The 55,487-nt window shown below is 68.2% G+C and carries 59 protein-coding genes and 5 pseudogenes (1 of these 64 only partly in view); 25 read left to right on the top strand and 39 right to left on the bottom strand.

What is annotated here, in order from left to right:
- The first annotated feature begins 88 nt into the window (after positions 1-88).
- Positions 89-478, top strand: a complete 390-nt coding sequence (locus tag OHA81_RS32440; protein ID WP_329201879.1) for an ATP-binding protein — start codon at positions 89-91, stop codon at positions 476-478.
- Positions 479-613: 135 nt separating this feature from the next.
- Here OHA81_RS32440 and OHA81_RS32435 read toward each other — a convergent pair whose 3' ends face one another.
- Positions 614-1,603, bottom strand: coding sequence for a helix-turn-helix transcriptional regulator (locus OHA81_RS32435; RefSeq protein WP_329201877.1), 990 nt, complete (start codon positions 1,601-1,603; stop codon positions 614-616).
- Positions 1,604-1,696: 93 nt separating this feature from the next.
- On the opposite strand from OHA81_RS32435, the gene OHA81_RS32430 reads away from it, so the two are divergent.
- Together OHA81_RS32430 and OHA81_RS34730 are read left to right on the top strand one after the other, a co-directional pair.
- Positions 1,697-2,095 carry a VOC family protein gene (locus tag OHA81_RS32430; protein WP_329201875.1) on the top strand — a complete coding sequence of 133 codons (399 nt, stop codon included), beginning with the start codon at positions 1,697-1,699 and terminating at the stop codon, positions 2,093-2,095.
- A gap of 49 nt (positions 2,096-2,144) precedes the next feature.
- Complete coding sequence (locus tag OHA81_RS34730) at positions 2,145-2,513, top strand: leucine zipper domain-containing protein (RefSeq protein ID WP_443056736.1); 369 nt, start codon at positions 2,145-2,147, stop codon at positions 2,511-2,513.
- A gap of 74 nt (positions 2,514-2,587) precedes the next feature.
- Here OHA81_RS34730 and OHA81_RS32425 read toward each other — a convergent pair.
- The 3 genes and pseudogenes from OHA81_RS32425 to OHA81_RS32415 all read right to left on the bottom strand — a co-directional run.
- Positions 2,588-2,753, bottom strand: a pseudogene (locus OHA81_RS32425) (IS256 family transposase); the annotation flags it as partial.
- Between the two features lie 926 nt (positions 2,754-3,679).
- On the bottom strand, positions 3,680-4,216 hold the full coding sequence (locus OHA81_RS32420) for an ATP-dependent DNA ligase (protein WP_329201873.1): 537 nt from the start codon (positions 4,214-4,216) through the stop codon (positions 3,680-3,682).
- Between the two features lie 66 nt (positions 4,217-4,282).
- A complete protein-coding gene (locus tag OHA81_RS32415) occupies positions 4,283-4,546 on the bottom strand; it encodes an ATP-dependent DNA ligase (RefSeq protein ID WP_329201871.1) in 264 nt (87 codons plus the stop codon).
- A gap of 130 nt (positions 4,547-4,676) precedes the next feature.
- Between OHA81_RS32415 and OHA81_RS32410 the strand changes: the two genes are divergently transcribed.
- The 4 genes from OHA81_RS32410 (at position 4,677) to OHA81_RS32395 (ending at position 6,999) form a co-directional block, all read left to right on the top strand.
- Positions 4,677-4,973 carry a hypothetical protein gene (locus OHA81_RS32410; protein WP_329201869.1) on the top strand — a complete coding sequence of 99 codons (297 nt, stop codon included), beginning with the start codon at positions 4,677-4,679 and terminating at the stop codon, positions 4,971-4,973.
- A gap of 65 nt (positions 4,974-5,038) precedes the next feature.
- Complete coding sequence (locus tag OHA81_RS32405) at positions 5,039-5,674, top strand: restriction endonuclease (protein WP_329201867.1); 636 nt, start codon at positions 5,039-5,041, stop codon at positions 5,672-5,674.
- A 114-nt stretch (positions 5,675-5,788) separates the two neighbouring features.
- A complete protein-coding gene (locus OHA81_RS32400) occupies positions 5,789-6,310 on the top strand; it encodes a hypothetical protein (protein ID WP_329201865.1) in 522 nt (173 codons plus the stop codon).
- A 206-nt stretch (positions 6,311-6,516) separates the two neighbouring features.
- A complete protein-coding gene (locus OHA81_RS32395; RefSeq protein WP_329201592.1) occupies positions 6,517-6,999 on the top strand; it encodes a hypothetical protein in 483 nt (160 codons plus the stop codon).
- Between the two features lie 33 nt (positions 7,000-7,032).
- On the opposite strand, the gene OHA81_RS32390 is transcribed toward OHA81_RS32395, so the two are convergent.
- The 3 genes from OHA81_RS32390 to OHA81_RS32380 all read right to left on the bottom strand — a co-directional run bounded on the left by OHA81_RS32390 (position 7,033) and on the right by OHA81_RS32380 (position 9,138).
- Positions 7,033-7,842 carry an IS5 family transposase gene (locus OHA81_RS32390; protein ID WP_329202638.1) on the bottom strand — a complete coding sequence of 270 codons (810 nt, stop codon included), beginning with the start codon at positions 7,840-7,842 and terminating at the stop codon, positions 7,033-7,035.
- A gap of 474 nt (positions 7,843-8,316) precedes the next feature.
- Positions 8,317-8,622: a hypothetical protein gene (locus OHA81_RS32385; protein WP_329201863.1), complete on the bottom strand. Its 306-nt coding sequence runs from the start codon at positions 8,620-8,622 to the stop codon at positions 8,317-8,319.
- Between the two features lie 222 nt (positions 8,623-8,844).
- The gene (locus tag OHA81_RS32380) at positions 8,845-9,138 is read right to left on the bottom strand and encodes a DUF1330 domain-containing protein (RefSeq protein WP_329201861.1); all 294 of its coding nucleotides are present in this window, start codon (positions 9,136-9,138) and stop codon (positions 8,845-8,847) included.
- Positions 9,139-9,326: 188 nt separating this feature from the next.
- Here OHA81_RS32380 and OHA81_RS32375 point away from each other — a divergent pair, with 188 nt between their 5' ends.
- A complete protein-coding gene (locus OHA81_RS32375; RefSeq protein ID WP_329201859.1) occupies positions 9,327-10,229 on the top strand; it encodes a LysR family transcriptional regulator in 903 nt (300 codons plus the stop codon).
- 637 nt (positions 10,230-10,866) lie between these two features.
- Here OHA81_RS32375 and OHA81_RS32370 read toward each other — a convergent pair.
- On the bottom strand, positions 10,867-11,760 hold the full coding sequence (locus tag OHA81_RS32370) for an NADP-dependent oxidoreductase (protein ID WP_329201858.1): 894 nt from the start codon (positions 11,758-11,760) through the stop codon (positions 10,867-10,869).
- Positions 11,761-11,830: 70 nt separating this feature from the next.
- On the opposite strand from OHA81_RS32370, the gene OHA81_RS32365 reads away from it, so the two are divergent.
- Entirely contained in the window at positions 11,831-12,451 is a 621-nt protein-coding gene (locus OHA81_RS32365; protein WP_329201856.1) for a TetR/AcrR family transcriptional regulator, read from the top strand.
- Positions 12,452-13,049: 598 nt separating this feature from the next.
- Here the strand turns inward: OHA81_RS32365 and OHA81_RS32360 are convergent.
- The 3 genes from OHA81_RS32360 to OHA81_RS32350 form a co-directional block, all read right to left on the bottom strand.
- Entirely contained in the window at positions 13,050-13,394 is a 345-nt protein-coding gene (locus OHA81_RS32360) for a hypothetical protein (protein WP_329201854.1), read from the bottom strand.
- A 177-nt stretch (positions 13,395-13,571) separates the two neighbouring features.
- A complete protein-coding gene (locus tag OHA81_RS32355; protein ID WP_329201852.1) occupies positions 13,572-14,006 on the bottom strand; it encodes an HNH endonuclease family protein in 435 nt (144 codons plus the stop codon).
- 50 nt (positions 14,007-14,056) lie between these two features.
- Positions 14,057-14,302, bottom strand: a complete 246-nt coding sequence (locus OHA81_RS32350) for a hypothetical protein (RefSeq protein WP_329201850.1) — start codon at positions 14,300-14,302, stop codon at positions 14,057-14,059.
- Between the two features lie 703 nt (positions 14,303-15,005).
- On the opposite strand from OHA81_RS32350, the gene OHA81_RS32345 reads away from it, so the two are divergent.
- The 3 genes from OHA81_RS32345 to OHA81_RS34725 all read left to right on the top strand — a co-directional run bounded on the left by OHA81_RS32345 (position 15,006) and on the right by OHA81_RS34725 (position 17,220).
- On the top strand, positions 15,006-15,854 hold the full coding sequence (locus OHA81_RS32345) for an IS5 family transposase (RefSeq protein ID WP_329201848.1): 849 nt from the start codon (positions 15,006-15,008) through the stop codon (positions 15,852-15,854).
- Positions 15,851-16,249 (top strand): hypothetical protein, encoded by a 399-nt coding sequence (locus OHA81_RS32340; protein ID WP_329201846.1) that lies wholly within the window; start codon positions 15,851-15,853, stop codon positions 16,247-16,249. The genes OHA81_RS32345 and OHA81_RS32340 overlap by 4 nt, the downstream gene beginning before the upstream one ends.
- Before the next feature lie 707 nt (positions 16,250-16,956).
- Entirely contained in the window at positions 16,957-17,220 is a 264-nt protein-coding gene (locus OHA81_RS34725) for a helicase associated domain-containing protein (protein ID WP_443056735.1), read from the top strand.
- Between the two features lie 83 nt (positions 17,221-17,303).
- Here OHA81_RS34725 and OHA81_RS32335 read toward each other — a convergent pair.
- The 4 genes and pseudogenes from OHA81_RS32335 to OHA81_RS32320 all read right to left on the bottom strand — a co-directional run.
- Positions 17,304-17,420 (bottom strand): annotated as a pseudogene (locus OHA81_RS32335) (nuclear transport factor 2 family protein); the annotation flags it as partial.
- Positions 17,386-17,733, bottom strand: a complete 348-nt coding sequence (locus tag OHA81_RS32330; RefSeq protein ID WP_329201844.1) for a hypothetical protein — start codon at positions 17,731-17,733, stop codon at positions 17,386-17,388. The pseudogene OHA81_RS32335 and the gene OHA81_RS32330, both read right to left, overlap by 35 nt.
- Before the next feature lie 442 nt (positions 17,734-18,175).
- A complete protein-coding gene (locus tag OHA81_RS32325; protein WP_329201842.1) occupies positions 18,176-19,372 on the bottom strand; it encodes a hypothetical protein in 1,197 nt (398 codons plus the stop codon).
- The gene (locus OHA81_RS32320) at positions 19,369-19,731 is read right to left on the bottom strand and encodes a hypothetical protein (RefSeq protein WP_329201840.1); all 363 of its coding nucleotides are present in this window, start codon (positions 19,729-19,731) and stop codon (positions 19,369-19,371) included. The genes OHA81_RS32325 and OHA81_RS32320 overlap by 4 nt, the downstream gene beginning before the upstream one ends.
- A gap of 463 nt (positions 19,732-20,194) precedes the next feature.
- Here OHA81_RS32320 and OHA81_RS32315 point away from each other — a divergent pair.
- The 3 genes and pseudogenes from OHA81_RS32315 to OHA81_RS32305 form a co-directional block, all read left to right on the top strand.
- Positions 20,195-20,365, top strand: a pseudogene (locus tag OHA81_RS32315) (DUF2630 family protein); the annotation flags it as partial.
- Entirely contained in the window at positions 20,362-21,129 is a 768-nt protein-coding gene (locus OHA81_RS32310) for a hypothetical protein (RefSeq protein ID WP_329201838.1), read from the top strand. The pseudogene OHA81_RS32315 and the gene OHA81_RS32310, both read left to right, overlap by 4 nt.
- A 101-nt stretch (positions 21,130-21,230) precedes the next feature.
- Positions 21,231-21,497, top strand: a pseudogene (locus tag OHA81_RS32305) (XRE family transcriptional regulator); the annotation flags it as partial.
- Between the two features lie 50 nt (positions 21,498-21,547).
- On the opposite strand, the gene OHA81_RS32300 reads toward OHA81_RS32305, so the two are convergent.
- On the bottom strand, positions 21,548-22,414 hold the full coding sequence (locus tag OHA81_RS32300) for a hypothetical protein (RefSeq protein ID WP_329202681.1): 867 nt from the start codon (positions 22,412-22,414) through the stop codon (positions 21,548-21,550).
- Positions 22,415-23,199: 785 nt separating this feature from the next.
- Entirely contained in the window at positions 23,200-23,847 is a 648-nt protein-coding gene (locus OHA81_RS32295) for an ATP-dependent DNA ligase (protein WP_329201836.1), read from the bottom strand.
- Positions 23,848-23,947: 100 nt separating this feature from the next.
- On the opposite strand from OHA81_RS32295, the gene OHA81_RS32290 reads away from it, so the two are divergent.
- Positions 23,948-24,346 carry a hypothetical protein gene (locus OHA81_RS32290; protein WP_329201834.1) on the top strand — a complete coding sequence of 133 codons (399 nt, stop codon included), beginning with the start codon at positions 23,948-23,950 and terminating at the stop codon, positions 24,344-24,346.
- 10 nt (positions 24,347-24,356) lie between these two features.
- Here OHA81_RS32290 and istB read toward each other — a convergent pair whose 3' ends face one another.
- The 6 genes and pseudogenes from istB to OHA81_RS32260 form a co-directional block, all read right to left on the bottom strand.
- Positions 24,357-25,127, bottom strand: coding sequence for an IS21-like element helper ATPase IstB (istB, locus tag OHA81_RS32285; protein ID WP_329201832.1), 771 nt, complete (start codon positions 25,125-25,127; stop codon positions 24,357-24,359).
- Positions 25,124-26,542: an IS21 family transposase gene (istA, locus tag OHA81_RS32280; RefSeq protein ID WP_329201830.1), complete on the bottom strand. Its 1,419-nt coding sequence runs from the start codon at positions 26,540-26,542 to the stop codon at positions 25,124-25,126. Before istA ends, istB begins: the two co-directional genes overlap by 4 nt.
- Before the next feature lie 887 nt (positions 26,543-27,429).
- Entirely contained in the window at positions 27,430-27,819 is a 390-nt protein-coding gene (locus OHA81_RS32275) for a hypothetical protein (protein ID WP_329202679.1), read from the bottom strand.
- A 121-nt stretch (positions 27,820-27,940) separates the two neighbouring features.
- Positions 27,941-28,006 (bottom strand): annotated as a pseudogene (locus OHA81_RS32270) (AAA family ATPase); the annotation flags it as partial.
- Between the two features lie 38 nt (positions 28,007-28,044).
- Positions 28,045-28,749: a class I SAM-dependent methyltransferase gene (locus OHA81_RS32265; RefSeq protein WP_329201829.1), complete on the bottom strand. Its 705-nt coding sequence runs from the start codon at positions 28,747-28,749 to the stop codon at positions 28,045-28,047.
- Complete coding sequence (locus tag OHA81_RS32260) at positions 28,736-29,716, bottom strand: glycosyltransferase (RefSeq protein WP_329202650.1); 981 nt, start codon at positions 29,714-29,716, stop codon at positions 28,736-28,738. The genes OHA81_RS32265 and OHA81_RS32260 overlap by 14 nt, the downstream gene beginning before the upstream one ends.
- Between OHA81_RS32260 and OHA81_RS32255 the strand changes: the two genes are divergently transcribed.
- Entirely contained in the window at positions 29,644-29,805 is a 162-nt protein-coding gene (locus tag OHA81_RS32255; protein WP_329201827.1) for a hypothetical protein, read from the top strand. The two genes, OHA81_RS32260 and OHA81_RS32255, sit on opposite strands and share 73 nt — an antisense overlap.
- 271 nt (positions 29,806-30,076) lie before the next feature.
- On the opposite strand, the gene OHA81_RS32250 is transcribed toward OHA81_RS32255, so the two are convergent.
- The 3 genes from OHA81_RS32250 to OHA81_RS32240 form a co-directional block, all read right to left on the bottom strand.
- Positions 30,077-30,921 (bottom strand): IS5 family transposase gene (locus OHA81_RS32250; RefSeq protein ID WP_443056734.1). Its coding sequence is split into 2 segments (ribosomal slippage): positions 30,077-30,591 and positions 30,591-30,921, totalling 846 coding nucleotides; the frame shifts between segments, so codons are not numbered across the junction.
- Positions 30,922-30,935: 14 nt separating this feature from the next.
- The gene (locus OHA81_RS32245; protein WP_329201822.1) at positions 30,936-31,058 is read right to left on the bottom strand and encodes a hypothetical protein; all 123 of its coding nucleotides are present in this window, start codon (positions 31,056-31,058) and stop codon (positions 30,936-30,938) included.
- A gap of 501 nt (positions 31,059-31,559) precedes the next feature.
- Positions 31,560-32,951 (bottom strand): sporulation protein, encoded by a 1,392-nt coding sequence (locus OHA81_RS32240; protein ID WP_329201821.1) that lies wholly within the window; start codon positions 32,949-32,951, stop codon positions 31,560-31,562.
- Between the two features lie 240 nt (positions 32,952-33,191).
- On the opposite strand from OHA81_RS32240, the gene OHA81_RS32235 reads away from it, so the two are divergent.
- Positions 33,192-34,115, top strand: a complete 924-nt coding sequence (locus OHA81_RS32235) for a dTDP-glucose 4,6-dehydratase (protein ID WP_329201819.1) — start codon at positions 33,192-33,194, stop codon at positions 34,113-34,115.
- Positions 34,112-35,716 (top strand): cytochrome bc1 complex cytochrome b subunit, encoded by a 1,605-nt coding sequence (gene qcrB, locus OHA81_RS32230; RefSeq protein ID WP_329201817.1) that lies wholly within the window; start codon positions 34,112-34,114, stop codon positions 35,714-35,716. The genes OHA81_RS32235 and qcrB overlap by 4 nt, the downstream gene beginning before the upstream one ends.
- 5 nt (positions 35,717-35,721) lie before the next feature.
- On the opposite strand, the gene OHA81_RS32225 is transcribed toward qcrB, so the two are convergent.
- The 7 genes from OHA81_RS32225 to OHA81_RS32195 form a co-directional block, all read right to left on the bottom strand.
- Positions 35,722-36,735, bottom strand: coding sequence for an SDR family oxidoreductase (locus OHA81_RS32225; protein ID WP_329201815.1), 1,014 nt, complete (start codon positions 36,733-36,735; stop codon positions 35,722-35,724).
- 28 nt (positions 36,736-36,763) lie between these two features.
- Entirely contained in the window at positions 36,764-37,153 is a 390-nt protein-coding gene (gene ctaF, locus OHA81_RS32220; RefSeq protein ID WP_329201813.1) for an aa3-type cytochrome oxidase subunit IV, read from the bottom strand.
- Positions 37,154-37,198: 45 nt separating this feature from the next.
- Positions 37,199-38,902, bottom strand: a complete 1,704-nt coding sequence (gene ctaD / locus OHA81_RS32215; protein WP_329201811.1) for an aa3-type cytochrome oxidase subunit I — start codon at positions 38,900-38,902, stop codon at positions 37,199-37,201.
- A gap of 1,221 nt (positions 38,903-40,123) precedes the next feature.
- Entirely contained in the window at positions 40,124-40,564 is a 441-nt protein-coding gene (locus tag OHA81_RS32210) for a hypothetical protein (RefSeq protein WP_329201810.1), read from the bottom strand.
- Positions 40,565-40,994: 430 nt separating this feature from the next.
- Entirely contained in the window at positions 40,995-42,506 is a 1,512-nt protein-coding gene (locus OHA81_RS32205) for a flotillin family protein (RefSeq protein ID WP_329201809.1), read from the bottom strand.
- 70 nt (positions 42,507-42,576) lie between these two features.
- Complete coding sequence (locus OHA81_RS32200) at positions 42,577-43,086, bottom strand: hypothetical protein (protein WP_329201807.1); 510 nt, start codon at positions 43,084-43,086, stop codon at positions 42,577-42,579.
- 1,433 nt (positions 43,087-44,519) lie between these two features.
- Positions 44,520-44,837 carry a hypothetical protein gene (locus OHA81_RS32195; protein WP_329201806.1) on the bottom strand — a complete coding sequence of 106 codons (318 nt, stop codon included), beginning with the start codon at positions 44,835-44,837 and terminating at the stop codon, positions 44,520-44,522.
- Between the two features lie 201 nt (positions 44,838-45,038).
- Here OHA81_RS32195 and OHA81_RS32190 point away from each other — a divergent pair, with 201 nt between their 5' ends.
- From OHA81_RS32190 to OHA81_RS32180, 3 genes are read left to right on the top strand one after another with little or no spacing between them, the layout of a single operon-like run.
- Entirely contained in the window at positions 45,039-46,319 is a 1,281-nt protein-coding gene (locus OHA81_RS32190) for a cation:proton antiporter (protein ID WP_329201805.1), read from the top strand.
- The gene (locus OHA81_RS32185; RefSeq protein ID WP_329201804.1) at positions 46,306-46,773 is read left to right on the top strand and encodes a CBS domain-containing protein; all 468 of its coding nucleotides are present in this window, start codon (positions 46,306-46,308) and stop codon (positions 46,771-46,773) included. Before OHA81_RS32190 ends, OHA81_RS32185 begins: the two co-directional genes overlap by 14 nt.
- Complete coding sequence (locus OHA81_RS32180; RefSeq protein WP_329201802.1) at positions 46,770-48,068, top strand: ArsB/NhaD family transporter; 1,299 nt, start codon at positions 46,770-46,772, stop codon at positions 48,066-48,068. Before OHA81_RS32185 ends, OHA81_RS32180 begins: the two co-directional genes overlap by 4 nt.
- 273 nt (positions 48,069-48,341) lie before the next feature.
- On the opposite strand, the gene OHA81_RS32175 is transcribed toward OHA81_RS32180, so the two are convergent.
- From OHA81_RS32175 to OHA81_RS32145, 6 genes are all read right to left on the bottom strand, one after another.
- On the bottom strand, positions 48,342-48,470 hold the full coding sequence (locus tag OHA81_RS32175) for a hypothetical protein (protein WP_329201801.1): 129 nt from the start codon (positions 48,468-48,470) through the stop codon (positions 48,342-48,344).
- 286 nt (positions 48,471-48,756) lie between these two features.
- Positions 48,757-49,317, bottom strand: a complete 561-nt coding sequence (locus OHA81_RS32165) for a DM13 domain-containing protein (RefSeq protein WP_329201799.1) — start codon at positions 49,315-49,317, stop codon at positions 48,757-48,759.
- A 101-nt stretch (positions 49,318-49,418) separates the two neighbouring features.
- Positions 49,419-49,595, bottom strand: a complete 177-nt coding sequence (locus OHA81_RS32160) for a hypothetical protein (RefSeq protein ID WP_329201797.1) — start codon at positions 49,593-49,595, stop codon at positions 49,419-49,421.
- A gap of 118 nt (positions 49,596-49,713) precedes the next feature.
- Positions 49,714-50,235 carry a hypothetical protein gene (locus OHA81_RS32155; RefSeq protein WP_329202677.1) on the bottom strand — a complete coding sequence of 174 codons (522 nt, stop codon included), beginning with the start codon at positions 50,233-50,235 and terminating at the stop codon, positions 49,714-49,716.
- Positions 50,236-51,152: 917 nt separating this feature from the next.
- Positions 51,153-51,539 carry a hypothetical protein gene (locus OHA81_RS32150; RefSeq protein ID WP_329201795.1) on the bottom strand — a complete coding sequence of 129 codons (387 nt, stop codon included), beginning with the start codon at positions 51,537-51,539 and terminating at the stop codon, positions 51,153-51,155.
- 524 nt (positions 51,540-52,063) lie between these two features.
- Entirely contained in the window at positions 52,064-53,125 is a 1,062-nt protein-coding gene (locus OHA81_RS32145; protein WP_329202648.1) for a PucR family transcriptional regulator, read from the bottom strand.
- 600 nt (positions 53,126-53,725) lie between these two features.
- On the opposite strand from OHA81_RS32145, the gene OHA81_RS32140 reads away from it, so the two are divergent.
- The 3 genes in view from OHA81_RS32140 to OHA81_RS32130 are tightly spaced (at most 44 nt apart) and all read left to right on the top strand, a layout consistent with a single transcriptional unit that may run on beyond the window.
- Positions 53,726-53,902, top strand: a complete 177-nt coding sequence (locus tag OHA81_RS32140) for a hypothetical protein (protein WP_329201793.1) — start codon at positions 53,726-53,728, stop codon at positions 53,900-53,902.
- A 13-nt stretch (positions 53,903-53,915) separates the two neighbouring features.
- Entirely contained in the window at positions 53,916-54,188 is a 273-nt protein-coding gene (locus OHA81_RS32135) for a hypothetical protein (RefSeq protein ID WP_329201791.1), read from the top strand.
- Between the two features lie 44 nt (positions 54,189-54,232).
- A protein-coding gene (locus tag OHA81_RS32130) for a hypothetical protein (RefSeq protein ID WP_329201789.1) crosses the window boundary here: on the top strand, positions 54,233-55,487 show its 5' portion. It continues 701 nt past the right edge of the window; 1,255 of the gene's 1,956 nt are visible here — the first part of the coding sequence; its start codon is at positions 54,233-54,235; its stop codon lies beyond the right edge, outside the window.

Genomic DNA, 55,487 nt, shown 5'->3' with positions numbered 1-55,487 from the left:
GGAGCCGGGTAGACGGCCCCAGAGCGGGCACAAGCGTCAGGCCGCGAGGGCCGGGCACTGAAAGATCCACAGACCACGGGGGTCCTGCATGGAGACGATGAGCGTTGATGTCTCGATCGGGGACGCGACGACGTCCGTCGCCGACGCGCGCAAGAGCGCCCTGGCCTTCCTTTCAGGTCTCGACCCTCCGGTGGCGGAGGCGGCCGCGGAAGCCGTGGTGCTGGTCGTCTCCGAGCTCGTCACCAACGCGCTGCGCCACGCCGGCGGCACCTGCACCGTGGACCTGACCGCCGGCCTGGACAGCGTCGAGGTCGCCGTCCACGACGCCAGCACGCAGCCGCCTCGCATGCGCACCCCGGATTTGAACGGCGGCACCGGAGGTTTCGGCTGGCCCGTGGTCAACCGCCTCGCCCACACCACCCACGTCACCCACCCGCCCACCGGCGGCAAAACCATCAGCGCCCACCTGACCCGATGACCAAGGCGCGGACGCCTGGTGCCGTACCCGGCTCAGGACGCGAACCCCCTGGGGCGATCGGTCGGCCCCTGCGTCGTCGTCTACTGACGGCGAGCCGGGTTAGTTGTGCCATCTCATGACATTGGTTCCTCGCGGTCAGGCTTGGCGCGCGTAGGACGCAAGGCGATCGGCGAGCGCGGTGACGAGGTCGCGCAGTTCATGGGGGCGCTCGATGACGAACGGCCGGTCGAGTGAGGCGAGTACTGGAGGCAACCAGTCGAGCCGCTCCGCCCGCAGCTCGATGCGCAGCCAGCGCTCGGTCATCCGGTCCTGGCCTGCCGCGGGCTCGTGCTCCTCCAGGCTCGCGACGCTGGCGGGAAGGTGGGCGCGGATCTGCTCAACTGTCCCGTGGATCCGCAAGGTCACCTCATGCCGGTACTCGGCCGTGGCGAACGCCGACAACACGCGCTGTGCCGGGCCGGGACCCACGGGCGCTTCGAATGAGCCGGGCAGGGTCCGCGCGTCTGCGATGCGATCGAGCCGGAAGGTTCGGTCCTCGCCGATCTGGGTGTCCTTGCCCGTGACGTACCACCGGCCCGCATGGGCGACGATCCCGTACGCATGCAGCGTGCGTTCGCTGCGCCGTCCGTCGCGGTCGGTGTAGCGGATCGAGACCGGTCGGCGGTGGCGCACCGCATCGGCGATGGTGAGCAGGACCCCAGCGTCCGGGGTGTCGAACTCGCCGGGCTGGTCCGTGAAGGCGAGAGCCTCCAGAAGTGTGTCGAGCCGACGGGCGATGTGCTTGGGCAGCACCCGCCGGATCTTCGCCGATGCCGTCTCGCTTGCCGTGCGCTCCGTCGTCGTCAGCCCTGCCCGGCGGCCGGCGACCAGGCCGAGCAGCACGGCCAGCGCCTCGTCATCGCTGAGCATGAGCGGAGGCAAGCGGTACCCCGGAGCCAGCCGGTACCCGCCGTAGCGGCCGCGCACCGACTCCACGGGCACATCCAGCTCGATCAGCTGGTCCACATACCGCCGCACGGTGCGCCCTTCGACGCCGAGCCGGTCGGCCAGTTCGGCCACCGTCCGGGTGCCGCCCGACTGCAGCAGCTCCAGGAGTGTCAGCACGCGGGCAGTGGGTCGGGGCATGTGCACAACTTAACTCGAATACAGGACCGATTCTGTCCACTATTTCTCCTAGCCTGCGCAGTGCACGCCTCCAGCACAGCCAAGGAGATCCCCATGGACTTCGTCTCGATCCGCATCATCACCAGCGACGTAGCGCGCCTCGTCGAGTTCTATGAGCGAGCCACAGGGGTGCGGGCGACGTGGGCCACCGAAGACTTCGCTGAACTCAACACGGCGGGCGCCACCCTCGCGATCGCCGGCACCCGCACCGTCCCGCTGTTCGCCCCGGGCTCTGCCCGCCCGGGGGACAACCACAGCGTGATCACCGAGTTCCTCGTCGACGACGTGGACCGCGTTCACCAGAACCTGACCGGCTTCGTCACCGACTTCGTCACCGAGCCCACCACGATGCCCTGGGGCAACCGGTCGCTGCTGTTCCGTGACCCCGACGGCAACCTCGTCAACTTCTTCACCCCCGTCACCCCAGCGGCCATCGAAAAGTTCGCACGCTGACGCCACGCAAGGCCGCTCACGCGGGAGCCCTGAGATCCCAGGGCTCCCGATGAACGCGGCCGCCGAGTCCAGGAGCGCCACCAGCAGGGGACACCGGAACGCACCGCTGACCCCCGAAGGACGCCTGCGCTTGTGCCTGCGGATCGACGCCGGACGTCCGATCGCGCACTGCGGAGCCCGAATCTCCCGCCGCTGCCGGGCCAAGTGGTACGCCCGCTGGCGCGCGCACGGCGAGGACGGACTACTCGACCACTCCTCCCGCCCCGCCACAGCCCCGCCCGCACCCCCGATGACATCGCCGACCTGGTGGAGGCGCTGCGGCGGCAGACCAAGCACGGGCCAGCCCGGCTCGCCGCCGACCTACAGCGGCTGCACGACGTCACACTCGCGCCCGCGACCGTCCACCGCATGCTGGTAAGGCGAGGACTCAACCGGCTCCGGGACCTCGACCCACCGACCGGCGAGCAGTTGGGCGAGGTCATCCGCTACGAGCATGTCGAAGGCGTTCAGTGCGGTCTTCCAGCGCATGGTCCAGCGGGCCTGGCCCTTGCCGGGGGGGGTCGAGCGACATGATCGCCATGTAGACGCACTCCAGTGCGGCGGTCTCGCTCGGGAAGTGCCCGCGGGCCTTGACCGCCCGCCGGATCCGCGCGTTCGGCCAGTCCGTATCTCGCTGGCTGCGAGCTGGACGAGCAACGCGAGCATCTGTCGGCCCAGGGCCTTCTCCACAAGCCTCGGATGATGGACTGACTCCGCTCGGAAGATCTGCTGGAGCCGCACGGTCTCGGCCTCGATTCCGCGCTGGCAGCCGGTACGCCATTGGAAGTGATGGGTAGAGGCTGGGCCCCGGCCGACCCGGGGGGGGTGGGCCGGCCGGGGCGGCCCCGGCCGGCGGGGGGATGCCGGTCGGGGGCTGCGGGCAGAGCCTCAAGGACTGGCGCTTCGCCAGCCGATTCCCCGGACTCCTGCCCCACGATCCTCGCAGCAGACCGTGCCCGGGGTCTGCCGGACACGCACCTGAACGTGACCCATGTAATTGGGCTTTCCAAGGATTCCCATCACCGGTCGGGGATGGGACTGGATGCTGCCGGCCGGGGATGTGACCAGCGACGTGTGACGGCTGCCGGACCTGCCCGCAGCCGGCAGCGCCACGGGGTGGGGAGCGGTCCTTCCTGTGCAGCTCCCCGCGGCAGCTATTGCACCGCTCTTGCGCGCGGGGCCTGCTGGTGGCGCGCTGAAGAGGGTGCGGGGCCCACCCGGACGGAGGGGCGTCAGCCGTTGTTGCGTGCGCTGCCCCAGCTACTCGTCGGGAAGTTGTGGCATGGACGAAGACTTCCTCGATACGCTCCCTGATGCCGCGGGCGAGACTCGGCTCAAGCTGCTGACCGAGGACGAGGCCAGAGCGGTCACGATGCTCCTGGGCGCCCTTGAGCGCGAGAGTCGCTCGGAGGAGGATCATCGGGCCGGCGAGATGCGATCCCGCCTCGGATCACGCCTGGGCACCCCGGCGCTCCTACGGTCCCGTGCCGTCCTGAACGACAGGCGCCGGATGCTGTGCGTGGAGACCATGACCGGTCTGCTGTCTCAGCCTGCGGTTGTGCCCGGGTCCGCCGCGAACCGAGGAACGTCCCCGATGCCCACGTCCAGGCGCAGGCGCCGGAAGCGGAGCGGGTGGCGCCATACGCCGCCCCGGTCCACGGCGCGGTCGGCGCTGATCTCGGCCACCAGCTCGGGGCGGACCAGGGAGACGTCCAGGACGTCGCGGCTCCCCCACGTCGCGGCGAACGTGACGCCCTCCCACGGGTGGCCGGGGCCGGCGGCCGTCAGGTGCTCGGCGACCAGGCGGGCCGCCTCCGTGCGCAGCGGGACGGTGCGGCCGACCGCGCGGAGCCGGCCGTCGTGGTCGTGGCGGCCGAGGACGAGGAGCTGTGGGCGGGTGAGGGTGCCGGTGGTGGCGCCGATGATCGCCTCGGTGGTGTCCCGGCGTCTGACCTTGGTCCACGCTTCTCTGTGGCCCGGCATGTAGCGGCTGGTCTGGGGTTTGACCACGATTCCTTCGACGCCGGACACGTCCGTCAACGACTGAAGCCACTCCCGGGCCTGGGCCGGGTCCGTGGTCATCGGACACAGCGTCCACGGGGCCGTCAGGGCGTGGTCGGCGAAAAGGGCCTCCAGGCGGGCGCGGCGCTAGACGTAGGGCAGGTCGAGTAGCTCCCGGCCGTCGAGCTGCAAGACGCCGAACGCCACGAAAAAGGCCGGCAGCCTCTTGGCCAGCGCGGGAGCGCCACGTGGGTGGGCGGCGGCCCGACGCTGCAACCCCTCGAACGAAAGGGCGCCGGCCTCCACGTCCCACGCGAGGAGTTCGCCGTCCAGGACCAGGCCGGCGGGGAGCTGCGCCTCGGCAGCCGCCACGAGGTCCGGGAAGGCGCCCTGGACCTTCGAATAATGCACGTTCCTCTGCAACCCGGGGCTGTGAACCGCTGCACCAGTCGCGGCGAACGGGTGACGCGGTGTCAGTGGCAGGTGTTTTCATGGGTCGGTTGAGCCGGGGGCGCACACGACCTGCGAGGGGGATCCAGCTGTGCCGATGGTCGAGGGGTATGTGAGGGCGGACGGCACCAAGGTCAGGAGGTACTTCCGGCTTCCGGCGGGTGCCCGCAAGGAGACCGGACTGTTGTTCATGATCGTGGTCGGGGTGTGGCTCTTCGGGAGTGGGCCAGTAACCGCGGGCGGCGAGTCGGATCCAAACCGGTTACCGCAGCCCCAGGCGACGGTGGTCTACCCCATCAAGTGGCCAGGGTGGGACAAGCCGGTCGTGGCGCCGACGCCGACGGTCTCCTACCCGATCGTCTTCCCCAGCCCAGCCAGCGGCCAGTGAGCCGGCGACCGCCCGCACGGCGTTCCGGCCGCGGCCGCCGCCCTCGCAGGCGCAAGAACTCGGACATGGAGAAGTTGGGGCTGATCGCTCTGGTGGGCGTCGTGGGCCTGAGCCTTGTGGTGGGGGTGCTGCGGTGGCTGGCCGAGCATCCCTGGGTGGTGGTGCTCGCGCTCCTGGCAGCCGCGGTCGCCAGCGGCGTGTGGGTGTGGCGGCGAAAGGAAGCCGCACAGTGGGGACGAGTCCGCGCCCAGGGCCTGCTCTACGCAGTCGAGCAACTCGACCGTCTCCACCACCGCCAGTTCGAGTTCGCGGTACGGGACCTGATGCACCGCGACGGCTGCACCGACGCCCAGCAGGTCGGCGGCCGCGGAGACAACGGAGCCGACGTGAAAGCGACCGACCCCTACGGCCGACGCTGGGTCATCCAGTGCAAACACCGCAAGGCCGGCTGGGCCGGCAAACCCGTCGGCACCCCCGACCTATACGTCCTCAACGGCACCGGCCGCCAGATCCACGGCGGCGACGTCCTGGTCATGCTCACCAACGGCCGCATCACCACCAACGCCGCCGACTTCGCCAAGTCCCAGCACCTGCACCTGGTCGACCGCCACCTCCTCGCCCAATGGGCCGCCGGCTCCCGCCCCCTCTGGGAACTCCTACGAGCCGTCCCCCCACCCCGCAAACCCACCTCACTCTCCTGACCCCTGCAACGCTCTTCAAGGGGCGAGGACGGTCATGCCTGCCGCTTCCGGATGCCCGTGGAGTGTTCCAAAAGGTCCTGCGGGCGGCGGCAGCCTCGCACTAGCGTTGGTCTCATGGGAGACCACGAGAGTGCGGCCAAACCTGCACAGCAGGCGTTAGTGCTGCTGCAGGCCGCCGTTGCCGAGGCGGCTGCCGGCGAATTCGATCTGGCGAAGGAGCGGGTTCCCCGGATCTGCGCGCTGGCCGCCCAAGAGCTTCTCCCCCTGGCCAAGGTCGTGGCCGCCTACCTGGACCGGTTCACGCTCGTCAATGGCCACGAGTGGGCCAGCGCACAGGCACCTGGCGAGGAGCCGCGCAGTCTGGACGACCGGGTACCGCCAGCACGCGCTCTGACCCTACGGCTCATGTCAGCCTGGTCCTCAGAGGACCGAGCCATGTTCACCGACCTCTTCACCACCGCGGCACAGGACCGGCCGGCGGGCGCAGACCATCTCCAGGATCTTTTCATCTACGCACTGGAGTGGACCGAGTTCACAGCGCTCAGGTCAGTGAACCCACGCGTCATGGTCAAGGGCATCTGCAAAGCTATCGACACCCACGGCCCCTCCTCGATCGACTGGACCACACGCTCCTGAGAACTCCGGGGCACGTCGGGCCGAGGAAACCGACCCGAGCTTGCTCAGGCACAGGCTCAGACAGCGGTCCGGATACGGGACGTCTACCTGAGAAGCCGTTGTCTTTCCGGTCATGACTTTTGAGTTTCCGCTGGTCAGGAGTGGATTCGGGCGCGGTGAGGGAGTGTTGTGGCGTCGGGTTGCTTCTTGATCGGTAGGGGTGGCTGGTGGCGTCGGTGCTCGGTTTGTTGGAGGCGAAGGAGTCGGCCGCGCGGGAGGCGGTTGAGCGGGCGCGGGAGGAAACGGTCCGGGCCGCGGCCGTGCTGGAGGAGGCCGAGCGGGTGCTGGAGCGGTTGGTCATCGCCCGGGAAGCGGTGGTGGAGGTGCTGGCCGAGCCGGCCGGCCGTGCCGTGGTCGCGGTGGAGGGCGCCGCTGTGGCCGCGGCGGTGGCGGGATCGCCGGTTCCCCACCAAAGTGGGCGGCTGGCCAGGGCGGTCCTCGCGCCGGACTATCAGCGGATCATCTCGGTGCTGGAGAGCGAGGCGGCTGCGGGCCGGAACAAGGTGCGGGCCAAGGATCTCGCGGTGGCATTGGGCCTGGACGTGGTGCCGGCGAAGATCGAAGGAGTGCGTTCGCAGGCGAAACGCCTGGCCGAGCGCGGGTGGATCACCCGGCACCAGTCCGGGGAGTTCGGCATCCTGACGGCGTGACGGCGTGACGGCGTGACGGCGTGACGGCGTGGTTCAGGCTGCCAGGGACATCGCCGTGCCCGGTGTGCGGGTGCGGCGGGCGAGGCGGCGGCTCATGAGCATGGTCATCGACCACAGGATCATGGACTGGCTGGTGGCGGGCAGCGTCTCGTAGTCACGGACCAGACGGCGTGAGCGCATCAGCCAGCTCAGCGTCCTCTCCACCACCCACCGCCTGGGCAGCACCACGAATCGCGGTTCGTCACTGCGCTTGACGATCTCCAGGGTGAGGTGGAGTTTCTCCCTGGCCCAGTCGACGAGCATGCCGGTGTAACCGCCGTCCGCCCAGACCATACGGAGCGAGCGATGTGCGCCCCTGACCCCTTCCAGGAGGGGCACGGCGGCCTCGCGGTCGCCCACGTTCGCCGCCGTGACCGCGACGACCAGCAGCAGGCCGAGACAGTCCGTGATCACGTGCCGCTTGCGGCCCGGAACCTTCTTCCCGCCGTCGTAACCGCGCGTGGCGGCCGGCACCGAGCTGGCGGCCCGAACCGACTGCGAGTCGATGATGCCGGCGGTCGGCTCGGCCGCCCGCCCCTCGCTGACGCGGACATTTCCCCGCAGCCGGTCGTGGAACTCCGCGTCCAGGCCCTGGCGGCGCCAGCGGCGGAAGAAGGCGTAGACGCGGTCCCAGGGTGGGAAGTCGGCAGGCACCGAGCGCCACTTGACGCCGTTGTCGACGACGTAGCGCACTGCGTCGAGTATCTGGCGGTGGCAGTAGCCCTCCGGGCGGCCGCCCCTGCCCTCCAGCCAGGCCGGCACCGGCAGCAGGGGCCGCACCACCGCCCACTCCGGGTCCGTCATGTCCGACGGATAGCGCCGCACCCGCTCCGGCTGGTCCGCCGCGTTCCCGAACTTGTGCGCGAGGCAATCGCACGACACGACGAACGAGTTGAACTCCGGGACCTCAACCGCGTACAACTGCGACAAGCAGGGCCTCCTGGCGCTCGGTGAGACTTCAACACCTTCCGAATCGCCACGAGGCCCTGTCCTCATGCTTGGACCCCTCCGAGATCATCCGATCAGGATCCCTGTTCGATCCCCACACTCGATGACCGGTATGAATACGGCTTCTTACACCTGCACAAAAATCCAGGACACCTGCACCCATCTGGAAAACCCAGCCAACCTGAGAAAACACCAGGCCAACACCCCCGCCCAGCAGCAGGCAGGTCCTCCATCGGCCAGCCCCGACAACCACAGCAGACGGCTACCAAGCCCCACACCAGCCAACCAACCTGAACACACCCAGATCAGAAGCCGAGCACGAGTACTACATCAATGGCCGGTCATAAGGACCAGGCGCTGGAGTTCGTCCGGCTCCAGGGCTTCGACCTCCCACTGAACCGGGCGGCGGGAGTCGAAGCCGTAGCGGCGGGCGGAGGCCGGCCACCTCGGGTCGCCGCTCTTGCCCTCGGTCGCCAGGAGCCCGTACGCGCGCACCTGCTCGTAGGTGAGCAGCACCCGGGTCACCGAGCTCCAGCAGCCCGTCCGCTCCACCCAGTCCCGCTCGATGTCCTCACCCGAGCAGTCGAAGTCACCGATGTTTCTCCGGGGCGCCGCGAGCGTGCGGTTCGAGTTCACGCAGCCCAGAAGCAGTCGAGGTGACCGTAGCCGATGCAACAGGGTGCACGTCTCTGCGGTCGGGGTCACTCGGCCGGCGGTGAATTGGTGTCGGTCAGACGCTCGCGGACGGCGGCTCGTTCGGCTTCCTCGCGGGCGAGGGTCTGCTGATGGATGCGGGGGTCGCGGTGGGCCTCGATGGCGGTGCGGTGACGGATGCTCAGCGATGGCTGGGCCCACCGGTCAGTCGATGCCTTCGATGATGCGGAAGTCGCGCTCGACGCCATCGGGGAGGGCCACCAGCGCCTTCTGGTATGCCTCGCTCTCGTATGCCGCGACGGCCTGTTCAAAGCTGTCGAACTCGATCAGAACGACGCGTTGCGTGATTCCGGCCTCGTGGGCGACGACTCGACCGCCACGGGACAGGAGGCGCCCGCCCCCAGCCTGGACAGCCGGACGGGCCAGCTTGTCGTAGGCAGTCGGCCTCTCAGGGTCGGAAATGGCGGGGTAGACACTGACCCAGTAGCCCTTAGCCATGGAAACCTCCTGTGTTCGGCCGAACACGTCCGACTTCGAATTGACACTCAGATCGATCGATCCCGGCGACGGGTACTGCGGTCAGTTGAATCGTCATATGCGCAGGTTAGGGCTTGATGTGCGGTCGAGGGAAAGACCGGTACGGGATAGACTCAGAACGGATCGTTATCAATCGGCAGGGAGGGCACGTGGCGCCGGACACGGTGAGCCTGCGGTACTTCCTGGTGCTGGCACAGGAGTTGAACTTCACCCGCGCGGCCGCACGGATCGGTATCGCACAGCCCGCACTCAGCGCCCGGATGCGCCGATTGGAGGCGGAACTCGGTACGGCCCTGCTGGTCCGCAACACGCGTAGCGTCGTATTGACCACGGCCGGTGCGGCTTTGGCGGAGTCCGCGCCGCCCGCGCTGGCGGCGCTGGACCGGGCATGGGACACCGCCCGGAGCGCGGCGGCCGGTGAACTGGGCACGCTGCGCATCGGATACAGCCTCAGCGCCGGGGCCGAGACGGCACCGGCCCTGGTGGACAGGCTGATTCGCGGCAACAGCGGACTCAAGGTCGGCGCGGTCCCGATGGCGACACCGGAGATCTCCCCCGCAGTCGCCGACGGCCGCATCGATGCCGGGATCACCCGCGGTGAACAGCCGGGCCGTGGCGTGCGCCGGTTCCTGCTGCGGCGTGCGCGCATCGGGGTCCAGCTGGCGCAGCACCATCCGCTGGCCGAACACCTGGAGATCGAGATCGCCGACGCGGCCGCGTATCCGCTGCGACTCCCGGACCGTGCGGCCAACCCCGTGATCCACGATCAGCTGTCCGCACTGTTCCGAGACACCCGACCACACCCCCGATTCCACACGCCCGCAGTCTCTTTCGACATGTCTCAGCGCGACCTGCGCGACGGGGTCACCCTCGCCCCGGCCGGAGAAGCCGCGGCCACGGCACAACCGGCCGGTCTCACCTGGCGACCGCTGCGAGGCGCGCCCAGCCTGACGATCCACCTGGTCCTCCCACGCGAGCAGTCGCCGCTACACCGCCGCATCCGTGCCGTCGCCAAAACCCTGGCGCACGAGCTGCACTGGCTGCCGGACTGACGCGCAAGAGGTCAAGCGAGACAGGCGCCTGCGGTGTCGAGGCCGAAGACCTTGCGCCCGGCGGACTTCGCGGTGATGACGACGGCGGTCTTGCTGAATGTCCGACACGACCTCGCTACGCCGGCGGATCAGCATCCGATGATGGCCCCGGGTCCGGTCCGAGTCGTACACCGCGGCGACGTCCTCGCCCAGCCCGAGATCTCGGCGGATACCGCGCCTTCGCCGACACCGAACCGGACAAGCACGGGTAACCGGCGGGAACGCCCGCCGTCAACGGCGTCCATGACGTCGGTCAATGCTTAACGCCAACCACTGTTCCATTGCTCCCCGAGGCCGGAAATGGCCACGCTCCTGAGACAGAAGCATGGCCATCGGCGTGAGAATGAGCAGAGAGCGGCAGGCCACAGCGTCGGCATGTGACGCGCGTTCTGAGATCCCACATGAGCTGTGTAGGTTCTCACTTCTCGTGTCGGAATCTCACGGCCGATGCCGGATCTAGTTCGGATCCGACATCCGTCGTGAGATTCGCAGGTCGACATGAGGCCCTTGTGTGGTGCGCAGCTTCCGGGTGGACCCCGACAGAAGAGTGCTGCAAGGAATTCGACTTGCCATGCCGTGTGACGGCGCCGGAAGCGGCTCAGATGACCAAGACTCGGCGCCCGCGCGTGTGACCGGCGTGGCTGTCGATGTGGGCCGCCGCGGCCTCGGCTAGCGAGTATGACTTCTCGACCGGGATGTGGAGCTGGCCCCGCGAGATCAGGTCGACGGCCTCGGCGAGCGCCGCCGACACGCTTCCGGCCACGCCCGAGAACCGGACACCGAACTCCGGCGCACCGAGATCGGCGATGGAGACGACCTTCTCCGGACTCCCGGTCAGCTCGACCAGCTCGCGGATCACGCCCGAACCAGCCAGATCGAGAGCCGCGTCGACGTCGCCGAGCCGCCGAACCCGCTCGCCCCAGCCATCGCCGTACGTCGTGGCGACGGCACCAAGCCTGCCCAGATACTCCTGGTTCGCGGCACCGGCCGTGCCGATCACCGTGATGCCGCGGTCGCGGGCGATCTGCAGCACCGCCGATCCGACTCCCCCGGACGCGCCGCTGACCAGGAGCGTCTGCCCGGGCCGCACACCGACCTCGTGGATGACGCGCAGCGCGGTCTCCACCACGGAGGGGTACCCGGCCGCCTCCTCGAACGTCAGCCCCTCGGGCATCCGGGCCCAGGCCGACAGTACGGCGAACTCGGCGTAAGTGCTGGAGCCCTCGCCGAACACCCGATCACCGACCTCGACCCCTACGACTCCCTCGCCTACCTCGTCCACCACCCCGGCGGCGTCCAGCCCGACCCCGGAGGGCAACTCGATCGGATGGGCCCCCAGGACCTGGCCTTCACGAATCCTCCAGTCGACGGGATTCACGCCCGCCGCCCGCACGGCGATGCGTATCCGGCCGGAGCCCGCGTGGGGCTCCTCGGCATCAACGAGTTGCAGAACGTCCGGACCGCCGAACTCGGCGAAGCTCACTTTCTTCATGCCGCCGAACGTAACACTAACCGATAGCTTTTCATAACGGTTACTCTTTCATACCTGCTAGCCTACGGCCATGACCGTGCAGTCCGGACGCCGTGAGCGCAAGAAGGCCGCGACCCGCCAGAAGATCGCCGACACCGCGCTGCGGCTCTTCCTGAAACGCGGTTACGACGCGGTGGGCATCCGTGACGTGGCCGCCGAGGCCGACGTGGCCGTCACCACGCTCTTCTCCCACTTCGCCTCGAAAGAGGCCCTGGTGTTCGAGCAGGACGAGGACTTCGAGCAGCGCCTCACGCAGGCGGTCACCGGCCGGGCGCCGCACGAGCCGCTCATCCCCGCCCTGCGCCGCGAAATCCTGGCCCTGGTGCGGCACTGCACCGCGGACAGCGCCGCCCCGATCTGGCGCATGATCGACGAGTCTCCCGCCCTGCGGAAGTACGACGAGTCGCTCCGCCTACGCCACGCGGACGCCCTGGCCACGGCCATCGCCGCCGATCCTGACCTGACCCGGAGCGAAACCGCCGCCCGCACCATCGCGAGGTTCGTGATCGACGCCTACTCGCTGGCCCGCGAAGCGGCCGACCCGCAGGCCGCCCTGGACGAGATCTTCCAAATGATCGAGGCGGCGTGGAAGGTCACCTGCCCGTCTGCAAGCGGTCACCCGGGTTCCGATGGGCCGCGGCCGCGGGTGTGAGACGGTGTCGCTTACCACGGCGAGGTACGAAGTTGGCGTCGCCGCGGTAAGCGACGAGAACTGCTCGAACTCGTTATTGGCCTATGACGCGGTGGTCGCCACAAGGCGCCGAGGAAACGATACGAAGCCGAGACACCGAGCGTCCGACACGACGTGAGACAGCGGACAGACCCGCTGCTTGCGGGACCGATGTCCGACACGAGCCGCGAGACCCTACAAGCTGTGTCGGGTCTTACGAACCGTGTCCTAGTCTCACCGCCAATGTCCTACCGGTGTCCGCTCGTGAGACTCCGCAGGTCAGCGGATTGCAGTTCGCGGCCGTTCCGAGGATTGGACACGATCGTGAGACTGAGCGGTTGGACACGGCGTGAGACACCGCAAGAAGTCCCAGGTCACAGGGTCGCCGTAGGACACGAGCGGCGAGATCCCACAGCCAGCCACGTGACGGCCAAGGCCCTGGGGCGTTGCTCTGGCATGGACGAAGACTTCCTCGGAGCGCTCGTCGATGCCGTGACCGAGACCCGACTCAAGCTGCTGACCGAGGACGAGGCCAGAGCGGTCCGACTCCCTGCCTCACCAACAGGGACTGCAGCGCTGGTTACCTCACCTCCACCGTGGCCTTCCACGGCGTGACCACGAGAGGGCAGATGCGGCCCGGGCCGGGGCGGCAGTGCCGCTGGGCGCTGAGGGTGGCAGTGCCGTCCTTCTCGGCATGGAAACGGGCCGTGGCGGAGCCCGTCGGGGTCGTACGGCCTCCGGTCCGCCGAAGGACGGTGGAGTCGCCGGACACCGGAATACTCCAGCTGTAGGTGAGTCCGTTTCCGCGATAGCCGGTGAGGTCGACCTTGACCTCGTCCCCGGCATGCGCGGACACGGTCCGGCCGTTGTCCGCGTTGGTGAGCACGACGTGCGCGGCCCGCACGAGCTGGGCGGCCGCGCACACGGGGGCACAAAACGCCAGCATTGTCAGTGCCAGTGTCGAGCCCAGTGGGGCAGCAGAACGCTTACGTGTCTTCATGAATCCTTCTCATGTCTGCGAATTCCTCCCGGCGAACCAACTTGCTTGCGGTGCGCAGCGGGCGGCAACGGCACATCCGGCGCCGCCCACGGAAGGTGGATGTCAGGACGCGGGTTCGTAGACGACCGTGGTCGTCGGGCAGTCCTCTGCAAGGCCGAGGAGCGCCTGGCGCTCGGCCTCGTCCACCGCCAGGTCCCAGCGCAGCTTCGTGCCCACCCACGTCGCGGCGTAGGTGCAGTGGTACGAGCCGTCCGAAGGCAGCCATTCCTCCGGGTCCTTGTCCGCCTTCGACCTGTTCGAAGCAGCCGAGACTGCGATCAACGTGTCCGGAGATCCCTGGTCGTTCGCGTACGCCTCGCGCCGCGCCGCACTCCACGGCGTCCGCTCAGAGTCGAAAACTTCTGCGAGCGGGACGAAATGGTCGACGTCGAGGCGCGCGGCGTCGGTGACGACCAGGTCGTCGTACGCGCTGCGCCACGACCCGCCCGACAGCTTGCAGCCCGTCGCGACCTGCGGCGCCTCGACCGCCTCAGACAAGATCGCCTCTTTGCGGGTGTCGCAACCGTCGCTCGCGCTGAGGCCGCGGTTCAGAGGTCTCGCTTGTAGCCCTCCCGGTGCTCCTCCGCGACCGGAAGCCGGTCGATCGCCTCGAACAACGACAACGGCGCCCGCACACCCGCCGCGCCGGACACACCAGGCGCTCCCGGGGCGAAGGCGCCGCCGGCCGCCGCGGCCGGAAAGCCGGCGGCGTGGGAGGCGGGGGCGGTGGACAGCAGGGGCAGGACGGCGAGAGCGAGCGCGGGCAGCCCGCGCCGCATCAGGTTCTTGATCACATGAGGGGGTGTAGCGCGCCCGCCACCCACACCGATAGGCCCCAGACCCTCAACTCACCCGGGCGGACGGCCTGATTCACCGCAGAAACGACACCGCAACCCCCACCACCGCCGGCCCCTCAACCCGCGGCCGCGACCCTCCCCTCCTCGAACCCGGGCAACGTCCCCCACCGTCACCTCCAGGGCGCAGTCGCTTCAAGCGCAGCGGGTGGCGGAAGACGCCGCCCCGGTCGATGGCGGCGTCGGCGCTGATCTCCGCCAGTTCCGGGCCTCATCGCGTTCCCGTCAGCTTGTCGCCTGACCCGTCACGTGGAACGGCCGGCGCCGGCACAACCGCTCGCGCCCGGCGGGACGGACACGGACGGGAACGTTCACCGCTCTGCCGTCCGTGCCACCACCTCAAGACAGGCCGCTGGGACGCCTTTCTAGCCCTCCCGGTCATTCCCGGGAGTCAGGTATTCCCCGAGGTTGTCCCGGGGACCGCACACCCTGTAGGAGCCGCCGTTGCCATTGGGCACCCTGATGCAGACGTAGCCCGGCTGGTCACCCTCGGGGGTGGCCGTGGGTTCATCTGTTGCGTTGGCCACGCCCGACATTGTCAGAGGCCGGTTCGTGAGTCTTCGGGTGGTTCTGGCGTCGCCTGATGGTGTGGGTGTGGTCTAAATCCGCCGGTTCCCGGTCGCTTGTCTGCTGATGTGACGACGTGACTGAACGCAAGCCGTACCCGAGTGACTTATCGGACGGGCAGTGGGCGTTGATCGAGCCGGTGATCACGGCGTGGAAGGACCGGCACCGCTCGGTCAGCGGCCACCAGGGCGCCTACGCGATGCGGGAGATCGTGAACGCGATCCTCTACCAGGGCCGGACCGGATGCCAGTGGGCCTACCTCCCGCACGACCTGCCACAGAAGAGCGCGACGTACTACTACTTCGCGGCCTGGCGGGACGACGGCACTGACCAGGTCATCCACGAACTCCTGCGCTGCCAGGTCCGTGAGAAGGCCCGCCGATTAGAGGACCCGACCCTGGTGGTCCTGGACACCCAGAGTGTCCACGCGGCCGCCGGGGTCCCCGCCTCCACGACCGGCCGGGATCCGGCAAAGCGGGTCCCGGGCCGCAAGCGGGGCCTGGCCGTGGACGTCCTTGGCCTGGTCATCGCGGTTGCCGTCCTCGCCGCGAACGCGCACGACAACACCGCGGGCGTCGCCCTGCTGGACCAGGTCGCCGAACACACCGGCGGTGCCGTCGAGAAGGCCCTTGTCGATCAAGGATTCAAGAACCAGGTCGTCGCGCATGGAGCCGGCCTGGGCATCGACGTCGAGATCGTCGCGCGCAACCCGCAGGAGCGGGGGTTCGTTCCGCAGCCGAAGCGGTGGAGGGTCGAGCAGACCTACGGGATCCTGATACTGCACCGGCGTCTGGTCCGCGATTACGAGCACCACACGGCCTCGTCCGCCTCCCGCGTCTACTGGGCCATGACCCAGGTCATGGCCCGCCGCCTCACCGGCGAGAACACCCCCACCTGGCGCGAACCGCAGAAGGTGAGCGCATGAACCTCCAGCCCCTGCTCGACGCGCTCGGCATCCAGGAGGAAGCCGCCCGGGGCCTGGCCGACGACCTCCGCACCCGGATCGGCGACCTGCAGGCCCGGCTGCGGGAGGCCGAGACCCACCTCGAACACCTCGCGATCACACGGAAGACCGTCACCGGACTCGCCGACCGGCTCCCGGCCGCCCCGCCGGACCTGCCCGAGCACCCGGACTACCCCCGCATCCTCGCCGTCTTCAACGACGCGACCAGCCCGCTGCGGGCCCGGGACGTCTGCGAAGCCCTCAACCACGAACTGCTGCCGAAGAACATCGAGGGCACCCGCGCCAAACTGAAACGGCTGGTCAAGCTGGGCATCCTCACCGAAGCCGACACCGGCACCTTCACCAGGAAGCAGTAGCCGGCCGAGCACCGTGACCAGCAGCCCTGTCCCAGCCTCACCCGGAAACAGACATCAACTCACGAACCGCCCTCTCAGGGCTGCCCCGCACACAACCAGGGCCACAAGTGCTCGTTTGGTGTTGTTCACACCCCGCCAACAATCTTGACCCACCGAGGTCACGTCCAGCTCACCGGCACCGCCCTGTCGAGCCCGAACCACACCAGCGCCTACCCCAAAAGCCTGCCCACGTTGATGTTCATGCCCTGGAGCTGCGCAAATTGTGGGGCGTGAGCACCCGGCAGGCCCAATGAGATCGGGCCGACGCCCAGACCCGTGTCAGCGCTGGCCGGTACGGCGAGAGCACCAAAGATCGCGAGAGTTCCGAGGACGACAGCAGCGAGACGACGCATGGCGGCCTTTCCTGTAGTGCAGTCGATTCCCTCGCAGAACTTCCCGGCCTTCTCCCACAACACTCGTCCTGTCACCCGTCTGCGCCTACGCCACCCCATGGGGAGATGAACCCCTGGCTTTGTTCACGAGTCTCGTGAACAAAGCCACCCACCGGAAAAGCACAGCTTGACCCTGCGCATGCTCCTCGCGGAGATCCAGGACTGAACTACCGGGGGACGGTCACCGTGACCGTCCCCCACCACGCCGGCGGGTCAACGGCCCGTCGTTACCACCCTGCCCCCGGCCAGGAGTGTGCAGCGGATTCCGCCTCCGGGATGCCACTCCATCACCGGCGAGCGAGCACGACATCCAAGTCCGGGCAGGGCGCTGAAGCGTTCCACAAGGGCCTGCAAGCGCTCGCCCGGTACGTCGCCCGCGAAGGCACCACTACGGTCCCCCGAACGCACACCGAAACACTCCCCGACGGCACCACACACCGCACCGGAATCTGGATCATGAACCAGAAGACCCGGCGCGACCGACTCCACCCGGCGCAACTCGCAGCACTCGCCGAACTCGGCGTGGACTGGGCCCGGTAGCGGGCGGGCACTGTTCCAGATTATGGAACAGTGCCCGGCACGCACGCCGGTCATCGGTCCGACGCGCTGGCCCGAGGGGTTGCTCAGGCCTGGCCGGTCTCGAAGCGGCTGACGTGCCCGTCGGTCACCTCGAAGCGCCAGGCGGTGCGCATCTCACCCCAGGTGTCATTGCGGTACTCGACGATCAGGAGTCTCCGGCCGGGTGGGCGCCTGACCGCCGTGCCGCGAGGTCTGCCCCTCCCACAACGCCCGCATCATCGACCTAATCGGCGCGATGGGGTCGCCGCCGGCAGGTGTGGACATCACGGTGCCGAACTTGCGCCGGGCGTTCCTGATCTCGCCGAGCATGGTGCCCAGCGTGGCCTTGACGTTGTTCGCCTCGATGACGGCGTGCGCTGCGGCCTCGGCCGCCTTGATGGCCTCGCTGTACGCGCGCACCGGATCCGGGCTGCGCGCGTACGCCGCCTGCCAGGCCGTGGCGAGGTGGTCGGCGGCTGATCCTGCGGCCGGCATGGCGCCTGTGCCAGCCCGTCCCGCCCCCCGCGGCCCGCAAGGCGTCCGGCGGAACTCAGCCCGCCCGGCGGGCTCCCGACCGCAAGGCTGAGAGCCCGGTACGGCCGCGCCGCACGGCCCCGCCCCGGCCTGCCGTACGCCCCGCCGCCAAACCCAAACCCAGGAAGGGTGAAGCGGCCGAACCGTAGCAACGCCCCGCACCGTCCGGTGCGAGCCCCGGGGGCGGGGACTGCGGACATGACGGAGCTGTGCCAGGCAGCCCACGGCGTCACCATCGCGACGCTGTGTCACCATGCCTACGGCTGACCGGCCGGTCCGGAAACCCGCTGCCTACCAGGACGTTCAAAAGGCGGGCAGTCGGCGCCGCGGGGCACGGGGCGCCGCAGATCGTGGCCAGTGCGGCGCGGTGGCGCCTGCCTGGGGCCTGCCGTCTGCTGCAGTGTCAGGAGCCTTGGGTGGTGACTTTGGGGACCCAGAGGGGCTGAGTCCAGGAACGGTTGAGTTTCTGACTGTTGTCCCACTCGTAGCTCTGGTCCCAGTTATCGTGCTTTTTGTCGGCTGCGACGCATTCGAAGCGGATGGACTTGGCGTCGGGGAACCGCACGGCGTCAGGGAAGGTGAAGGTTTCGAAGATCGCAGTCTTCCCCGGAGCGGGGTTCGTGGGGGACTTCCCGCGGGTCTCGACCGTTAGGCGGGGCCCGCCGTCGACGATGGCGTAGACGCGTTCGGCATCGGTTTCGATTGTCACCCCCTTCCCGTTGGTTTCGATCTTCTCGATCGTCACACCAGGGGACACCGTCGGGTTCTTCCTGCCGGCCGGGCCCTGTGGGTCGGCTTCGGCGGACACGCTGGAGACGTAGAACCTACCCTTTCTGATGGCCTTCACCAGTGAATCCGGGGTCGGGGACTGGTTGTTGTCCAGCCACACCCTGATCCAGGATTTGCCCACGTCGCCAGGCTTCACGCTGCAGCAGCCGGCCACACCCCACACCGGCTTGCCGGCTTTCGTGAGACTTTCCTTGAGCAGGCGGTCCCAGAGGTGGAACGCGAACGGACTGTACTTGCCCCCGGAATCTTCGAAGGCGTGGGGACGCTGCATCCACCAGCTGTTCACGACTTCCAGCGCGTCCACTCCATAACTACCCAGGATGTCCTTCTCCCGCCCGTCGCCCATCCTCGGGAATTGTGGATGAACCTGCACAACCAACGGGGGTACGGGGTCGTCCTTAGCAAGGTCGAAGATCTCCTGCAGTGACACCTTCGGCTTTTTCGGATCCAGCTCCACATGGAATGCGGGATCCGACGGGTTCACGTGACTGAGATGCTGTTCGGTGTCGACGCGGCGCCCGTCGAGCTCCGCCCCGGGAATCACGGTCAGCTTGGATGTGCTGAGCCCCTTCGCCTCTTGCGAGGTGGTGTACTTGTTCTGCTCGGCGAGCATGACGAACTCATACCCGGCCCCCTCGTAGTCCGCCAGAACTTGCCCCCTATCCCGCGGCGAGTCCTCGTCGTGGAAGGTGGAGCCCGGGTACATCTCCGCCTGATCGCTGTGCGCGTGGAGCGACCCCTTGTACCACTTTCCGTTACTGCTGCCTGTGCCCGTGCCTACATACGGGTTGTTGAGCTGGAGCTGCTTCATGAACACAGACTAACACTTAGCGTGACATTTACACTACAGAACGTGACTGCGGGATGCCGTTTGAAGCCACCCTCAGCCGCCTCGCCATGCGACGCGCCGCCCCGGAACCGTCGCCATCGTGAGATCCAGGCCGAGTCGGCCGTCCATGTCCGCAGCCGGAACAGTGCCCGCCGGTCCGCGTCGGTGAAGAGCGCTGGGCCCAATTGCGGCCACCGGTCGCGCGACCGGCCGCCGACCCGGTACAGCTTCCCGGAGCCGATGTCCTTCAGCCGGGCCGCGCTGAGCAGGATCTCGCCTCGGTCGCCCCACACCAGCAGCCCGTCAACCAGGATTAGGCCGCCCGGCAACTGCTGCTCCACTGCGGCCACCGGATCCGGGAAACGACCCTGCACAGCGACCCGCGGCGGGCCTCCAACACCTGCGCTGCACCGTTTCCATGTCTGCGATCTGCCGGTTTCGTGTCAGTGCACGACCTGAGCATCTACCGCCCCATGTCAGCACCCCCACCCCCAAGCACCGTCCCATGTCAGTGAGCCGAATCCGAGTACCGCCTCCACCAGCACAAACGGCAGTACCTGACGCAACGTCACTGACACCACCCACTGACATGGAAGCGGCGCATCGCATACGGGCCGAAGCGGCCCGCGTGATGGCTCCCTGCGACCATCAATCGTTCGGAGTACCTGGGTAGGCGCGTCGCGTGAGAGTTAGGCTCCCTGGGAAGGAGCAAGATCGCGCAATCGCCAGTGAGGAGGCCGCGATGGCCGAGGAAGCCGACCCGCTTGGCAAGATCAAGGGGTTACTGTAACGGGGCAAGAGCATCAACTGAAGGCCAAAGCTGAAGCCGGTGAGCTGAATCCAGAGGCTGAGCGGGCCAGACTCGCGGACCTCGAAGTAGTGCTGGACCAGTGTTGGGACCTCCTAAGGAATCGGCGAGCGGCGCTCGGAGAGGGCCAACGTACGAGGCTCACCGGATCAGGAGCCTCACGATGACCCTGCCCGTGAACATGCCGCTGGAGATGAGCGGCCCGCAGGCGGCCAAGCCGGGAGAACGAGTCTCCTACAGCATCAGCGTGGCTAATCTCGGCCCCAACGATGCCCCTGACGCCGTCGTAGAGTGCGCCATCCCGGCGGAGCTCACCGATCTGGAGCTGACCTGCCAAGGCGAGAACGGGGCCATCTGCGGTCACCCTTCGGTCCGGGATGGCCTGCACCTGCCGATCGACCTGCGCAAGGGTAGCGAGGCGGTGATCAACCTGACAGGCACCATCGACCCGGAATTCGAGGGCCCTCTCACGTGCACCAGCCTGATCAGGTCACCCTCACACGCCAATACGGCCGAGCAGCACTCCGGCTCAGCGACCACCGACGTCGAACTGCCCCCGGTCAGCATCATTCCTAGGATCGGCCCGGGGTGGCACCAGACGTGGCCCGAGGAGGCGAAGGGGTGGATCATTAGCTACGACCTCCAGCTGGCCGCCCGTGAAGAGCGGGTGGTGTGGTGGGAGATCAGCTTCGACGTGCCACCCTTCACCACACCAGGGAGAACCCGCCTCAATCCACAAGAGAGTCCGTGGTACACGGTGATCAAGGACGGCACTGACGGATCCGTTGTCATCCGCACGGCGGACGACTCCTACACCGTCGAGCCCGGTGCAGGTCTCACTGTGCACGTGCAACTGCTCTACCCGTCCCAGTTCGAGGCCGGTGACGGCGCACTGCGAAACCTCCGCGCCGTCGAAACGACCCAGCCATAGGGCCCGGTCTCACAGCGATCTCACGCAGAGCAGGAAGGACGCCGTCAAGACGGCCGCCCCGTACGAGGCGGCCGCCTTGACGGAACCGATTGCGAGAGCCGTGGCGACTCAACGTCTTCCGCTCCCTGCTCCTCGCCCGCCTCGGCGACGAACGCGCCGCGACCGAGGCGCAGGACCAGGCCTTCGCCGAACTCCCCCCGAGCCTGCCGCGCTTCGCGACACATCTGGAGCTCCACCAGGGGCTGATGCTCGCCCGCTCCGGCGACCGGGCCGGCGGCATCGCCCACGCCACCGCCGCCATGAACGCCCTCCCCCCGGAAAAGCACAGCCTCACACTGCGCATGCTCCTCGCCGAATTCCAGGCCTGAACCACGGGGGCGGTCACCGAGGCCGTCCCCCACACCCACACGCCGGCGGGTCAACGGCCCGTCGTTACGGCGCTCCTCCCGGCCAGGAGCGTGCAGCGGATTCCGCCTCCGGGATGCCACTCCACCACCGGCGAGGCCTCCGTCCCGTGCTCCCGGCACCAGCCCACGGGGACGACGCCGCCACAGTCGTGCCGCTTGCACACGCAGCTCTCTCCCGGGCCCGCGTACGCGACCGCGTGGCGCTCCACACCGACCGACCCCACCGAGGCGGCGCCCCGCAGGCCGGCCGGCCAGGCCAGGGTGAGGCGCAGGCCACCCGCCCCGGACCGGAACCGGTCGATCACCCGCACCTCCCCCAGCACCGCCAACGGGCCGCTACCGGGCGCGTTCAGCCGGCGCAGCGACGCCCCGAACCCGCCGGCCGCCAGCTCGGCCACCGTGTCGGCGTCCGTGTCGGTGGACCAGCCGGACAACACGTCCTCCCCGGCCGGATCGTCGGCCAGGGTCAGCCACGGGTCATCGAGCCGGAACCGGCGCGTGGCGCCGTTGGGGCCGGCCAGCACCAGTGAGGCGACCGTCGGCCCCGTGGGGATTCCGATCTTGTCGTGCGTGAGGAGCCATGCGACCACGGCGTGGCGGTCGAACTGCGGGTGCACGTCCGTGCCCGCCACCGGGTCGGGAAAGTCCGGGCTCCGGCGGCGCCAGACCACCGCCGCGCGGCCCACCCGGGCGATCCGCGCCACCTGCGCCACCTGCGCCAGGAACACCCGATCACTGCCCTCGGCAATCGGGTCAAGGGCCGCGAGCGGGGAACGCCGGCCCGGCGTGACGGTGCGCACCGCCCGCCAGTCCACGGAGGGGCGGACCACCTCCAGGAGCGCGATGTCCTCGGCGGAGTACAGGGGGGCCGTGGTCACCCCGCCCGTGGTGCTTGTCGTCGATGTCCACCGAGGCGACCGGGGCCAACCACCCGAGCCTCACCACCTGGTCGAAGTCCGTTCGGCGGACGCCGAGGCGTACCGCGGCCTGGTCCGGGCCCAGCGGCACGTGCCGGTCGAGCAGGGCGGGCAGGTCCCGGCGGCGTGCGAGGACGGCCACTTGGTCCGGGTGGACGTCGGGGAACTCGACGCCGCCGAGGTAGACCAGCAGGCCGGCCTTCACGAGGCGGCCGACCGCCGAAGCGGTCACCCTCGGCCGGAGAATCGGGAGCGGCACCCCCAACGCCTCCGTCAGCCGGTCCGCCGCCACCCCGGCACCGATCGGGCCGCGCAGCGCCGCACGCACCACCTCGGGGTCGGCGGCCTCCACCACCGCCCGCGACCACAGGCCGGGGCCCGCGTCCGCCGGCGGGACCAGACCGCAGCCGGTAGCCCACCGCCACGCGGCCACCGGAACCCGCAACCGGCCCGCAGCCGCGTACTCGTCGTAGCTCTCACGCACCGAACGCCCCATGAATCGCACTCCGATCGCACATCAGACGGCCCGACGATCGGGCCGCGCCGGAAACATGCCGAAAGATCCCGTTTGTTATCAATAGACCCGATTCCGGGGCGAGTTGGGAGCACACCGCACAAGCCGCCTACGCGTATGCGAGGGCAAAATTCACCCCTGCGGGGGAGACCGGGGCCGGCCCCCGACACACGACAGCGCGGGCCGCCACCGGGTGGTGGCGGCCCGCGCCGGGTTCGTCAGAGGCGCCCTCTCAGCCGGCCGCAGCGGCCGGACCCTCCCCGAACCGCGGGACGTCGTCCACGGTCACGTCCATGCGCAGCCGCCGGAAGCGGAGCGGGTGGCGCCACACGCCGCCCCGGTCGATCGAGCGGTCGGCGCTGATCTCGGCCACCAGGTCGGGGCGGACCAGCCGCACGTCCAGGACGTCACCGGACCCCCACGTCCCTGCGAACGTGACGCCCTCCCACGGGTGTCCCGGGTCGGCGGCCGTCAGATGCTCCGCCACCAGGCGGGCCGCCTCCGTGCGCAGCGGCACGGTGCGGCCGACCGCGCGCAGCCTGCCGTCGTAGTCGTGGCGGCCCAGGACGAGGAGCTGCGGGCGGGTGAGGGTGCCGGTGGTGGCGCCGATGATCGCCTCGGTGGTGTCCCGGCGACGAACCTTGGTCCACGCCCCCCTGTGACCGGGCGTGTAGCGGCTGGTCAGGGGCTTGCAGAGGATGCCCTCTACGCCGGACACGTCCGTCCACGACTCCAGCCATTCCCGGGCCTTGGCCGCGTCCGTCGTCATCGGACACAGGGTCCACGGGGCTGTCAGGGCGTGCTCGGCGAACAGGGCCTCCAGGCGGGCGCGACGCTCCACATACGGCAGGTGCAGCAGCTCCTGCCCGTCGATCTGCAAGATGTCGGCGTACTCGCGTATGTGCAGAGGTGGGTACGGCTGAACGTGCAGAGCAAGTCGCCACTGATTCGTAGGCATTGCTGTGCGAGATGATGAGGTGGTGGATCTTCGCTACTTCAATCAGACCGGCTGGACCGCCATCTTCAGTGGCACCGAAACCGAGATCGGCCGCATGGTGCGGGTGGAGGCCTGGGACCCGGCAACAGGGACGGCCCTTGTTGTCGACCCCAAGCGAGGAGCCATGCGTCCCGTCACGGACTACGAGGACTTTTCCCATCTCGAGAAGGCCGACCAGGTTGTAGCCGCAGTGCCTGGTGGCGGCTGGCGGGCGCATTGGAAGGACGAGGGTCCCGGGAAGACCCCGCTGACGGAACAGGTGCTCGCGTGGCTGATCACCTCGCAGGGCCGGGCAACGGCCATCACGATGGACGCTCACGGGCATGTTGACGATGCCGACAGCGCCGACGTGTTCATCCCGCCGGGCGAGGAACTGGGGTAGGTCTGAGTCTTCAGGCGACTTCGGTCTCGCGCGCGATGGCTTTGAGGCGGTTCTTCAGCCGGTAGCTTGGGCCGTTGATAGCGACGACTTCGCAGTGGTGCAAGAGGCGGTCGAGGATGGCGGTGGCGAGGACTTCGTCGCCGAAGACCTGGCCCCATTCGCTGAAGGTCTTGTTCGAGGTCAGGATGATCGAGCCCTTTTCGTATCGCTTGGAGATCACCTGGAAGACCAGGTTCGCCTCCGCGCGTTCGAGGGGCTGGTAGCCGACTTCGTCGACCACGAGGACGCTCGGCCGCAGGTAGGTGCCGAGTTTGCTGGTCAGCCGGCCGGCGGCTTCCGCGGTCTTGAGGTTGCGGACCATGTCGTCGAGGCTGGTGAAGTAGATCGAGTAGCCGGCCCGGCAGGCCGCGACCGCGAGGGCGACCGCGATGTGGGTCTTGCCGACTCCGGGCGGCCCGAGCAGGGCCGCGTTCGCCTTGGCCTCGACGAACGAGAGCGTCGCGAGGTCCTTGATCTTGCGCGGGTCGAGTTCGGGCTGGAATGAGAAGTCGTACTCGTCGATCGTTTTGTGGTGCGGCAGCCGGGAGAGCCGCAGGCCTTGGCGGAAGCGGCGGTCGTCGCGGACCGCGAGCTCTTCGGAGAGCACCAGGTCGAGGAAGTCGAGGTAGCCCATCTTGGCCTCGTCGGCCCGCCGGGAGTACTCGTTGACGGCTTCGGCCAGGTGAGGCAGGCCGAGCTTGGCGGCCGTGCTGCGGATGCGGTTGCCGGTCAGCTCGCTCAAGGCATTTCCCTGTTTTCGGTGCGGGTGGTGAAGGGGCGGGTGCCGGTCAGTTCGTCATAGACCGATAGCGGTCGGCGGCCGACCTCGATGCGGGTGGCCGCGGCCCGGTTCAGCAGGGCTTGCAGCGAGCCGGGTTCCCCACCGCCGGGACGCTTGGGGCGGGGCTGGGAGGGGACGTCGCCGGTGGTGGTCCGCCGTCCCTTGCCGGTGGGCAGGCCGCTCCAATGCGTCTCGTCGACGACGCGGACTCCGCGGCCGACTGCCCGGGAGTGGATGGCCAGCAGCGTCCCGCCGCCATTGTCGGGGGTTGTCGAGTGCAGCATGACCTGCGACTTCGTGGCCCGGATCTCTACCAGCTGCCGGGGGCGGACCTTGCGGGCCGGCACGGAGTAGAGGTTGCCGCCGAAGGCGACCAGGCAGTCCTTGCCGACCGGCCGCAGGTGCCGTTCGGCCACCAGATAAGGGGTGGGCGGCAGCGGCCGGAGGGCCGCATGGTCGCGGGCCGCCCGCTCGCCGATGACGTCCCGGTGCGTCTGGTGGATCTGGGCCCGCCGGTGGGGCACCCAGGCGGTGAACGCGGCGTCCAACTCCTCGAGGGAGGAGAAGGCCCGGCCGGACAGGACATGGTCGCGGACGATCAGCACCTGGCGTTCGACGCGGCCTTTGCCGGTGGGCCGGTAGGCGGCCAGCACGTCGATGTCGAAGTCGTAGTGGCCGGCGAAGCCGACTGCCTCCGGATGCAGCGGAACGGCTTCACCTGGGGCGACATGGCGGCGGACGACGGTCTTGGTGCGGTCGTAGACGATCGTCATCGGTGCCCCGCCGAAGTGGGCGAACGCCCGGCGGTGGCAGTCGAAGAAGGTCTGGAGGTCCTGGCTGGTGGTGAAGCAGCAGAACGGGTCGCGGGAGTACGACAGGACCATGTGGAAGGAGTAGACCTTCTCGATGCCCATGTGAGCGAGGATCTTGCCCTCGTCGCCCCAGTCCACTTGAGCCTGGGCGCCCGGGATCACCTCGAACCGGCGGTGCATCCCCGCCAGCTCCCGCGGTGTGATGCCCAGTTCCCCGGCGATCCTCGGACGGGCTTCCTGAACGTAGAGCTTGACCCTCTGATAGTTGCCGGTGAACCCGTATTCCCTGGCCAGCCGCTCGTGGATCACCGCGGCCTTCATCAAGACCTCGGCCTTCAGCATCGCATCGATCAGGGGCGCCACCTCGTCGACCACCCGCTTGTGTGTGTGGCCGTTCGCCGATCGCCGCGGCGGCCCCGCCGGCCCATCAGCCGACAGATATTTACTGACCGTCCGCCAGTTCAGCCCGGTCTCCCTGGCGACCTCCGACACGCTCATCGCGCCGGACTCCACCAGACCGCGAAAACGCCGGAGCTCCAGCCACCGCTGCGGGTCCAGAACCACAGCCGCCCCTCTCTACCGCCTCGGACACAACAGGCAGCAGCGTGCCGGTCACCGACACCCGGCACAGCAGGAACTCTGTACGTTCAGCCGTACGTGACTCTGCACGTTCACATGTACGCCGACAGCAAGAGGTCTTCACGCTACCGTCGGCGAGGCCGACGCGAAGTGGCGCCGCGAGATCACACCCGACTCCGCGGCTGGCCCGGACACGCGGTGGTCAGTGCGGCGGCGGTCTCACCGGCGTGAGAGTCGTCCGGGCGGACTCTTCACTTGTTGATCCAGTTGAGGATCACGTCCCCCTCCGGGTTGATGAACCGCCCGGCCCTGGTCTGCGTCTGGGGCGGCGCACTCGCAACGTAGGTGGCTACGACTGCTCCGTTGCCATCAACGACGGTCAAGGCGGACGGAAGGGCTGACCCGCCAGTGAGGGTGAGCAAGGGAACATCGCCGTGGTAGGTCAGTGCCAGCGTGCCCTGGTCGCCTTCGCTGGCCTCGGTCGGACGAGTCCTAGCTACCGGCGAGTCCTACACTCGACCCGCACACCACAACGTCGGCATCAAACCCCGACGGACAAGCTGACAAGCGACATCGGGCATCAGCACACTGAGCACATGCGATACGAGGAGAAGGTGAAGCTCACCGCAACGAGAGCCCTGGTCCCCGTGGCCCTTCTTGTCGCCTCACCAGTGCTGTTGATTGCTGGTGGTCCGGTCCGTCGCCGATACCTCCGCTACGTCTACCGGGATGACGTCCCACCGATCCTGGACAAGCAGCGGGGCCGAATCAGTGTCCACTGGTTCGTGGTCACCAGCCCTCTTCTCGCATGGCTCTGCTGGCCCACAGAATCGCTCGCCCGACTCATCTCGCGGCGAGGTTAAGCGGCAAGCTCACCCGGCGTCCCCTTCGTGGTCCGGATGCAGCACGAATCTCCGGATCCCTTCCATGCCGGGGGCGTAGCCGTCGGAGGTGTCCACCAGCAGGTTCGGGGCGGTCAGGCTGATGGGGACGAACTGGTCGGGGTCGTAGATGCCGGCCTCCATGTCGGCGAGCAAGGTCTTGTCACCATGGGCGCCCCGGTGGCTGTCGGTGTGGGCGCGGTCGGTGATGCGTTTGGTGATTGTCGGGGCGGGGGTGGTGCACCGGATGATCCGTAGGTCGGCGAACTCGGTGAGCGGCTCCAGGCCGGGGCGCCAGAGGCGGTCTTGGAAGGCGGCTTCGGCGACGACGGTTGTGCCCGCCCGGAGGAGTACGGCGATCGTCGCGAAGAATGCTTCCAAGGGCGGGGATGTTGAGTGGGTCGTCGCCGTCGGCGTCGTGACCGGGGAAGTTCATGACCATGCCCTGTTTGATCTCGTCGCGCAGGATCGCGGGGCAGCCCAGGTGCTGGGCGAGCGCACGGGCGAGGGTGGTCTTGCCGGTCGCGGGCGGGCCGCTGACAACGGCCAGCGTCGGGCGGAGGTGCATGGGTGACTCCGAGTTCGTCGGGGCAGCTGGCGCGGGCCCTAGATTGCAGGTTGCCGTTTGCGGAGCCGGATGGCCATGAAGCCAGGCTGGTGGGTCAGTTTCTCGTGTTCGGCTGGGTGGTGGTGGGCCATCGAGGGAACTGGCTGGTGTTCGACGAGGCGGTCGAGGGTGAGTCCGGCGGCGGTGAATTCGTCGAGCCAGGCTTGGAGGGGCTGGTGCCAGTAGCGGTGGGTCATGCCGTTCGTCCAGATCTCTTCGATGGAGCCGCAGGTGAAGTAGCTGCCGCCGCTGGCGAGCCAGTCGGCTGTGGGGTGGCTGGTGGAGATGATGATCTGTCCGCCAGGCCGAAGGACGCGGGCGAGTTCGCGCAGGGTGCGAATCCGGTCGGGGAGGTAGTGCAGGACCAGGACGAGCAGGACGATGTCGAAGCTCGCATCGTCAGCCCAGGTGAGGGGCTGGGTGAGGTCGTGCTGGCGGACTTCTGCGTGCGGGCCGAGGCGCGCACTGGCGAGGCGGACCATGTCGGTGCTCTGGTCGATGCCCACGACCCGGGCCCCGCGGGCGGCGAGCTCGGACAGGTACAGGCCAGGTCCGCAGCCGGCGTCCAGGATGTCGCGGCCGTTCACGTCGCCGAGGAGGCCCAGGACGGTGGGGCGGTCGTAGTGGGCGTTGTAGGCGCTGACGGCGGCCTCGCGGGCGAAGGTCTCGGCGAAGCCGTCGTACGGCGCGTCACCGGGCCGCATGCGTCACTTCCGATCGCAGGGCGAAGGCGCCGGTGTGCTGCCCGGCGGAGGCGGTCGGCGCGAGGGGGAACAGGCAGTTGAGGAGGCCGCGGTCCGGGGAGCGGCGGTCGGTGAACGTGGCGTGCAGTGAGCGGACCGCGTGTTCGTAGACGTGGAGTGGGACGCTTCGGCCGTGGGCGATGAGGGCGTCGAGGCACTGGTCGAAGCGCCGGAACCACTCCCGGTACTCCTCGGCGCAGCCGGTGGCGGCCGGCCAGCGGTCGTAGAGGAGGGCACGTGCCCGGGTGAACGGGGTGGGAGCGCACTGGTAGGCGCTGTGGACCGCGCCGGGGCGGGGGACCTGGTGGTAGAGGCTGGTGATGGTGTCCAGGCGGGCGAAGCGGTGCCCGGCGGCGTGGAGGGCGAGGAGGAAGTCCCAGTCCTCGCAGTGGTGCAGCATCTCGTCGAAGCGGACCGGGCCGCCGGCCGGGTTGCGGGTGACGACGGCGCCGGTGTGGATGGTGTTGGCGACGGAGAGGAAGGCAGGGTCGAACGCGTAGTCCTTGCATGGCAGGTGGCCCCGGGCGCGCGGCAGGTCTTCGATCCAGGTGGGGCTGACGAGTGCCTGGCCGTAGACGGTGTCGGCCCGGCGCGAGCGTAGGGCGTCGGCCGCGGCCTGAAGGTGGTGGGGCAGGAAGACGTCGTCGTCGAGGAGGGCGATGTAGTCGCCCTGCGCTGCGGCGATGGCGCGATTGCGGGCGTGGGAGACGCCGTGCGGGGTGTCGGATTCGAGGAGCGTGACGGGCATCTCGTGCTGCCACCGGGCGATGACCGGCTCGACGGCGTGGCCGCCGTCGCGGACGACGATGACCTCGAAGTGGCGTAGGTCTGGCGGGCGACGCTGCGCAGGGCACGGTGGAGCGGCCCGGGGCCGTCGCCGACGGGAAGTTCCGCGGCTTCGTGGGCAGGTACGCGAGCCAGGAGGCAGACGTGCGCATCGAGCTGATGGCGGAAATTGCCGGCGGGCAGCTCATCGTGGTGAATAGGTGGACGAAAGATCGCGGCGAGGAGACCTGACCCCGACCGTGAAGCGTCGAGAACCCCGCGCGAAGCAATACCCGGGAAGCTAACGGGGCCGGGGACACCCACCGCGCCCTGACCGATGACGTGGTCAGGCCACCGTGACGCGCAGGACATACGGCTCCCCCGCGCTGACCGCCTCCGCCTGTTCGCGCAGGTCCGCATCCGTGAAACCGAGCAGCGCCTCGTCGGCTGCCCGCCGCAGCAGCGGAAGAATCTCGGCGACGGACCGGCCGCGACGCCCTTCGGCTAGGCCGTTTCTTAGGGATCACCTCGCGGTCCAGATGTGGATGGCCGCGAGGTGCAGGGCCGCCCGGTAGATCGTTGCCGTCTTGTCGTAGCGGGTGGCCAGTCCCCGCCACTGCTTGAGCTTGTTGATGCACCGCTCGACGGTGTTCCGCTGCTTGTAGGTGGTCTTGTCGAAGGCGGGAGGCCGCCCGCCCTTGCTGCCGAGGCGTTTGCGGTTGGCGATCTGGTCGGCTGGCTGCGGGATCACCGCCCGGATCCTGCGCTTGCGCAGGTGCTCACGGATCGCGCGGGACGAGTAGGCCTTGTCGGCCAGCACGACCGCGGGCCTGGTCCTGGGCCTGCCCTTGGGCCTGGCCACGCGGATGGCGGCCATGACCTGGGTGAACGCGGGTGCGTCACCAGCCTGGCCGGGTGTGACGGCGAAGGCCAGCGGCCGGCAATGACCGTCGGCGGCAAGGTGGATCTTCGTGGTCAGCCCACCGCGGGACCGTCCGAGGGCATGGTCGTGCGGCTCGCCGGCCGGGGCCCCTTTTGACGGGCCCCGGCAGCGTGCTGATGGGCACGGACGATCGTGGAGTCGACGGCGACGACCCAGTCCAGGTCGCCTTCGGCGTCCGCCTGGGCGAGCAGGGCGGCGAAGACGCGGTCCCACGTGCCGTCGATCGCCCACGTCCGCAACCTGCTGTAGGCGCCCTTCCATGAGCCGAACCGCTCGGGCAGGTCCATCCACGGCGTGCCCGTGCGGTACTTGAAGGCGATCGCATCGATCACCTGCCGGTGATCACGCCAACGCCCACCCCGCTTCGGTGTCCGGTCCGGCAGCAACGGCTCAATGCGGGCCCACTGGGCGTCAGTCAACGACACACATCAACCAACGATCAGATGATCCGAGAGAAACGGCCTAGCTCGGCGAAGGCCCGCTGATAGGGGGCTTCGTACGTGCTCGCGCTGTCGGCCAGCAACCGGTCAAGGTGCTGCCTGCCGACACTGATCTCACCCATGGACTGCTCCTCACGTCCTCAGCGGTCCTGGTCCGGACCCTCGCCTTTGACGCTATGAGGCGGGTGTGACATCAGCCCACGCCCGGGCGTGCGCGTTCTGGCTGATGAGGTCCGGGAGGAGCTCAGGGTGGGCGGCGACATCAGCCCCTTGGTACCGAGGAGGGCCCTGCCAGTCGGACGGGGCGGACGAGCCTCGCTGGGGAGGGCCTTCTTCTACGGGCTGGCGGGGACCACCAGTGTGACGAGGACGGCCTTGGTCACCGGTTCCGAGCCAGCCGCGCGAACAGGGTCTGCCCGTGGGGCCAGCCGTTCAGGGATGAGTGGGCGGTGTCGCAGTGGTCACCGGGCCTCCGCCGTTGGGCTTGGGGTTGACGTAAGCCGAACCCCCTTCACTGCCTAAACGTCAAACGCGCCGCTTTCTACTCCTTGGAGGCCAAGGCAGGCGCCTCACGAGGTCACGGATATTCGCCTTGAGGTGTGACCCTGGCGGTCGGCTCCTACTCAGGCTACGGCGGGTAGCTCAGTGCGGGTGCGTTGGATGAGATCGGCGACCTCGGGGTGCCCTTTCCAGGGTCCGAGGGCGCGTGTGACGTCATGGAGATAGTTGTGCGCACGGCTGGAGTGGACGTTGCTGAGGATGCTCAGCGAGGTGTTCGCCGCGGCCAGGCCCGGTTCGAGCTCGCGGTTTTGGAGGTGGCTGGTGGCCAGAACGGCCATGCGGATGCCGGTGGCGCGGGTGAAGCGGTCGGCTGGCATGGGCTCGGCCAGCTCGTTCCAGGTGAAGGCGCCCCTGGGATCGGTGAGGTCGCGGTGTACTTCGGTCGCGTCGGCGGCGAGCCGTGCGTAGGTCATGTACGCGAGGTGTTTCGGGTCGTGGCTCCCCGGGCGGATCGCGTCGAGCAGTTCTTCGGTGCGGCCGAGCGCGGCTTGGGCTGCTTTGGCGTTTCCGGTGCGCCCGTGGGCTCGAGCCTCGGCAAGTTTCGCGAAGGCCAGCACTCGTGGTGCGGCATGTCCGAGACCGCGCTCGTAGGCGCCTTCGGCCATGTCGGCGGCTTGTTCGGGGTAGCCGCGCAGGAAGGCTTGGAGGGCCATGGTGGCCAGGACGTAGCAGCCGCTCTCTACGTTTCCTGCGGCGCGTGCCAGGCGCAGGGCTTGGACGAAGTGGCGTTGAGCGACGTCGTGGTGGCCGGTGTCGACCGCTGACCAGCCCACGACCCGGGAGAGTTCGGCTGTTGCCGCGAAGAGTTCGCGGCCGATGGTTTCGGTGTAGGTGCCGGTCAGCAGTGGCGCGGCGTTCAGGCGCAGGCATTCGGTGACGGAGCTGGCCTTCCAGTTCCCGCCGCCGAAGCGGGAGTCCCACAGTCGGGCTTCGTCGGCGGCTTTCCATAGTTCGTCGAGGTCGCTGCGGCCGACCTGTCGGCCGCCTTGGTGCGCGGTCGGGGGGTCGGTGGGCTTGGCCAGCCATCGGGTGACGGGGGTGGCGAAGGCGGCGATGGCGAAGCCGTTGCTGATGAGCTGGCGGCGGGAGCGGTCCACGGTTCTCCAGTAGGTGGCGGCGACACGGATGGCATCGACGGGGTCGCGGGCGAAATCCAACCCCATGTCAGGGTTTCCGCCGGACCTGCTGAACATGCCGATTTCGTCCACACTTACCGCTCTGCCGAGGCGTTCGCCCAGTGCAGCGGCCAGGAACTCGGGGGCGCGGCCGCGCGGGATCATCCCCAGATTCACCCATCTGGCGACACTCGTGTGCTCGTAACGCAGTAGCACACCCGCTGCAGCCCCGAGCCTGTTGATCTGCGCGGCCAGAGATTTGTGGCTCGCGCTGGCCTGCTTGATGAGCCGGGCCAGATCCTCGTTGGGATTGCCCTGGCGTTCCTTCTTGGGCGACATCGAGCCCCCTCATGCCGGCCGGTGGCCCGCGACGTGGGTGCCGCGGGCGCGGGATCTGAGCCTAGGACGCGGCGGTGACTCGTGGAACGGGATGTGCGTTGTTCGCCCCCCTGGTTCGCCTCCCGCGCGGATCGGTTTCGGCGGTTGTCTGGAGTCAGGCGGTGGCTCGCCAATGGCCCGCACCACGGAGCTGCGGGGGTTCGCCGTCCCTTCCCGGTCCACGACCAAGGTGGGTGTCAGATGTACAAAGTTCTCGTCACCGGCGGTGCCGGCTTCATCGGTTCGCATTTCGTCCGGCGGATTCTGCGTCGGGACGACGTCTCCCGGGTGACCGTGCTGGACGCACTCACCTACGCGGGCCACCCCGAGAACCTGGGGGAGGCCTTCCTCGACCCGAGGCTGTCGTTCGTCCACGGCAACATCCTCGACGGCCCGCTGGTGGATGCGCTCATGGCCCGGCACACGGCCGTCGTCCACTTCGCCGCCGAATCCCACGTCGACCGTTCCCTCGTCATGGCCGACAACTTCCTCGCGACGAACGTCCTGGGGACCCAGACCCTCGCCGCCTGCGCCGGCCGCCACAGGATCGAGCAGTTCGTGCACGTCTCGACGGACGAGGTGTACGGATCGCTCACCGAGGGCTCGGCGAGCGAGGACGACCCGGTACGGCCCGGTGTCCCGTACGCGGCCTCGAAAGCCGCCAGCGATCTGGTGGCGCTGAGTCACTTCCAGACCTACGGCCTGCCGGTCTGCGTGACGCGCAGCTCGAACAACTACGGCCCCCACCAGTTCCCCGAGAAGGTCATTCCTTTCTTCACGACCCGGCTCCTGCGCGGCGAAAAAGTGACCCTGCACGGCCAGGGGCAGCACGTGCGGAACTGGCTGCACGTAGAGGACAACTGCGCCGGCGTCGAACTCGTCATGTGTGACGGGAAGCCCGGGGAGATGCCGGCTGGCATGCCCCTTGACCGTTTATCCCCGGCCCCAGGCACGCAAACCGGGAACCACCGCATTCGGCCCACAGGGAAGGGCGCTCACTGCCATCCGCCCCAAGAATCACTCCCATACAGGCTCGTGTACGGGGTATGCCTGTTCCCGAAGACAACGCCCACATGGAGCGGAAGGGTGTGCGCGTGCTGCTGTCTCGAAGCAGGGCACGGATGAAGCAGAAGGCCGACCGGATGGCCGAGGACACCGTCGTGTACCTCGATCGGCGTCTGCCTGTGCTCGATGTCGGCAAGTCGTTGCTGCGCAAGGCGTTCCCCGACCATTGGTCGTTCCTCTTGGGCGAGCTGGCCCTGTACAGCTTCGTGATTCTCCTCCTGACAGGGGTCTACCTGACCCTGTTCTTCCAGCCGAGCATGACCGAGGTGGTGTACCAAGGGCCGTACGCGCCACTGCGGGGCATCCGGGTGAGTGAGGCGTTCGCCTCCACGCTTCACATCAGCTTCGACGTACGCGCGGGGCTCTTGATCCGTCAGGTCCATCACTGGGCCGCCCTGCTGATGGCCTCCGCCATCGGGGTACACATGTTGCGCATCTTCTTCACAGGCGCGTTCCGTCGCCCTCGCGAGGCCAACTGGGTGATCGGAATGACCCTGCTGGTGTTGACGATGCTGGAGGGGTTCGCCGGGTACTCTCTGCCCGACGACCTGCTGTCGGGCACGGGGCTGCGAACCGCGCAGGGCTTCGTCCTGTCCATTCCCGTCGTCGGCACTTACCTGAGCATGTTTCTCTTCGGCGGGGAGTTCCCCGGGCACGACATCATCCCGCGTCTGTACGCCGGTCACATCCTGCTCCTGCCCGGGGCGCTGCTTGCCGGTGTGGTCCTGCATCTGACCCTGGTCTTCTATCTCAAGCACACGCAATGGGCGGGGCCGGGCCGCGGCAATCGGAACGTCGTGGGCAATCCGCTGTTCCCGCAGTTCACCGTCCGCTCCCTCGGCCTCATGGCCATGGTCTTCGGCGTTCTGGCGCTGATCGGGGCCATCGCACAGATCAACCCCGTATGGGCTTACGGGCCCTACCGGCCGGACCACGTATCCACAGGCGCCCAGCCCGACTGGTACCTCGGCTTCATCGAGGGGGCGATGCGTCTCCTGCCGGGCTTCGAAACCCGGTTGTGGGGTCATACGATCTCTTGGAATCCTTTCTTGCCGGCCGTCGTCTTCCCCTTCGTCTTCTTCCTCGCCCTCTACCTGTACCCGTTCGCGGAGCGGTGGATCACCGCCGACAAGGGCGAGAAGCACCTGTGCGACCGGCCCCGCGACAAGCCCGTGCGTACCGCCCTGGGCGTCACCGGCATCACCTTCTACGGAGTGCTGCTGATGGCCGGGGGCCAGGACGTGCTAGCCCGGGTCTTCGACGTTTCTCTCAACGGGCTCACCTGGGCTCTGCGGGCGGCCGCCGTCGCAGCCCCTTCGATCGCGTTCTGGCTCACCCGGCGTGCGTGCCTGGCCCTGCAGAACCACGACAGGGAACGGCTGCTGGAAGGCGACGAGAGCGGGCACATCACACAGTCCGTGGAGGGCACCTACCGGGAGGACCACTATCCCGTCGCCGACACCGAGCGGTACACGTTGATGTGCCGTGATCTGTCTCGGCCGCTGCCGCCGCCGGCTGATGGGGCGCCGGCCGGGCGGCGTGACAGAGTCAAGCTCAGGCTGAGCAAATGGTTCTGCCTCGACCGGGTGCCGTTTCCGGGCGAGGACGAAAGTGCCGCGTCAGGGGGGAGAAGGCCGCGGGAAGACCAACTGCGCTCCTGATCGCCTCAGTTCCTGATTCGGCGCAGAACCGCGTAGCCGGCTCCCGCCAGCCCTGCGGCCGCAAGGGCCTGGCCGACGTAGTGGCGGCTTGCCCACAGCTGGAGACTGAAGGCGTGCGCCTGCTCGTCGAACACGCCGTGCGTCCCGTGGTCCCGCCTCTCGTCCGCCGGTTCCCAGAGGTTGCCCCCTCCCTGCGGCGGAGGCATGGAATCCGTCTGCTGTGAACCGAACCCCGTGCGCGCGAGGTAGCGGTCCAGCAGGCCCGGAACCACGGCGTTCGCCAACAGAGTGACGACCGTAGAGGAACCGACCCAGTACTCCCGCCGCTGCGGGCGGTCGGCGGCACGTACTACCGCTTGAGCCGCGACTTCTGGTTGGTAGATCGGCGGCACGGGCTGAGCGTGCTGGGACAGGTGGCTGCGCAGCCAGCTGAACTGGGGGGTGTTCAACGCCGGCATCTGCACCATGGTGATGTGCACCGCCGACTTCTCGTGCAGCAATTCACAGCGCACCGATTCGGTGAAGCCCTGGATGGCGTGCTTGGCACCGCAGTAGGCGCTTTGAAGCGGAATGCCGCGGTAGGCAAGGGCAGAGCCCACCTGTACGACGGTGCCCCGGTCACGCGGCAGCATCCGGCTCAGGGCGGCCCGGGTGCCGTTGACGTAGCCCAGGTACGTCGAGCGCGTCGCTTGGGAGAACTCCTCCGGCGACACGTCCATGAACGAGCCGAAGACCGAGGTGAAGGCGTTGTTCACCCACACGTCGATGGGGCCCAGTTCCTCCTCCACGCGGTGGGCCGCCTCTTGCACCTGGTCCGGTTCCGCCATGTCGGTGAGGATGGGCAGCGCCTGCCCGCCCGCTTCACGTACCTCGTCCGCGGCGCCCTCCAGACCCGACCTCCCTCGGGCGAGGAGCGCCACCCGGGCGCCGCGGGCGCCGAACATGACGGCTGTCGCCCGTCCCACACCGGCGCTGGCCCCTGTCACCACGACCGTCTGCCGCATACCGTTGAACGTCATCCTCGCTCCTCGTTCCTCAGGCGATCGCTCATGTCCTTCGGTCCGTGTACTGGAACACGAACCCCCAAATCCCTGGGGCAAGCGCTCCGGCGCCGATGAGGAAGAGCCAGAGACCGTACACCGCGCCCAGTCCCAGCAACGCCGTCCCGAACGCGGCGAGCACGGGATAGGCACTGCGCGGGGGGAAGAAGGCGACGAGCCCTGCGGTGTGGCGAACCTCCGCCTCCTTTTCCTCCTGCGGGAAAGACCCCGATTTGTGATGCTGTCGCCAGAAGAAGAACGACACCAGCGCCGACATCAGACACGCGATCACGAGCGCGGCAGTTCCGGCCGGTTCGGTGGAAAACCACCAATAGGTCGCGGCGCACATCGCGAAGAAGAGACTGATTCCGCCGAAGAGAAAGGTCTCATCCTTCATGCTCCGCCCTCCTTCGTGCCGTTCGTTGCGGTAGCTGCTTGTCCTTCACCGCTGTCGCGCCCCCTCGCTGCCGCCGCCACCTGTCGGCGAGTGGGGGTGCGCCTTCTCGGCGTATTCGGGGTGATGCAGGTCGAACGCAGGTGACTCGGAACGCACTCGCGGAAGAGTTACGAAGTTGTGCCGCGGAGGCGGGCACGAAGTCGCCCACTCCAATGAGCGCCCGAAGCCCCACGGGTCGTCCACCGTGACCTTCTCTCCGTAGCGGGCGGTCTTCCAGACGTTGTAGAAGAACGGCAGTGTGGAAGCACCCAAGAGGAAGGAGCCGATTGAGGAGATGGTATTCAGGGTGGTGAAACCGTCTGCGGCCAGGTAGTCGGCGTATCGCCGGGGCATCCCTTGCACGCCGAGCCAGTGTTGAACCAGGAAGGTGAGGTGGAAACCCGTGAACAGCGTCCAGAAATGGATCTTCCCGAGGCGCTCGTCGAGCATGTGGCCGGTAAATTTCGGCCACCAGAAATAGAAGCCGGAGAACATCGCGAAGACGACAGTCCCGAACAGCACGTAGTGCATGTGCCCGACAACGAAATAGGAGTCCGTTGTGTGGAAGTCCATCGGCGGCGAAGCGAGAATGACACCCGTGAGACCGCCGAATAGGAACGTGACGAGGAACCCCAACGCCCACAGCATCGGCGTTTCGAATGAGAGTGACCCGTGCCACATGGTGCCGATCCAGTTGAAAAACTTCACCCCTGTGGGGACGGCGATCAGGAACGACGCGAGGGAGAAGAACGGCAACAGCACGGCGCCGGTGGCGAACATGTGATGCGCCCAGACGATGGCCGACAATCCCGTGATGGCGATGGTGGCCCCGATAAGCCCGAAATATCCGAAAATCGGTTTCCGGCTGAACACCGGAATCACCTCGGTAATGATGCCGAAGAACGGCAGGGCCACGATGTAGACCTCGGGATGACCGAAGAACCAGAAGAGGTGCTGCCACAGCAGCGATCCTCCGTTGGCAGCATCGAAAACGTGGGCCCCGAACTTTCGGTCGGCCATGAGTGCCAGCAGGGCCGCTGTGAGCACCGGGAAGGCGAGCAGCACCAAGATTGAGGTGAACAGCACGTTCCAGGTGAAGATCGGCATCCGGAAAATGGTCATACCGGGAGCCCGCAGACAGACGATGGTCGCGATGAAGTTCACCGCACTCAAGATCGTGCTCAGTCCGGATACGACCAGCCCCATGACCCATAGGTCGCCGCCATGGCCGGGACTGTAACTCTGCCCGTTGAGCGGCGCGTAGGCGAACCATCCGAACGGCGCCGCCCCCGTACTGGTCAGGAAACCGGACACCACCATCAGGCCGCCCAGCAAGTACACCCAGTAGGTGTAAGCGTTCAATCGCGGGAACGCCACGTCCGGGGCGCCGATCTGCAGCGGCATGACGGCGTTCGCGAACCCGACGAACGCGGGCGTGGCGAAAAGCAGCATCATGACGGTGCCGTGAACGGTGAACAGCTGATTGTATTGATATCGGGAAACGATCTGGAGACCCGGCCGGGCCAGCTCTGCGCGCATCACCATGGCCAGCACCCCGGCCAAGAGGAAAAAGCCGAACGCGGTGATCAGGTACATGTGGGCGATGACCTTGTGATCCGTGGTCGTCACCCATCGCACCAACACCTGCCCTGAGGTCACACCCTTGCGTACCTTCTCGGGCGATTCCGCGCCCTCGTCGACCGCCGTCATACGCGTCTCTTCCTGTTGAAACTGGACACGGTCGCGACTGCGCCACGAACGGCGAAACGGCAGCCCGCAGTGGTGCGCTCCCAACCACGTCGTGTAACCGTCTTCTCTCTCTGCGAAACCCTCTCACCACCCGCACCCGAAAAGAACACACGGGAGGAGGCTGTCATGACGGTGCACAGTCATCACAGTGTTGCGCAGGTCAGTGGCGTTAAGAGCCTGCGCAGGAGTCAGCACGGTGATTCTCCGCCTGCTGATGCTGCTCGTGGCCCTGGTGCTGTGCCTGGCGCGCCGATGGCCCAACAGAACGGCCCCGAAGACGCGCAGACAACGAGCTCATCGGCGGCACGATCGTGTTCCGTTTCCGGCCGGTGTCCGAAGGGACATAGTGGCCGGGCGCACGCCCTTGTCCGCGGCCGCCTCACGTCCCCACGGCGGGGCGGAGATGGGCTCCGACGTACTCATCCTGCTCTGCGGGATGTGGCTGGTCGCCTCCCCAATCGTCATGGGATTACAGACGACGGCCGTGGGGTGAGAGCAATCGGATCTACGACGTGGCCCTCGGCGCCGCTCTCGTCGTGCCGGCGGCTGGCAGGCATGGCAGTGCCGCGGGCCGCCAAGCGCTGGAAAGCCCGGCGAAACCACGGGTGCACCGTCTCGGCCTGTTGAACCTGAGTCGGCCGCTCCCTGCCCGCAACCCTCAGCCCAGTGGCCGCGCCGTCGTGGTGAGCCAGACGGCCCAGGACCTTCGCGGACACCATCGTCGCCGCAGCGGTAACGGTCACTACAGCCCCCAGTGCAACGACGCCCAGCAGTACGGGCCACTGGCGTAGCTCATCGGTCGGCAGACCCTGTTCTGCGGCGAGGGTTCGACGAACGGACCCCGACACACGGCGCGGCCCCCCGCGTACGAAGGCATTTCAGGGCCGTAGTCGGCGAGCATCAGGAATAGGAACCATCCCCAGATCACCAAAGCCAGAAGCATCCACGCCAGCGACCAAGCCTCGATCCGGCGCGCGTCCTGACCGGCCTTCCTCGAATTCGCGGGTGCGGCTTCTGCAGAACCGGTTACTTCTTGAGCCGTTTCATCGGCTGCCCTTCGTTTCCCCCGATCTCTACGAACAACGACCACTTGCTCACATTTCGGCTGCGCCCCGGACCCGGAGCACCACCGGGCCATTGCCACGCCTGCCTGTCACGGCCACGGCCGGGGAGCCGCTTTGGTCACGGAAGGTCAGTGCGTCCCAGCCATGCTGGTTTCACCGGCACTCCGTCCTCGTCGCGCTCTACCGCCAGTTCGAGCGGTACGGGAGCCGGTGTCAAAGGCGCCGTCGCCGGGGTCGTGGCCGAGGCTTCCTCAGCAGCGGCCGGCTCATCCTTGACCTGTTGCGCTGCTGCAGGGCGGTCTGTGTCGTCCAGGAGTTCGATAGCGGAGAAGCGGGTGGCGTGGGATTGCCACACGCCGTCGATAATCAGCAGAAATCCGTCGCCGTCGCGGAAGAGGCGCCGGCGCTTGGGGCTCCAGGGGTGCTCCGGCGTATAGTCGCGCGCCCTCCTCTCCAGCTCCGCCAGAGCCGTCTGACGCTCACCTTCGACGTGCGCCATCACGTACACCTCGGTGCGTCTACGCTCCGTTGTCGCCAGGATCAGTCCCCACGTCGTCATGGCCGCCTCCTTCCGCCCGGGGCTCAGAACTTCGCTTATCCGTAAGCGCCGAGGGCGCGGTTCTCAGCGTTCTGTCGTGCTGGTGGCCGGCGCGGACGTCCAAGGCGCGGGGTTGCCCGACACTGGCGGCCAGGCATATTCGTCCGGTGGCACACTCCATGTGGGCGCGGGCTCGGGCGCGAAGGGGCCTGTCCGATTCGCCATGAGGAGCATCATGGTCCCTGCGAAGAGGAGGGAGACGATGATCAAAGTGAGGCCGATGGGATTGCGCGGGTTGTAGTAGTACCTCTGGGTGCCCCATTGGCTTCGTCTGAACACCGGCTCACGGTCGTGGTCCACTTGCTCTTCCCCGTTTCACGTCTGAGTCTTGCCCTGCTCACGGCTTGAAGGCCCGCTCCCCAGGGCGGGCGCCCCGACAGCTCGTGGATAGCTATCCGGCGATTTCGATCTTGCCGTTGGGCGTGCTCGTCTCGGGTTTGGCGGTGGTGAGGTTGCCCAGGAGCCCGGCGAGGTCGACGCCGGTGGTGGAGGAGAGGAGTTCCATGCCCTGGGCGACGTTGTCGGTGACCGTGCGGGAGAGTTTGCTCGCGCCGTCGGTGGAGATGACGGTCATCTTGTCGATGGCGGAAAGTGGTTCGGCGGCCTTGGCGACGACCTGCGGGAGGACCTCGACCAGCATCTGGATCTTCGCGGCGTCGCCGTAGCTTTCGAAGGCTTCGGCTTTCTTCTGCATGGCCTCGGCCTCGGCTGATCCCTTGGCCAAGATGGCGGAGGCTTCGGCGGTGCCCTCCAGGCGTACGGCGTCGGCGATGGCGGCGCGGCGGGCGAGTTCGGCCTCGCCTCGCTTGGCGCCCTCGATGGCCTCGGCCTCGGCAAGCGCGGAGCGGCGCTGCTTCTCACCCTCACCGGTCAGCCGGGCGCGCTCGGCCTCGGCCTGGGCGGCGGCGATGGCCGCCAGGCGCTCGGCTTCGGCCTGCTTGACGCGGGCGACGCGAAGGGCTTCGGCTTCCTGTTCGGCTTGGTAGCGGCGGGCGTCGGCGGGCTTGCGGACCTGGGTGTCGAGCTGGCGGTCGGTCAGGGCCGCTTGGCGTTCGGCGACCTTCTCTTGCTCGGTGAGGATCTGCTGCTGCCGGTCGGCATCCGCCAGCGGGCCGGCGGCGTTGGCCTGGGCGGTGGCCGCGTCGGTCTCCGCCTTGATCTCCGCCTGGCGCAGGTACAGGGTGCGCTGGGCGACGGCGATCTCCTCCTCCGCCTTGAGGCGGGCCTGTTCGGCGGCTTGGCGGGAGTTGGCCTCGGCGATGTCGGCTTCCTGCTTGGCGCGTGCGGCTTCGGGCCGGCCGAGGTCTTCGAGGTAGGAGCCTTCGGTGGTGATGTCCTGGATCTGGAAGGCGTCCAGCACCAGGCCTTGGCCGGACAGGCTGGCCTCGGCCTCCTCGGCGACCTGTCCGGCGAACGCGGCGCGGTCGCGGATGATGTCCTCGACCGACATGCGGCCCACGATCGCGCGCAGGGCTCCGGAGAGCACTTCCTGGGTGAATCCGACGATGCCGTCCTGCTGCTGGAGGAAGCGCTGGGCGGCGGCGCGGATGGCGTCTTCGTTGCCGCCGACCTTGACGATCGCGACGCCTTCGAGGTTGGCCTTGATTCCGCGTAGCGTGACGGCGCCCCGGACGGCGATCGGGATGTGGCGGCTGGAGAGGTCGAGGGAGTAGCGCTGCTGCACGAACGGGACGACGAAGACGCCGCCGCCGACGACGACCTTTTGGCCGCTGTTGTCGGTGGATATCTGCCCGGTGTCGGGGTCGGTGGACTTCTTTCCCCGGCGGCCGGTGATGATGAATGCCTCGCTGGGGCCTGCGACCTTGTAGCGGGTGACGACGACCAGGGCGAGCAGGACGAGGAGTACGAGCACTCCCACGACCGCGATGACGACTGAACTCATGGTTGATCCCCCCTGCCCGCTCTCGGTCGAGGGGACAGATCGGTGGTGGATGAGAGAGTGAAACAGCTGGTCAGTGCTCGACGGCGCGGACGCTGACCGAGGAGGACGACGGCGTCGCCGTCACCCAGATCTCCGCGCCCCGGGCCAGTGGCCTCTCGGCGGTTGCCGCGTACTTGGCCGGTTGGCCACCATGGCGCAGCAGGACCTCGCCGTAGCCGCCCGCCGGGATGGCGGTGAGCACGATCCCGGCGGAGCCGAGGAGTTCGGCGGCGCGCGGGGCGGCCCCGCTGCCGGCGCGGGCGAGGGCGCGGCTGAACCGGTACGTCAGCCAGCCGGCCCCCGCACCGGCCACGGCTCCCGCGGCGGCTGCCGCTCCCGGCCCGAAGCCTGTGGCCCCGAGCACGATCGCCCCTGTGAAACCGAGCATCGAAGTGAAGCCCGCGACCACCGGCAGCGACAGCCATCCGTCGAACAGTCCGTCCAGGGCGCCGTCGAAGATCCCCTCCAGCACCCCGTCGAACACCAGCGAACAGGCCAGCAGGGCGATTCCCCCGATGCCGAGACCCAGAAATAAGCCCATGAGCACCTCCCTGCTTGGCACGCGTTCGCGCCGGACAACGGCATCGTGCCGGAGCGGGCGGTTGCCGCACATTGCCTACCTTCGGCAATCTTCACGGGGCTTTAGCGCAGAACCGGCAACCCGGCCGGCCGCCAACGCGCGCACACGACGCCGTCGCCTGGACTGGCAGAGGCGGTGTCGGTTGTGGCCCAACCAGCGTCCCGAGTGGCTCCTGACTCCGGGATTCGTCCTGCCAGCCTGCCCTTCGCATACCGCAGACCGCGGCGGCGCTGAAGCTACGGCTCGTGACAGAGTCCGAAGTCTTCCTGTGGTGACAGACCATGCGGGGCGTCGCACCTCACGTGCCGGGTGCTCCTCAGCGGCGCTGCGAACCGCGGGCTAGGCATTCTGGGGGCGCCGGACGTCGGGCGAGTTGAGCGGCTCGGATAAGGCAGACGATGGTTGCCGCACCGAAAGCGGCCCCTGCCGCCGTGCATCCGGTCAAGACAGCGGCGGGCGCGTGCAGCAAGCGGGGAAGAGTGTTGAGGGGCGCGGCGGCGTACAAGCAGAACATGGCCCAGGCGTACGGGATGGCGGCGGAGCGGACGGGCAGGCCCGGCGGGGCCCAGCCGGCGAGAATGGCCACGGGGAAGGGAAGGATGAGGAGGGTGGCCGCCACAAGGGCGGTGGCCTGGTAGACCAGGTTCAGATCCATCGATACCTCTCTGCTGCGCCCGGCAGACAGTGCAGCGCTCTCGCTGAGGCGCAGGACTGACTCGAGTGGCAATGAACTGTGGTCCACTGCTCGGCCGGTTTCCCATCCTGCTCTCGGTCGCGGTCGGCCTCTGCACTTTGAACCGCGTGTCCCCTGGCCGGACGGCGTGGCGGGGAGGGTACCGGGCTCCGCAGCAACATGGTGTCGGGGCGCGATCTACCGGTCGTGTGTCCGGCCAGGTGCCGTCGCACGCAGACCGTACGTCCTCAAAGAGGCGAGCTCGATGCTTGCGGGGTGGGGCGTGCCGACGGCACGGCGATTTCCTCCTTGGGGTTTCGCCGTCCGCACCGGTGGTCGAGGCCGTATGGGCGGCAGGGCAGCTGCGGCCGCCTCGGCATCGGAACTGGCCCCGGACGGCCCGTGCTGATGGGGGTCAACGGCTTGGACCTGGGCACACCGGCCAGACCACACGACTGCGTTACGCCTAAGACCGGGGACCGGTGCGGCCATGCTGTCCACCAGCGGTCCGCTAATGGCGTCGGGCGGTGGAACCCAGCATGGCCAGACCGGTGATGAGGAGGGAAAGACCGATGACCACCAGGGGGGAGCCGGGGCCGGGAAGGACGAATAGAGCGGCGCCTGCCAAGGCGGTGGGCGCGCCCACCACTACCAGGCCTACGGCCAGACGGGACTCCGTGAGATTGCGGCGCGTCCAGGCCCTGACTCGCTTGTCCACTGGTCAGCTCACTCGGGTGGGGGTACGGCCTACGGCGCGTTCGGCGCGGATGAAGAAGACGGCAGAAGCCGCGAGGGAGACGAACCCGAGCAAGGTGCAGGCCGTCACGGTGTCCGCGGACGCGTCCAGCATTCGGGGGACGGCGTTGATCGGCATGAGGGTGTAGAGGCAGAGGACTGCCCGGGCGTGGAGGCGGGCAGCCGACCACCGTCCCCGGAAGCGGCGTGGCGTCCAGCCGGCGAGGACCCCCACGGGGATGGGCAGCACGAGCAGCGTGCCGACCGCGAGGGCAATCGCGTGGTAGGTGGGGTTGCCGTTCATCGGACCTTCCTGGATCGAACGCCCACGATAGGCGGCGTTTCGGTGGCATGTTCATGCTGGAGTCCGGCAAGGTTCGGTTCGCTCAACTGCTGTGAGGGAGCCGTCAACACGGCGTATGGAACGTGTAAAGTCCGCCGTGGTGTGCCGGGAAGCCTGGTCGGCGATAGGGAGAGCTCTCTTCGCGGATCGGGGTCTGACGTCATGGTGCTCGTCGCTGTTTTCGGTGTGGCGCTGCTGGTCGCGGTGCTGCTGTCCGGCCTCGCGGCCAGGACCGTGTTGTCCACCTCTCTGCTGTTCCTGCTGGGCGGAGCGCTGGTCAGTGACGGGTTCCTCGGGCTGATCCACATCACGGCCGACAGTGAGATCGTCTCGGTGACCGCTGATCTGGCCCTGTTCGCGGTGTTGTTCACCGACGGGATGCACGTTTCGTTTCCCAAGCTGCGGGAGAACTGGAAGAAGCCGGCCCGCGCGTTGGGGCTGGGCATGCCGCTGGCCATGGCCGGGATGGCGCTGATCACCCACTACCTGGTCGGGCTGGACTGGACGACGTCGTTCCTCGTCGGCGCGGTGCTCGCGCCGACCGATCCGGTGTTCGCGTCGGCGATCGTGGGCCGCAAGGAAGTGCCGGCCAAACTCAGGCAGTTGTTGAACGTGGAGAGCGGCATCAACGACGGGCTCGCGCTACCCGTCGTCCTGCTTCTCATCGCCGCGGCCGGCCCCACCTCCGGTCAGGCGGATGCCTCCGTCGGGGAGATCGCTCTGGAACTCGGTCTCGGTCTGGTCTTCGGGGTGGTGCTGCCGCTGGTGGTGGCGGGTCTGGTTCGGCTGCGGCTGCTGGGGGCGGAGCCGAAGCTGCAGCCGTCGCTGCCGCTGGCGACTGGGGTCATTCTGTACGGGCTGTGCCACCTCACCCACGCCAACCCCTACCTTGCCGCGTTCTCCGCCGGCGCCGTCCTGGCCTCCGTCTCGCCCGACGCGAAGTCGGTCTTCGAGCCGCTCGGCGAGATGCTCGCGGAGCTGGCGAAGTTCGCCGCGCTTCTGGTCTTCGGCGCGCTGCTGACCCCGGCCCTGCTCGGTGATCTGTCGGTGGGCGGGTACGTGGCCGTGGTGCTGGCGATCGTCCTGATCCGCCCGGCTTCGCTGTGGGTGTCGCTGCTGGGGGCGCGGATCGGGCGGCGGGAGAAGCTGGTAGCCGCCTGGTTTGGTCCGAAGGGCTTCGCGTCCGTCGTCTACGGCCTGCTCGTTCTCCAGGCCAGCATCCCCGAGGGTGAGGAGGCGTACACGCTGATCGCCGTCTGCATCGCCTTCTCGATCATCGCCCACTCCAGCACCGACGTGCCGATCGCCCGCCTCTTCGACGTGGAAGACCTCGCCGGTATCCCCGGCGACGACGACCACGGCGCTCCCACCCCGCAGTCGACCGATGACACTCCCACCTCGAACCGTGGACTCGACCAGGAGAAGCCCCATGATCGCCCGTGACCTAGCCGAGCCCTACCCGCACGTGATGACCAACGACGCCGCCGTGGACGCGGTCCGTCTGGTGGCCGAGCAGAACCTGCCCGCCCTGCTGGTCCTGGACGCGGACGGGACCCCGTACGCGGTCGTCCCCGGCTCCCAGCTGGTACGCCAGCTGGTGCCCGAATACGTCATGGAGGACCCGCTGCTGGCCGCGGTCATCGACGACCGGCACGCTGACGCCCTCGCCGACGAGCTGGTTGGCAAGACCGTCGCCCAGTGGATCCCGGGGCGTTCCTTCAAGCCGGCGTTCGTCGGCCCCGAGGCAGGAATCCTGCAGATCGCGGCGCTCATGGCCCGTACCCACGTACCGCTGGTGGCCGTCATCGACCGCGACAACGAAGGACGCCGACTTCTCGGGGTGGTCTCGGGCGCTTCTTTGATGCGCCATCTCCTCGATGTGGGAGGGCAGGCGTGAGCGGCTGGCAGAGCTGGGCGGCGGTCGCGGTTTTCGCGGGCGTCTACTTGCTGATCATCACCGAGTGGGTCCACCGTGTTGCCGCCGCGCTGGGGGGCGCGGCGCTGATGCTGGCCCTCGGCGCCACCGACGACCTCTCGGCCTTCTACTCGGACAAGACGGGCATCGACTGGAACGTCATCTTCCTGCTGCTCGGCATGATGATGATCGTCGGAGTCCTCAAGCGGACCGGCCTCTTCGAGTTCCTGGCGATCTGGTCGGTGAAGAAGGCCAAGGCCAGACCGTTCCGGGTGATGGCCATGCTGATCGTCATCACAGCCGTGGCCTCGGCCCTGCTGGACAACGTCACCACCGTGCTGCTCGTCGCCCCGGTGACGCTCCTGGTCTGCGACCGCATGAAGCTGTCACCGGTGCCGTTCCTGCTCGCCGAGGTGTTCGCCTCAAACATCGGCGGCACCGCCACCCTCGTCGGCGATCCGCCCAACATCATCATCGCCAGTCGGGCCGGCCTGACCTTCAACGACTTCCTCGTCCACCTCGCCCCGCTCGCCGCGGTCCTGACCGTCGTCCTGGTTTTGCTGTGCCGGGTGATGTTCGCCAAGCACTTCGTGTACGACGAGAAGCGCGCCGCCGAAATCATGGAGCTGCGCGAACGCGAGGCCATCAAGGAGCCCCGCCTGCTGATCCAGGGCCTGAGCGTCCTCGCGCTGGTCGTCGCCGGATTCGTCCTGCACCCCGTCCTGCACTACGCGCCCAGCGTCGTCGCCCTCCTCGGCGCCGGCCTGCTGATCGCGATCTCCAAAGTCGAGACCGGCGAGGTGCTCGGGGAGGTCGAGTGGCCCACCCTGGCGTTCTTCGCGGGCCTGTTCGTCATGGTGGGCGCCCTCATCGAGATGGGCGTCATCGGCGAACTCGCAAGCTCCCTCGCAGAGGTCATCGGCGGAGCGGAACTGGGCGGCTCCATGCTGCTGCTGGGCGGCTCCGCCGTGCTGTCGGCGATCGTCGATAACATCCCCTACGTCGCGACCATGGCCCCCATCGCCAGCAAGCTCGTCACCGACATGGGCGGCGACCCCGACCACGTCATGTGGTGGGCCCTCGCCCTCGGTGCCGACCTCGGCGGCAACGCCACCGCCATCGGTGCCTCCGCCAACGTCGTCGTCCTCGGCATCGCCGAACGCAACCGCCACCCCATCACCTTCTGGCAGTTCACCAAATACGGACTCGTCGTCACCACCGTCACCATCGCCATCTCCGCCCTCTACCTGTGGCTGCGCTACTTCGCCCTGGCATAAGAACCGGCCAGTCCCTCCCCTCTCGGGGAGGGGAGAACGAAACCCTTGCATGAACCGCAGCCGACGAACAGAAGCCGCCTCCCTTGCCCTGTGGTGGGGGGCGCTCACCGTTGTCTTGTGGGGCGGAGGGAAGCTCCGCGACGCACCTGCCCCGCTGGTGGCGTGTGCGGCAAGCGCCGCCGTTTTGATCAGCCTCGGCGAAGTGGCCCGCCGTCTGCGCTGCATCGGGCGCATTGGGCGGCCCGCAGGAACCGCACGCGCTGACGCGCGGGCTTACGCCTCGGTGTCGGGCCAGTCGAGCAGGCGGGTGCCGATCACCGCAGTCTGCAGGGTGTAGCGGTTGACCGGGTCGGCCGGGTCGGCGCCGGTCAGGCTGTGGAAGCCGGTGCCGACTCCACCCACCGGGCAGCGGCCAAGTGGTCCCGGATCAGCGCCCGCAGCGGCCATCCCGCTTCCGCCGCCCGCTCGCCGTCGGCCCGACGGGCCTCCAGCTCGGCACAGGTGAACCGGCATCCCGTGGCACACGCGTCGCGCAGAATCCCGGCGTAACCGCCAGATGACTCCCCGGTATCTCCCGGTCCGCCACATCTTCCCCGATACCGATACACATGATCATTCACGCGTCCTTGAACCCGACGCCCAGGGTTGCACGGGCACAAGGGTGACCACGGCCACGGCCCGGCGAGGGTCACACTGCCTGGAGAGCCGCCGCTCCGAAGGACACGTTGAAGCGGTCGCACCAGATGGTGACGCTGGTGTAGTCGGCGAGGTTCACCTCGGCCGGGATCTCGTAGTTCTGGTCGCCCTTGTTGCCCTTGAGCTTGCCGAGGCTGACGTACTTGCCGTCGTCGAAGACGCCCCAGCCCGCCGTGCCCTCCTTCACGGGGGCATCGGTGAGCCATACCCGAAGGTCCGGGCCATTGCTGGTCTCGAGGTTCTCCAGCCGGAGCGTACGCGAGCCATCGGGGAGCCGGATCAGCTTCACCGCGCCAGTGGTGGCGTGCTCGTGGCTGATCAGCAATCCCTGGGCGAGTACCTGCGGTCCGCCAGGAGCGGAAGGCGTTGCGGTGGCGGCAGCCGTGGGCGAGGAGGTGGGACCCGGGGCAGCGGCGGTCGGCAGCGCGTCGTTGACCGTGGCATCCTGCCAGAGCTTCCACGGCTGGAACCAATACAGCCCGGCGGCCAAGGCTGCCAGGGTCGTGACCAGTCCGCCGACGACCAGCCCTGTGCGCCGCTTCCTATCCTGCACTACCGCTCCCTCACCGTCACACAAAGGTCTTCTCGCCCGTAATTCAACGAGGTGGGCGCAGAGGTCGGCCAGACCTGGCAGATGACGGTTCCCTTACGGCCTTAGCGCCGGGCGGCAGTCCACACCGCGGCGGCGGTGGCCAGAACCAGCGCGCCAAGGGCCAGCAACGGCAGGCCGGGGCTGTCTGGCAGCACGTACATCACCGCGCCGGCCGCCGTCATGACGACGCCGAAGGCGAAAAGAGGGGACGCGGGACCGGACCGGGAAGGTCGACGCATGGAAGGGGCTCCTGGCAGGGAGGGTAGTGGCCCAGGCTCTCACGACCCCGGAGCGCGGTACAGGTCCCACCTCTGCGCGGCCCGCGCTCCTTGCCGCCGACGGCTACCGCTCCCGGAATCAGACCCCGGGTGTACGGGCATGCCCGCGCCCAAGCAGTTCCGCCAGACCCCGCCGGGTGGCGGCCAGGACGACACGGTCCTCGGGGCGCAGGACGTAGCCGGGGTGCAGCCGCCATACCAGTCCGGGCTGCTGCCCGCTGCCGCCCGCGAGGGCAGTCGCAAGGTCCGGGCGCCGGTGTTGGGGAGCCACGGCGTGCAGGGCGACCACCCACCACGCCCCCGGCCACAAGAACTCGACGCTGTGCAGCCCTCCGGGAGGGGGCCGGTCAGCCGCGCGTAGCAGTGGCCGAGCCGGCTGCGGCGCCGTGCTCCGGCACCGGGACCACCCCGCAGCAGTCGAACCGCGTTGCAGGGTGCACTCCTCTCCCGATCGGGCGTGCGACATCGCGTGGCGGACCACCCCGGCCGCCGACGCCGGCGCGGTCAGCCGGCCCAACGACGCCCCGACTGCCCCCGCCGTCGGGGCGTCCAGCTCGTCCGCGTCCGAGTCGGTGGCCCGGCCGGAAAACCGGTGCTCCACCTCCGCATGGTCAGGGGCGCGCCGGGGCCGGCTCCTTGCATCCTCTGGTCCGCAGCATCACGGCAGGTCGGCACGTCCCAGCCATGCCGGTTTCACCGGCACGCCGTCCGCATCGCGCTCCATCGGCGGCGCGGGCGACGACGGAGGGAGAGGCTCATGTGACCGACCGGTGTCATGGCCGGCGGTTCCTCAGCCGCCGTTGGCTCATCACCGACCCCTACCGCCGGTGCTGGACGGTCGGTGTCGTCCAGGAGTTCGGCAATGGAGAAGCGGGTGGCGTGGGACTGCCACGCGCCGTCGACCACCAGCAGAAATCCATCACCGTCGCGGAAGAGCCGGCGACGCTTCGGGCTCCGGGGGTGCTCCGGCGTGTAAGCACGCGCTCGCCGCTCCAGTTCCGCCATAGCCGGCTCACGGCCGCCTTCCACGTGTGCCATGACGTACGCCTCGGTGTGTTTGCGCTCCCCCAAGCCGACCGTTGAGTCCCCACCTCGTCATGGCCGCCTCCCCTCCCTGTTCGGTCCCGCTTCGGCAGCAGGCTTCAGAGCCGGTCCGGCTTCCTTGGGCGGTATTTACGGTGTGGGGCAACCTAAGCTGGCCGTTGTCCCCTTTGTGAAATCGTTGAAGAGGCCCTTCGGGGAGGGTGCGCTGGTTGCGAGGGATTCGGTCTACCGGGGGCCGGGCTCCATGGCGAAGTAGGTGGCCTTGCCTGTGCGGTGGGACAATGTGTGAGATGGCGTCGCACCCGTGACCGGTGCATCCTTGGGACTTACGGATGGTCTCGATTAGGGCCGGGTCCTGGGACAGCGGTGCCGAAGCCATACCGGGACCGCGAGACCCGCAAGCCCACACACGACACTCCATGCCAGCCCTGCGGGCCTTCGGCGCAGACCGAGGGGGCAGCCCGGCCGGGCGGTTCACCACACGAGCCAGAGCCACAAGCCCATGGCGGCCGAAAGCACGATAAGGAACTGGGCCGCCATGGTCGCAGACCATTGCTGCTCCTGGCCCACCGCGCCACGTTCCCCGGCGGTGGCGATACGGGCCAGTTCCCGGCGACGGCCCAGCAACCCCAGCGGGAAGGCCAAAACGACCAGGGCATACATGGACAGGACCTGATCAGCCCGCATGTCTTCGGCGTAGTACCGGACAGCGGCAAACGCCGCAATGAAGACCGGTGCCAGAAGCATTCGCGCCCTGAGGCCTCTCGTCGGCATCCAGGAGACAAGCGTTGCCAGGAAAACCGCTGTGCCCGCTGTGACGATGCCCCACCAAACAGGAACAGGGATGGCTGCGGCACTCATATCTCTCCCTCGATGCGACTCCTGCGGCCGAACCGGCCAGGGTCCACCCGCACCCCGCGGCGATCTCTAATCGGCATGACGCCCAGGCGGCTCTCTCCCGCCTTGATCCTCTCCACCCGCGCAGCTCGACACATTGCCGTTGATCGGCAGTCTTTGCCCCAGCTTCGATGCGGGTAGGAGCCTTCGACACCCGCCGCAGGCCGATTGTCGGCCCGTCCCGACGCGGTGGGCGGTAGGACGACGGCGCCGCTGCCGCCCGAAACGGCACTACAGACGGCAGCCACGGCGCAGCGCCCTACAGAAGACGCTCGCCACCCTGCAGGGCGCGGTGGGCGCCGCTGTCTACGTCAGCAGCTACAGCGACGGTGAAGTGCACACCGTTTAGGGACGGGCCTGGCTCGCTGGTGGCGTGTGGGGCGTGCGCCGCCGTTTTGATCAGCCTCGGCGAAGTGGCCCGCTGGCTGCGCTGCCGCATCCGGGCGCACGGGGCGGCCCGCAGGAACCGCACGTGCTGACGCGCGGGCTTACGCCTCGGTGTCGGGCCAGTCGAGCAGGCGGGCGCCGATCACCGCGGTCTGGAGGGTGTAGCGGTTGACCGGGTCGGCCGGGTCGGCGCCGGTCAGGCTGTGGATCCGCTCCAGCCGGTAGGTCAGCGCCCGTACGCTCAGCGACAGCCGGCGCGCGGCCTCGGTCGCCACGCAGCCGCTGTCGAAGTAGGCGGTGAGGGTGTCGATGAAGGTCTGTGCACCGCCGCGCCCGTTACGAAGCGGGCCTAGCACGTTTTCCACCAGGTCGGCCATCGCCTGCCGGTCCCTGGTCAGGACCGGGTAGACCAGCAGATCCGCCGCGTGCAGGACCGGCCCGACCAAGCCCATCCGCTCGGCGAGATCGAGCGCGTTGAGCGCCTCCTCGTAGGAGTGCACCACGCCGCCGGCGCCGGGATGGGAGCGGCCTATGGCCACCTTGCCGCCATCGGTTGCGGCATAGGCCTGCTTGGCGAAGAACGCCAGAACGTCCGGCTGGTCCCCGGGGGCCACACAGATCAGACGTCCGTCCTTGGTGGTGAGCAGGATCTGCCGGCCTGCGAACCGGGTCAGCACCGCCGATTCGATGCCGCGGGCCACCGGGTAGCCGTCGCCGTACGGCTCAGGTCCGCTCGCCACAGCCACCGCGTGGGCCTGGGAGAGGCGCAGCCCGAACCTTTCGGCGCGCTCCGCCAGCCTCCCGAGATCGCTGCGCCCGTAGAGGAGGTCGTCGATGAATTCGCGTCGCGCGGCTTCCTCCTGGCGCACGGCCTGGTGCTGGGCGCGCTCGTAGCCTTCGACGAAGGCGTCTACTGCCTGTTCGGTCACGGCAAGCAGGGAGCCTGCGTGCTGGATCGGCACATGTGTGAGGACTTCCTGGGACACGGCCAGGTGCGCGCGGATCATCGCGCGCAGGGTGAGGCCGGTCTCCGCGGCCCGCTCCCCGTCGGTGCGGCGTGCCTCCAGCTCGGAGCGCGTCATCCGGCGCCCGGTGGCGCAGGTGTCGCGCAGGCACTCGGCATACCCGGTCAGCTGGTCTTGCGGTGTTTCGCGCTCCGTCACGTACTCCCCCGTTCTCGTCGCGTCGCCGTATTCGTTGACGCCCAATCAGGGTGTCATAGGAAGCAAAGTGCCCTTCATCGGCAGCGAATGGTGGGTAAAGACTGCCGGTCGACGGCAGTGCGCTGTCGCGAAGCGGCGGAGAGGATCAAGGAACGCCTGTGTCGAGGAGAGCTGTGCGTGCCCGGTACCGGGGGTCACTCGCCGCGCGACAGTGCTGGACGTGGCGGGCATTGACCAGCGTCCACCCGTAGCTCCCCGGACGATCGTCGGCCTGTGGTCTGTCTGCGAGCATGGGCCGTTTGACGGTCTGCAGGCGACAACGCTTTTTGAGTTGAACGGGGGCGGTCGTGTCGGGGGACTTCACGCGGGAGTGGGGCAGCGAGAACGCCAGGGCCGCCGATCCTGCAGCGATGCGGCTCAACGGTGTTCCGGCAGCTGACGGCAGTGGCGGCGGGGGGATTTTCGCGTCGACGCCGACGCAGAAGAGGTCTGCCGCGAACACCATCGAGACCGAGCTGGAGCCGAACACCAAGAAGGCCACGGACCGCGGACGAGAGCACCAACACCGCAGTCAAGGGCTTCGAGGGCTGGGACGCGGCCATGGGCCTGAAGAAGGTTGCGGACACGTGGGACCAGCAGGTGAAGGTCCTGATGGGGCGGCTCGGTTCGGAAAAGGGCTCGCTGCGCGGCGCTTCGGGCCTGTTCGTACGGAACGACCTCGGCACGGGGGACGGCTTCCGCCCCCTGGGCACTCGGTCGAAGCTCAACGGTCTGTAAGGGGGAGCAGTACATGTTGACGTACCACGAAGTAATGTCGGCCGACCTGGGTCTGCTGACGACGGCAGCGGGCAAGTGGGACGAGATGGCGGGCGAGCTGAAGAAAGTCGAGACCCGTTACGGCGACAGTGTCCAGAAGATCACCATGGGACCCGACTGGAGCGGCGTCAGCGTAGGCGTGGCCCACTCGAACTTTGCCGCCACCAGGTACGAGTACTCGCCCAGATCCAGGCCAGGGCGGTCGCGAGTCTGCTGCGCGATGCCCATACCCAGTTCACCGACCTGAAAAAGCGCGTCGAGTCCGCGCGTGACGACGCGATCAAGGCGGGGATGACCGTCTCGGAGCAAGGCACGGTCGCGTTCGACTACGCCAAGCTGACTCCCGCCGAGCGCAGCGCCTACCACCACGACCCCGACGGCCAGACCACCATTCGTGACGCGGTCAACAAGTGGCAGCAGCACATCAACGACCAGGTCAAAGCCGTTTCCGAAGCCGACCAGGGCGTCAAAATCGCCCTGGAGGCTGTCGTGGTGGACAGCAACAAGGACGCCTTCGGCAAGGGCAACGACGAAACTTACAATGGCTTCAACGCCGACGCACAGGGCGACATCGAGGTCTACGAAGCCCGCAATGCCGAGGACATCGCTACCCGCATCAACAGCGGCGACAAGGTGTCGGCAGCCGACTACGCCGAGCTGGACCGCTCCTTCCGCGACAACGCCAAGAGCACCGAGTTCAACCAGACCTTCCTCAACGGGATGGGCGCCCAGAACACCCTCAAGTTCACCAATCGGCTCAACGACCTCGCCTACCAGGACGACAAAAAGGGCAAGCAGACCTACCTGAACCTGGAAAAGGGTCTCGCCAACTCCCTGTCCAACGCGATGCAAGACCCGAAGTCGAAGTTCTACAAGGACTTCCGGGAGCAGCTGAGGAAGGCCGGCGTCGATAAGTTCGACCTCAAGGAAGCCGCCGAGGGCCCCAACACGATCAGCCGCGGGCGTGGGCAGCAGGTCCGGGGCTATCAGAGCCTGATCACTCTCATGCAGAGCGGCGACGGCTACTCGGCGCCGTTCATGCACGACCTGGCCGACGACATCCGCTCGGCGGAGGACAAGAAGCGCGGTGGCAACCCGAACATCTGGGACCTGCAGGGCGACTTCAGCGGCAAGAACGGGGGATGGTTCGCCAACGACCCGCTCGACGGCCTGCTCGGCATCATGTCCAAGGACCCGGCCGCTGCCACCTCCTACCTCGACCCCGGTGCAGACCACAAGAACGACAACCTCCAGTACCTGCTGAAGGAACGCGACTGGAAGTTCGACGACACTCCCGTCTGGCACGGAAACATCGAGACGCACAGCGACACCGAGAGTGAGGGCAAGGACGCCCGCACCGGTCTGGGGCTGCTCCTTGAATCCGGCACCACCGGCCACACGCCGCTCGGCCCGAACCAGGACCCCTGGCCGGCTACCCCTCACACCGAGGGACAGGCCCGCATCATGCACGACGTGATCGGCGGGCTCGGCCCCGACCAGAGCGTGCACGAGAACATGCGCGAGCCCCTGGCCCGCGCGCTGGCCA

It is taken from the genome of Streptomyces sp. NBC_00667 (genome assembly GCF_036226825.1).
Lineage (GTDB): Bacteria > Actinomycetota > Actinomycetes > Streptomycetales > Streptomycetaceae > Streptomyces.
The sequence above is the reverse complement of the archived record's forward strand: the minus strand, read 5'-3'. Positions and strand labels throughout refer to the sequence as shown.

What these genes read in the sequence shown, in the direction of transcription:
- OHA81_RS32240 (WP_329201821.1), bottom strand. Translation starts at nt 32,951, where the DNA reads ATGTCGCCCAAGAAGGAACGCCAGGGCAATCCCAACGAGGATCTGGCC.
- OHA81_RS32150 (WP_329201795.1), bottom strand. Translation starts at nt 51,539, where the DNA reads ATGAGTGCCGCAGCCATCCCTGTTCCTGTTTGGTGGGGCATCGTCACA.
- OHA81_RS32160 (WP_329201797.1), bottom strand. Translation starts at nt 49,595, where the DNA reads ATGCGTCGACCTTCCCGGTCCGGTCCCGCGTCCCCTCTTTTCGCCTTC.
- OHA81_RS32325 (WP_329201842.1), bottom strand. Translation starts at nt 19,372, where the DNA reads ATGAAGCAGCTCCAGCTCAACAACCCGTATGTAGGCACGGGCACAGGC.
- ctaD (WP_329201811.1), bottom strand. Translation starts at nt 38,902, where the DNA reads ATGACGGCGGTCGACGAGGGCGCGGAATCGCCCGAGAAGGTACGCAAG.
- OHA81_RS32330 (WP_329201844.1), bottom strand. Translation starts at nt 17,733, where the DNA reads ATGCCGGCCGCAGGATCAGCCGCCGACCACCTCGCCACGGCCTGGCAG.
- OHA81_RS32430 (WP_329201875.1), top strand. Translation starts at nt 1,697, where the DNA reads ATGGACTTCGTCTCGATCCGCATCATCACCAGCGACGTAGCGCGCCTC.
- OHA81_RS32340 (WP_329201846.1), top strand. Translation starts at nt 15,851, where the DNA reads ATGAACCTCCAGCCCCTGCTCGACGCGCTCGGCATCCAGGAGGAAGCC.
- OHA81_RS32310 (WP_329201838.1), top strand. Translation starts at nt 20,362, where the DNA reads ATGACCCTGCCCGTGAACATGCCGCTGGAGATGAGCGGCCCGCAGGCG.
- OHA81_RS32195 (WP_329201806.1), bottom strand. Translation starts at nt 44,837, where the DNA reads ATGAACGGCAACCCCACCTACCACGCGATTGCCCTCGCGGTCGGCACG.
- OHA81_RS32235 (WP_329201819.1), top strand. Translation starts at nt 33,192, where the DNA reads ATGTACAAAGTTCTCGTCACCGGCGGTGCCGGCTTCATCGGTTCGCAT.
- OHA81_RS32435 (WP_329201877.1), bottom strand. Translation starts at nt 1,603, where the DNA reads ATGCCCCGACCCACTGCCCGCGTGCTGACACTCCTGGAGCTGCTGCAG.
- OHA81_RS32400 (WP_329201865.1), top strand. Translation starts at nt 5,789, where the DNA reads ATGGGAGACCACGAGAGTGCGGCCAAACCTGCACAGCAGGCGTTAGTG.
- OHA81_RS32210 (WP_329201810.1), bottom strand. Translation starts at nt 40,564, where the DNA reads ATGACGACGTGGGGACTGATCCTGGCGACAACGGAGCGTAGACGCACC.
- OHA81_RS32390 (WP_329202638.1), bottom strand. Translation starts at nt 7,842, where the DNA reads ATGACGGACCCGGAGTGGGCGGTGGTGCGGCCCCTGCTGCCGGTGCCG.
- OHA81_RS32265 (WP_329201829.1), bottom strand. Translation starts at nt 28,749, where the DNA reads ATGCGGCCCGGTGACGCGCCGTACGACGGCTTCGCCGAGACCTTCGCC.
- OHA81_RS32370 (WP_329201858.1), bottom strand. Translation starts at nt 11,760, where the DNA reads ATGAAGAAAGTGAGCTTCGCCGAGTTCGGCGGTCCGGACGTTCTGCAA.
- OHA81_RS32225 (WP_329201815.1), bottom strand. Translation starts at nt 36,735, where the DNA reads ATGACGTTCAACGGTATGCGGCAGACGGTCGTGGTGACAGGGGCCAGC.
- OHA81_RS34730 (WP_443056736.1), top strand. Translation starts at nt 2,145, where the DNA reads ATGAACGCGGCCGCCGAGTCCAGGAGCGCCACCAGCAGGGGACACCGG.
- OHA81_RS32135 (WP_329201791.1), top strand. Translation starts at nt 53,916, where the DNA reads ATGTTGACGTACCACGAAGTAATGTCGGCCGACCTGGGTCTGCTGACG.
- OHA81_RS32440 (WP_329201879.1), top strand. Translation starts at nt 89, where the DNA reads ATGGAGACGATGAGCGTTGATGTCTCGATCGGGGACGCGACGACGTCC.
- OHA81_RS32185 (WP_329201804.1), top strand. Translation starts at nt 46,306, where the DNA reads ATGATCGCCCGTGACCTAGCCGAGCCCTACCCGCACGTGATGACCAAC.
- qcrB (WP_329201817.1), top strand. Translation starts at nt 34,112, where the DNA reads ATGAAGCAGAAGGCCGACCGGATGGCCGAGGACACCGTCGTGTACCTC.
- OHA81_RS32380 (WP_329201861.1), bottom strand. Translation starts at nt 9,138, where the DNA reads ATGGCTAAGGGCTACTGGGTCAGTGTCTACCCCGCCATTTCCGACCCT.
- OHA81_RS34725 (WP_443056735.1), top strand. Translation starts at nt 16,957, where the DNA reads ATGCCACTCCATCACCGGCGAGCGAGCACGACATCCAAGTCCGGGCAG.
- OHA81_RS32205 (WP_329201809.1), bottom strand. Translation starts at nt 42,506, where the DNA reads ATGAGTTCAGTCGTCATCGCGGTCGTGGGAGTGCTCGTACTCCTCGTC.
- OHA81_RS32405 (WP_329201867.1), top strand. Translation starts at nt 5,039, where the DNA reads ATGGAGAAGTTGGGGCTGATCGCTCTGGTGGGCGTCGTGGGCCTGAGC.
- OHA81_RS32245 (WP_329201822.1), bottom strand. Translation starts at nt 31,058, where the DNA reads ATGGGTGAGATCAGTGTCGGCAGGCAGCACCTTGACCGGTTGCTGGCC.
- OHA81_RS32140 (WP_329201793.1), top strand. Translation starts at nt 53,726, where the DNA reads ATGGGCCTGAAGAAGGTTGCGGACACGTGGGACCAGCAGGTGAAGGTC.
- OHA81_RS32200 (WP_329201807.1), bottom strand. Translation starts at nt 43,086, where the DNA reads ATGGGCTTATTTCTGGGTCTCGGCATCGGGGGAATCGCCCTGCTGGCC.
- ctaF (WP_329201813.1), bottom strand. Translation starts at nt 37,153, where the DNA reads ATGAAGGATGAGACCTTTCTCTTCGGCGGAATCAGTCTCTTCTTCGCG.
- OHA81_RS32190 (WP_329201805.1), top strand. Translation starts at nt 45,039, where the DNA reads ATGGTGCTCGTCGCTGTTTTCGGTGTGGCGCTGCTGGTCGCGGTGCTG.
- OHA81_RS32420 (WP_329201873.1), bottom strand. Translation starts at nt 4,216, where the DNA reads ATGACCACGGACCCGGCCCAGGCCCGGGAGTGGCTTCAGTCGTTGACG.
- OHA81_RS32365 (WP_329201856.1), top strand. Translation starts at nt 11,831, where the DNA reads ATGACCGTGCAGTCCGGACGCCGTGAGCGCAAGAAGGCCGCGACCCGC.